This is a genomic window from Phenylobacterium sp., assembly GCF_046291545.1.
Classification (GTDB): domain Bacteria; phylum Pseudomonadota; class Alphaproteobacteria; order Caulobacterales; family Caulobacteraceae; genus Phenylobacterium.
In genome coordinates, this window is record NZ_JBKBSM010000002.1 from 110,443 (window position 1) to 166,831 (window position 56,389).

At 71.6% G+C, this 56,389-nt stretch carries 48 protein-coding genes and 1 pseudogene (2 of these 49 running past the window's edge); 22 read left to right on the forward strand and 27 right to left on the reverse strand.

From position 1 onward, the window contains the following. Positions 1 to 83, forward strand: the end of a protein-coding gene (locus ACK4YQ_RS07050; RefSeq protein WP_409609746.1) for a flagellin. It extends 847 nt beyond the left edge of the window; the window shows 83 of its 930 coding nt (coding positions 848-930); the start codon falls outside the window, past its left edge; its stop codon occupies positions 81 to 83. Here ACK4YQ_RS07050 and ACK4YQ_RS07055 read toward each other — a convergent pair. Next, positions 77 to 274 (reverse strand): hypothetical protein, encoded by a 198-nt coding sequence (locus ACK4YQ_RS07055; RefSeq protein ID WP_409609748.1) that lies wholly within the window; start codon positions 272 to 274, stop codon positions 77 to 79. The two genes, ACK4YQ_RS07050 and ACK4YQ_RS07055, sit on opposite strands and share 7 nt — an antisense overlap. A 214-nt stretch (positions 275 to 488) precedes the next feature. On the opposite strand from ACK4YQ_RS07055, the gene mnmA reads away from it, so the two are divergent. Continuing rightward, positions 489 to 1,664 carry a tRNA 2-thiouridine(34) synthase MnmA gene (gene mnmA / locus ACK4YQ_RS07060; protein ID WP_409609750.1) on the forward strand — a complete coding sequence of 392 codons (1,176 nt, stop codon included), beginning with the start codon at positions 489 to 491 and terminating at the stop codon, positions 1,662 to 1,664. A gap of 61 nt (positions 1,665 to 1,725) precedes the next feature. Further along, on the forward strand, positions 1,726 to 2,916 hold the full coding sequence (locus ACK4YQ_RS07065) for an acetyl-CoA C-acyltransferase (RefSeq protein WP_409609752.1): 1,191 nt from the start codon (positions 1,726 to 1,728) through the stop codon (positions 2,914 to 2,916). 2 nt (positions 2,917 to 2,918) lie between these two features. Here the strand turns inward: ACK4YQ_RS07065 and ACK4YQ_RS07070 are convergent, their stop codons facing one another. Continuing rightward, the gene (locus ACK4YQ_RS07070) at positions 2,919 to 3,512 is read right to left on the reverse strand and encodes a DUF3617 domain-containing protein (RefSeq protein ID WP_409609754.1); all 594 of its coding nucleotides are present in this window, start codon (positions 3,510 to 3,512) and stop codon (positions 2,919 to 2,921) included. Positions 3,513 to 3,592: 80 nt separating this feature from the next. Here ACK4YQ_RS07070 and ACK4YQ_RS07075 point away from each other — a divergent pair, with 80 nt between their 5' ends. Together ACK4YQ_RS07075 and ACK4YQ_RS07080 are read left to right on the forward strand one after the other, a co-directional pair. Beyond that, the gene (locus tag ACK4YQ_RS07075) at positions 3,593 to 3,865 is read left to right on the forward strand and encodes a GNAT family N-acetyltransferase (RefSeq protein ID WP_409609756.1); all 273 of its coding nucleotides are present in this window, start codon (positions 3,593 to 3,595) and stop codon (positions 3,863 to 3,865) included. A gap of 104 nt (positions 3,866 to 3,969) precedes the next feature. Then, positions 3,970 to 6,399, forward strand: coding sequence for an ATP-binding protein (locus tag ACK4YQ_RS07080; protein ID WP_409609758.1), 2,430 nt, complete (start codon positions 3,970 to 3,972; stop codon positions 6,397 to 6,399). On the opposite strand, the gene ACK4YQ_RS07085 is transcribed toward ACK4YQ_RS07080, so the two are convergent. Continuing rightward, positions 6,396 to 6,905, reverse strand: a complete 510-nt coding sequence (locus ACK4YQ_RS07085) for a DUF805 domain-containing protein (protein ID WP_409609760.1) — start codon at positions 6,903 to 6,905, stop codon at positions 6,396 to 6,398. The genes ACK4YQ_RS07080 and ACK4YQ_RS07085 overlap by 4 nt on opposite strands. Positions 6,906 to 6,993: 88 nt before the next feature. Continuing rightward, the gene (locus tag ACK4YQ_RS07090; RefSeq protein ID WP_409609762.1) at positions 6,994 to 7,275 is read right to left on the reverse strand and encodes a hypothetical protein; all 282 of its coding nucleotides are present in this window, start codon (positions 7,273 to 7,275) and stop codon (positions 6,994 to 6,996) included. A gap of 538 nt (positions 7,276 to 7,813) precedes the next feature. On the opposite strand from ACK4YQ_RS07090, the gene ACK4YQ_RS07095 reads away from it, so the two are divergent. The 8 genes and pseudogenes from ACK4YQ_RS07095 (at position 7,814) to ACK4YQ_RS07130 (ending at position 24,875) form a co-directional block, all read left to right on the forward strand. Beyond that, complete coding sequence (locus ACK4YQ_RS07095) at positions 7,814 to 11,011, forward strand: maltotransferase domain-containing protein (RefSeq protein ID WP_409609764.1); 3,198 nt, start codon at positions 7,814 to 7,816, stop codon at positions 11,009 to 11,011. Next, the gene (gene treS, locus ACK4YQ_RS07100) at positions 11,008 to 14,262 is read left to right on the forward strand and encodes a maltose alpha-D-glucosyltransferase (RefSeq protein ID WP_409609766.1); all 3,255 of its coding nucleotides are present in this window, start codon (positions 11,008 to 11,010) and stop codon (positions 14,260 to 14,262) included. The genes ACK4YQ_RS07095 and treS overlap by 4 nt, the downstream gene beginning before the upstream one ends. Beyond that, positions 14,259 to 16,448: a 1,4-alpha-glucan branching protein GlgB gene (gene glgB, locus ACK4YQ_RS07105; protein WP_409609768.1), complete on the forward strand. Its 2,190-nt coding sequence runs from the start codon at positions 14,259 to 14,261 to the stop codon at positions 16,446 to 16,448. The genes treS and glgB overlap by 4 nt, the downstream gene beginning before the upstream one ends. Beyond that, a complete protein-coding gene (gene glgX, locus ACK4YQ_RS07110; protein WP_409609770.1) occupies positions 16,445 to 18,568 on the forward strand; it encodes a glycogen debranching protein GlgX in 2,124 nt (707 codons plus the stop codon). The genes glgB and glgX overlap by 4 nt, the downstream gene beginning before the upstream one ends. After that, positions 18,565 to 20,313 (forward strand): malto-oligosyltrehalose trehalohydrolase, encoded by a 1,749-nt coding sequence (treZ, locus tag ACK4YQ_RS07115; RefSeq protein WP_409609772.1) that lies wholly within the window; start codon positions 18,565 to 18,567, stop codon positions 20,311 to 20,313. The genes glgX and treZ overlap by 4 nt, the downstream gene beginning before the upstream one ends. Continuing rightward, the gene (malQ, locus tag ACK4YQ_RS07120) at positions 20,310 to 22,310 is read left to right on the forward strand and encodes a 4-alpha-glucanotransferase (RefSeq protein ID WP_409609774.1); all 2,001 of its coding nucleotides are present in this window, start codon (positions 20,310 to 20,312) and stop codon (positions 22,308 to 22,310) included. Before treZ ends, malQ begins: the two co-directional genes overlap by 4 nt. Next, positions 22,307 to 23,923 (forward strand): annotated as a pseudogene (gene treY / locus ACK4YQ_RS07125) (malto-oligosyltrehalose synthase); the annotation flags it as partial. The gene malQ and the pseudogene treY, both read left to right, overlap by 4 nt. 19 nt (positions 23,924 to 23,942) lie before the next feature. Next, positions 23,943 to 24,875: a hypothetical protein gene (locus tag ACK4YQ_RS07130; RefSeq protein WP_409610688.1), complete on the forward strand. Its 933-nt coding sequence runs from the start codon at positions 23,943 to 23,945 to the stop codon at positions 24,873 to 24,875. 9 nt (positions 24,876 to 24,884) lie between these two features. Here ACK4YQ_RS07130 and ACK4YQ_RS07135 read toward each other — a convergent pair whose 3' ends face one another. Further along, entirely contained in the window at positions 24,885 to 25,496 is a 612-nt protein-coding gene (locus ACK4YQ_RS07135) for a hypothetical protein (RefSeq protein WP_409609776.1), read from the reverse strand. Between the two features lie 226 nt (positions 25,497 to 25,722). Here ACK4YQ_RS07135 and ACK4YQ_RS07140 point away from each other — a divergent pair, with 226 nt between their 5' ends. Both ACK4YQ_RS07140 and ACK4YQ_RS07145 read left to right on the forward strand, forming a co-directional pair. Next, positions 25,723 to 27,153, forward strand: coding sequence for a caspase domain-containing protein (locus tag ACK4YQ_RS07140; protein WP_409609778.1), 1,431 nt, complete (start codon positions 25,723 to 25,725; stop codon positions 27,151 to 27,153). A 551-nt stretch (positions 27,154 to 27,704) separates the two neighbouring features. Then, positions 27,705 to 28,046, forward strand: a complete 342-nt coding sequence (locus ACK4YQ_RS07145; protein WP_409609780.1) for a hypothetical protein — start codon at positions 27,705 to 27,707, stop codon at positions 28,044 to 28,046. On the opposite strand, the gene ACK4YQ_RS07150 is transcribed toward ACK4YQ_RS07145, so the two are convergent. Beyond that, on the reverse strand, positions 28,020 to 28,745 hold the full coding sequence (locus tag ACK4YQ_RS07150) for a biosynthetic peptidoglycan transglycosylase (RefSeq protein WP_409609782.1): 726 nt from the start codon (positions 28,743 to 28,745) through the stop codon (positions 28,020 to 28,022). The two genes, ACK4YQ_RS07145 and ACK4YQ_RS07150, sit on opposite strands and share 27 nt — an antisense overlap. A gap of 323 nt (positions 28,746 to 29,068) precedes the next feature. Here ACK4YQ_RS07150 and ACK4YQ_RS07155 point away from each other — a divergent pair, with 323 nt between their 5' ends. Then, entirely contained in the window at positions 29,069 to 29,728 is a 660-nt protein-coding gene (locus tag ACK4YQ_RS07155; RefSeq protein WP_409609784.1) for a hypothetical protein, read from the forward strand. 147 nt (positions 29,729 to 29,875) lie between these two features. Here ACK4YQ_RS07155 and ACK4YQ_RS07160 read toward each other — a convergent pair whose 3' ends face one another. The 4 genes from ACK4YQ_RS07160 to ACK4YQ_RS07175 form a co-directional block, all read right to left on the reverse strand. Next, entirely contained in the window at positions 29,876 to 30,337 is a 462-nt protein-coding gene (locus ACK4YQ_RS07160; protein WP_409609786.1) for a hypothetical protein, read from the reverse strand. Between the two features lie 366 nt (positions 30,338 to 30,703). Next, positions 30,704 to 32,908 carry an excinuclease ABC subunit UvrB gene (gene uvrB / locus ACK4YQ_RS07165; protein WP_409610674.1) on the reverse strand — a complete coding sequence of 735 codons (2,205 nt, stop codon included), beginning with the start codon at positions 32,906 to 32,908 and terminating at the stop codon, positions 30,704 to 30,706. 122 nt (positions 32,909 to 33,030) lie between these two features. Next, positions 33,031 to 33,579 (reverse strand): cytochrome b, encoded by a 549-nt coding sequence (locus ACK4YQ_RS07170; RefSeq protein WP_409609788.1) that lies wholly within the window; start codon positions 33,577 to 33,579, stop codon positions 33,031 to 33,033. A gap of 224 nt (positions 33,580 to 33,803) precedes the next feature. Further along, positions 33,804 to 33,986: a hypothetical protein gene (locus ACK4YQ_RS07175; protein ID WP_409609790.1), complete on the reverse strand. Its 183-nt coding sequence runs from the start codon at positions 33,984 to 33,986 to the stop codon at positions 33,804 to 33,806. A gap of 338 nt (positions 33,987 to 34,324) precedes the next feature. Between ACK4YQ_RS07175 and ACK4YQ_RS07180 the strand changes: the two genes are divergently transcribed. Beyond that, complete coding sequence (locus ACK4YQ_RS07180) at positions 34,325 to 35,347, forward strand: cell wall hydrolase (protein WP_409609792.1); 1,023 nt, start codon at positions 34,325 to 34,327, stop codon at positions 35,345 to 35,347. Here ACK4YQ_RS07180 and ACK4YQ_RS07185 read toward each other — a convergent pair whose 3' ends face one another. Beyond that, a complete protein-coding gene (locus tag ACK4YQ_RS07185) occupies positions 35,348 to 36,298 on the reverse strand; it encodes a GlxA family transcriptional regulator (protein WP_409609794.1) in 951 nt (316 codons plus the stop codon). An 80-nt stretch (positions 36,299 to 36,378) separates the two neighbouring features. Between ACK4YQ_RS07185 and ACK4YQ_RS07190 the strand changes: the two genes are divergently transcribed. Beyond that, positions 36,379 to 37,062, forward strand: a complete 684-nt coding sequence (locus ACK4YQ_RS07190) for a DJ-1/PfpI family protein (protein ID WP_409609796.1) — start codon at positions 36,379 to 36,381, stop codon at positions 37,060 to 37,062. A 202-nt stretch (positions 37,063 to 37,264) separates the two neighbouring features. On the opposite strand, the gene ACK4YQ_RS07195 is transcribed toward ACK4YQ_RS07190, so the two are convergent. The 6 genes from ACK4YQ_RS07195 to ACK4YQ_RS07220 form a co-directional block, all read right to left on the reverse strand. Beyond that, positions 37,265 to 37,495: a hypothetical protein gene (locus ACK4YQ_RS07195; protein WP_409609798.1), complete on the reverse strand. Its 231-nt coding sequence runs from the start codon at positions 37,493 to 37,495 to the stop codon at positions 37,265 to 37,267. Between the two features lie 2 nt (positions 37,496 to 37,497). Beyond that, positions 37,498 to 37,710 carry a hypothetical protein gene (locus tag ACK4YQ_RS07200; protein WP_409609800.1) on the reverse strand — a complete coding sequence of 71 codons (213 nt, stop codon included), beginning with the start codon at positions 37,708 to 37,710 and terminating at the stop codon, positions 37,498 to 37,500. A gap of 78 nt (positions 37,711 to 37,788) precedes the next feature. Next, entirely contained in the window at positions 37,789 to 38,643 is an 855-nt protein-coding gene (gene nadC, locus ACK4YQ_RS07205) for a carboxylating nicotinate-nucleotide diphosphorylase (RefSeq protein ID WP_409609802.1), read from the reverse strand. Further along, positions 38,628 to 40,142, reverse strand: a complete 1,515-nt coding sequence (locus ACK4YQ_RS07210) for an L-aspartate oxidase (protein WP_409609804.1) — start codon at positions 40,140 to 40,142, stop codon at positions 38,628 to 38,630. Before ACK4YQ_RS07210 ends, nadC begins: the two co-directional genes overlap by 16 nt. Positions 40,143 to 40,236: 94 nt before the next feature. Continuing rightward, positions 40,237 to 41,322: a quinolinate synthase NadA gene (gene nadA / locus ACK4YQ_RS07215; RefSeq protein WP_409609806.1), complete on the reverse strand. Its 1,086-nt coding sequence runs from the start codon at positions 41,320 to 41,322 to the stop codon at positions 40,237 to 40,239. Positions 41,323 to 41,494: 172 nt separating this feature from the next. Then, the gene (locus tag ACK4YQ_RS07220) at positions 41,495 to 43,885 is read right to left on the reverse strand and encodes a PAS domain-containing protein (protein ID WP_409609808.1); all 2,391 of its coding nucleotides are present in this window, start codon (positions 43,883 to 43,885) and stop codon (positions 41,495 to 41,497) included. A 206-nt stretch (positions 43,886 to 44,091) separates the two neighbouring features. Here ACK4YQ_RS07220 and ACK4YQ_RS07225 point away from each other — a divergent pair, with 206 nt between their 5' ends. Continuing rightward, positions 44,092 to 45,261, forward strand: a complete 1,170-nt coding sequence (locus ACK4YQ_RS07225; RefSeq protein ID WP_409609810.1) for a cell wall hydrolase — start codon at positions 44,092 to 44,094, stop codon at positions 45,259 to 45,261. Here the strand turns inward: ACK4YQ_RS07225 and ACK4YQ_RS07230 are convergent. The 3 genes from ACK4YQ_RS07230 to ACK4YQ_RS07240 form a co-directional block, all read right to left on the reverse strand. After that, positions 45,251 to 45,736 (reverse strand): GNAT family N-acetyltransferase, encoded by a 486-nt coding sequence (locus ACK4YQ_RS07230; protein ID WP_409609812.1) that lies wholly within the window; start codon positions 45,734 to 45,736, stop codon positions 45,251 to 45,253. The genes ACK4YQ_RS07225 and ACK4YQ_RS07230 overlap by 11 nt on opposite strands. Before the next feature lie 62 nt (positions 45,737 to 45,798). Then, on the reverse strand, positions 45,799 to 47,097 hold the full coding sequence (locus tag ACK4YQ_RS07235) for a UDP-N-acetylglucosamine 1-carboxyvinyltransferase (protein ID WP_409609814.1): 1,299 nt from the start codon (positions 47,095 to 47,097) through the stop codon (positions 45,799 to 45,801). A gap of 106 nt (positions 47,098 to 47,203) precedes the next feature. Next, entirely contained in the window at positions 47,204 to 48,241 is a 1,038-nt protein-coding gene (locus tag ACK4YQ_RS07240) for an NADP-dependent oxidoreductase (RefSeq protein WP_409609816.1), read from the reverse strand. A 254-nt stretch (positions 48,242 to 48,495) separates the two neighbouring features. On the opposite strand from ACK4YQ_RS07240, the gene ACK4YQ_RS07245 reads away from it, so the two are divergent. Next, positions 48,496 to 48,855: a CZB domain-containing protein gene (locus ACK4YQ_RS07245; protein ID WP_409609818.1), complete on the forward strand. Its 360-nt coding sequence runs from the start codon at positions 48,496 to 48,498 to the stop codon at positions 48,853 to 48,855. A 29-nt stretch (positions 48,856 to 48,884) separates the two neighbouring features. Here ACK4YQ_RS07245 and trxB read toward each other — a convergent pair whose 3' ends face one another. Beyond that, positions 48,885 to 49,895, reverse strand: a complete 1,011-nt coding sequence (gene trxB / locus ACK4YQ_RS07250) for a thioredoxin-disulfide reductase (protein WP_409609820.1) — start codon at positions 49,893 to 49,895, stop codon at positions 48,885 to 48,887. Positions 49,896 to 49,942: 47 nt separating this feature from the next. Here trxB and ACK4YQ_RS07255 point away from each other — a divergent pair, with 47 nt between their 5' ends. Both ACK4YQ_RS07255 and pseI read left to right on the forward strand, forming a co-directional pair. Then, on the forward strand, positions 49,943 to 50,110 hold the full coding sequence (locus ACK4YQ_RS07255) for a hypothetical protein (protein ID WP_409609822.1): 168 nt from the start codon (positions 49,943 to 49,945) through the stop codon (positions 50,108 to 50,110). Positions 50,111 to 50,166: 56 nt separating this feature from the next. Further along, positions 50,167 to 51,222 (forward strand): pseudaminic acid synthase, encoded by a 1,056-nt coding sequence (gene pseI, locus ACK4YQ_RS07260; protein WP_409609824.1) that lies wholly within the window; start codon positions 50,167 to 50,169, stop codon positions 51,220 to 51,222. 55 nt (positions 51,223 to 51,277) lie between these two features. Here the strand turns inward: pseI and pseH are convergent, their stop codons facing one another. The 6 genes from pseH to greA all read right to left on the reverse strand — a co-directional run. After that, on the reverse strand, positions 51,278 to 51,838 hold the full coding sequence (gene pseH / locus ACK4YQ_RS07265; RefSeq protein WP_409609826.1) for a UDP-4-amino-4,6-dideoxy-N-acetyl-beta-L-altrosamine N-acetyltransferase: 561 nt from the start codon (positions 51,836 to 51,838) through the stop codon (positions 51,278 to 51,280). Next, positions 51,835 to 52,533: a cytidylyltransferase domain-containing protein gene (locus ACK4YQ_RS07270; protein WP_409609828.1), complete on the reverse strand. Its 699-nt coding sequence runs from the start codon at positions 52,531 to 52,533 to the stop codon at positions 51,835 to 51,837. Before ACK4YQ_RS07270 ends, pseH begins: the two co-directional genes overlap by 4 nt. A 15-nt stretch (positions 52,534 to 52,548) precedes the next feature. Then, positions 52,549 to 53,802 carry an NAD(P)-binding protein gene (locus ACK4YQ_RS07275; protein WP_409609830.1) on the reverse strand — a complete coding sequence of 418 codons (1,254 nt, stop codon included), beginning with the start codon at positions 53,800 to 53,802 and terminating at the stop codon, positions 52,549 to 52,551. A 153-nt stretch (positions 53,803 to 53,955) separates the two neighbouring features. Further along, complete coding sequence (gene pseG, locus ACK4YQ_RS07280) at positions 53,956 to 55,008, reverse strand: UDP-2,4-diacetamido-2,4,6-trideoxy-beta-L-altropyranose hydrolase (RefSeq protein WP_409609832.1); 1,053 nt, start codon at positions 55,006 to 55,008, stop codon at positions 53,956 to 53,958. A gap of 7 nt (positions 55,009 to 55,015) precedes the next feature. Beyond that, on the reverse strand, positions 55,016 to 56,023 hold the full coding sequence (locus tag ACK4YQ_RS07285; protein ID WP_409609834.1) for a mitochondrial fission ELM1 family protein: 1,008 nt from the start codon (positions 56,021 to 56,023) through the stop codon (positions 55,016 to 55,018). Between the two features lie 25 nt (positions 56,024 to 56,048). Next, positions 56,049 to 56,389 carry the 3' portion of a transcription elongation factor GreA gene (gene greA / locus ACK4YQ_RS07290; protein ID WP_409609836.1) on the reverse strand. 133 nt of this gene lie beyond the right edge of the window, so the window shows 341 of its 474 coding nt (coding positions 134-474); the start codon falls outside the window, past its right edge; its stop codon occupies positions 56,049 to 56,051.

The window sequence follows — 56,389 nt, forward strand, 5'->3', positions numbered from 1 at the left end:
AACAGGCCCAGCTCTCCGTGCAGGCCGCGGCTCAGGTGTTCACGACCCTGAAGGAAAGCAGTCTTCTGAACCTGCTTCAGTAGCGGCGGCGAAGCTGGAACTCTTCGCCCAGCCGGCCGACCAGGCGTGCGCCGCTCCAGACCTCGATCGCGTGGTGGTCCTTGCAGCTCGCCTGAGCCTTGGCCAGCGCTTCGGCGTCGCTGGCGAAAACGCCTTCCACCGCATCGGTGATGCGGTCGTCGCTGTTGAGCAGGTAAAGCCGGTACGCCTTCATTGACGCTCTCCCGTACGTCCAAGGCGGGAGAAAGAGTGACTTTGCTGTCCGGCGCCCAGGACGTCTGCCCGGGCAGCCCTCGAACCTTATGCCTTTTCCCCCAAGGGGGGAATCACGCTTTTGCGACGGCCCTCCAGTTCCTGCAGAGACCTCGCCGGCGGCCCGGCGCCGCCGGGTCCTCGCAACCGGCGCGTCGAGACGCTAAATAGCGCCCATGACCAAGACCCTGCTCAAGGCCGACAGCCTCCCGGACGGCGTCCTGGCCGCCGCGCGCGACGCGGTCGGCCTGCCCCTCGGCGCGCGGGTGGTGGCGGCCATGTCCGGCGGGGTGGATTCCACCGTCACCGCGGCCCTGCTCGCCCGGGCGGGCTACGACGTGGTCGGCGTCACCCTGCAGCTCTACGATCACGGGGCGGCGATCCAGAAGAAGGGCGCCTGCTGCGCCGGCCAGGACATCCACGACGCGCGCACCGCCGCCGACGCCATCGGCATCCCGCACTACGTCCTCGACTACGAAAGCCGCTTCCGCGAGCAGGTGATCGAGGACTTCGCCGACGCCTACCTGCGCGGCGAGACGCCCATCCCCTGCGTGCGCTGCAACCAGACGGTCAAGTTCCGCGACCTGCTCGACGTCGCCCGCGACCTCGGCGCCGCGGCCATGGCCACCGGCCACTACGTCCGCCGCGCGGCGGGGCCCGCGGGGGCCGAGCTGCACCGCGCGGCCGACCCGGCGCGGGACCAGAGCTATTTCCTGTTCGCCACCACGGCCGAGCAGCTGGACTATCTGCGCTTTCCCCTGGGCGGCCTGCCCAAGGCCGAGGTGCGCCGCGCGGCGGCGGCCCTCGGCCTGTCGGTGGCCGACAAGCCGGACAGCCAGGACATCTGCTTCGTGCCCGAGGGCCGCTACACCACCGTCATCGACCGCCTGCGCCCGCAAGGCGCCGAGCCTGGCGACATCGTGCACATGGACGGCCGGGTGCTCGGCCGCCACGAGGGGGTGACGCGCTACACGATCGGCCAGCGGCGAGGGCTCAACGTCGCCGTCGGCGATCCGCTGTTCGTCGTGCGCATCGACGCGGACCGCCGCCAGGTGGTCGTCGGTCCGCGCGAGGCCCTGCTGACGCAGGCCCTGGCGCTCAAGGAGACCAACTGGCTGGGCGAGGGCGCCGACATCGCCGGGGCGGCCGGCCGGCCGGTGCTGGCCCGCGTGCGCTCGACCCGCGAGCCCGCCCCCGGCCGCCTGGCCCTGGTCGACGGCGAGCCCGGCGTGGTGTTCGACGCGCCGGAGGAGGGCGTCGCCCCCGGCCAGGCCTGCGTGCTCTACGCCCCCGAGGCGCCGACCCGGGTGCTCGGCGGCGGCTTCATCGCCTCCACCCGCCGCGCCCTCTGAAGCGGCGGCGATCACGCGGCGGCGCCTTGCGTCGCCGCTGGCGCGGAGTCATCTGGTCGCCATGACCCAGACCTCCGATCCCGTCGTCATCGCCGCCTACGCCCGCACCCCCATGGGCGGCTTCCAGGGCGCGCTTTCCACCGTCAAGGCCACCGACCTGGGCGCCGCCGCCGTCCGCGCCGCGGTGGAGCGCGCCGGCGTCGCGCCGGAAGCCGTCGAACAGATCCTGATGGGCTGCGTCCTGCCGGCCGGCCTCGGCCAGGCGCCGGCGCGCCAGGCCGCCCTCGGCGCGGGCCTGCCCAAGTCGGTGCAGGCGACCACCGTCAACAAGATGTGCGGCTCGGGCATGCAGGCGGCGATCCTGGCCCACGACGCCCTGGCCGCCGGCAGTGTCGATGTGGTGGTCGCCGGCGGCATGGAGAGCATGTCCGGCGCCCCCTACCTCCTGGCCAAACACCGCGCCGGCGCGCGCATCGGCCACGACACCGCCTTCGACCACATGTACCTGGACGGCCTGGAGGACGCCTACGAGCCGGGCCGGCTGATGGGCTCCTTCGCCGAGGAGACCGCCCGGGCCTACCAGTTCACCCGCGAGGCGATGGACGACTACGCCATCACCAGCCTGACGCGGGCGCGCAAGGCCGTCGAAAGCGGCGCCTTCGCCCGCGAGATCGTTCCGGTTGAGGTCGCCACCCGCAAGGGCGTGGAGACGGTCGCCGCCGACGAGCAGCCGCTGAAAGCCGATCCCGCCAAGATCCCCACCCTCAGGCCGGCCTTCGCCAAGGACGGCGCGATCACCGCGGCCAACGCCAGTTCGATCAGCGACGGCGCGGCGGCCCTGGTGATGACCCGCGCCTCGGTCGCCGAGCGGCTGGGCATGACCGTTATCGCCCGCGTCGCCGGTCACGCCGCCCATGCGCACGAGCCGGGCCTGTTCACCACCGCCCCGGTGCCGGCCATGCAGAAGGCCCTGGCCCGGGCCGGCTGGAGCGTCGCCGAGGTCGACCTGTTCGAGGTGAACGAAGCCTTCGCCGTGGTCGCCATGATCGCCGAGAAGGAGCTCTCCATCCCGCGTGAGAAGCTCAACGTGAACGGCGGCGCCTGCGCCCTCGGACATCCGATCGGCGCGTCCGGCGCGCGGATCCTGGCCACGCTCCTCGCCGCCCTGCAGCACAGCGGCGGCAGGAAGGGCGTGGCCAGCCTGTGCATCGGCGGCGGCGAGGCCACCGCCATGGCCGTGGAGCTGGTCTGAGCCTATTTGCCGGCGCTCATGGCGCCGGCGTCCATCATGTTGAACCGATAGCCGCCGGCCAGCTCCATGTCGCCGGCCTTGAAGTCGGCCGGGCAGGGGCCGAGCCAGGTCGCCTCCATGGTCATGTCGTGCTCACCGTTCATCTGCGGCGCGCCGGCCCCCTCGGTCATCGTCTTGGCCGAGATCGAGTACTTGGAGGAGAAGTCGCCCCGGATCACCCCCTCGGTGGTGGTCTTGCCGCCCGAGCCCATGTCGCACACCGAGGTGAAGCGGATCGAGCCGTCGGCCGCCCGGGTCATGTCCTGCTTGGCGCACATGTCGCGGGTGGCCTGGCCGCCCCAGACGGCGAACTTCTCCTCGGTGGCCGCGTCGGTGCACAGCCGCATGGTCTGGGTCATGCCGGCCGAGGTGGTGGAGATCGACCACAGGCCCGGCTTGCGCTTGACGTTCGCCAGATCCGCGGGCGCGGCGGCCTGGCCGCCGTCCTTCGCGGCGGGGGTCCCGGCCTCGGGCGCCGTGGCCGTCTCCTTCTTGCCGCAGGCCGCCAGGGCCAGGACCGAAACCGACAGCACCGCCACGCCTTGCATCCACCGCATCTTGCGACCTTTCAATCCGACACCAGCTTTATGTTGAAGCTAGCCGGGAACGCCCGGCCGGGCGAGGGGTTCGCAAGCTCATGAGCGATCTGCGCGACAACGCGGCCGAGGGCCGCTTCGAGATGGACGAGCAGGGGATGACCTCCTGGGCCGACTATCGGCTGGCGGAGGGCCGGCTGTTCATCGACCACGTGGAGGCGCCGCCGCCCCTGCGCGGAACCGGCGCGTCGGGACGGCTGATGGCCGCCGTGGCCGCCGAGGCGCGCACGCGGGGCCTTCGGATCACCCCGATCTGCGGCTATGCGGCCGCCTGGCTGCGGCGCAGTCCGGAGTTCCGCGACCTCGTCGGCTGACGCCGCGGCCGGCCGCCGCCTGCGGCGAGACGTCGCATGCGCCGACACTAACGCTTTGCTCAGGCGAGGAAACTAGGCTTCACCCATAACCGGAAGAAGCCGACATGACCGCGCCAGACCCGAACGCCCAAGCCGCAGACCCCGCCGCCCTGCCGTTCGGCCTGACCGGAGAAGAGCCGGTGTTCGAGCGGGCGATGGAAATCGCCCGGGCGCTGTTCGGCGAGGTGCGGGTCGCCCTCGTCATGGTCCGCGACGGGCGGATCGTCCGCTCGATCGGCCGCGACGCCGGCAAGCACCAGCACGACCCGGCCAGCGAACGGGTGATCTCGACGGGACAGGCGATCTGGATCGAGGACCTCAGCCAGGACCCGGTCACCGCGCCTCATCCCCTGGTCGGCGGCGAGCGGGCCTTCCGCTTCTTCGCCGGCGCGCCGGTGCGCCTGCCCGACGGGCGGGTCCTGGGCTCCCTGTCGGTGGTCGAGTCCGGGCGTGTGCGCCCCCGCGACGAGCGGCTGCTGCAGAACCTGCAGCGCCTGGCCGACATGCTGGCCGACGAGTTCGAGCGCGCCCGAGCCCAGGAGGCCCTGGCCCAGGGCGAGCGCCGGCTGCAGACGACCCAGAGCGCCCTGGCCTCCCTGGTGGAACTGGCGCCCATCCAGATCATCATGGTCGACCGTGAGATGCGGCTTCTGCACTACAGCCAGACCTGGCTGGTGGAGAGCGGCTTCGCCGGCCAGGACCTTCGCGGCCGCAGCGTCTACGACATCGCGCCGCGCTACTTCGAGAAGCACAGGGCCACCTACGAGCGCTGCCTTGCGGGCGAGAAGGTCAGCGCAGAACGCGTGCGCGGCGCCAATCGCGACGGCCGGCCGACCTGGTGGCGGGCCGAGCTTATCCCCTGGCGCGACGAGCGGGGCCAGATCGCCGGGCTGATCTCGGCGGCCGTGGACATCACCGACATGGTCGCCACCCTCGAGCAGCTGGAGCGCTCCGAACAGCGCATGCAGCTCGCCGCCCAGATCGCCGACCTGCACGTCTGGGAGCTCGACTACCAGCGCCGCACCGTCGAGACCGCCGGCGCGCCCATGACCATGCTGGACCGCCCAGTGACGTTCGAAGAGCTCGCCGAGCGGTCGGACGACATGATCGACCCGCGCGACCGTCCGGCCATCGCCGCCCGATGGCGCAAGGCGGTTCTCGCCGACGAGCCCTATGTCCCCGAATACCGCCTCGTCCGCGAGGACGGCGCCGAGCTCTGGGCGGCCTGCGCCCTGAAGCTGGTGCGTGACCAGGACGGCCAGCCCCTGCGCCTGGTCGGCGCCATGCAGAACATCACCGCCCGCAAGCAGGCGGAGGCGGCCCTGCTGCAGGCCAAGGAGGAAGCCGAGCAGGCGAACCGCGCCAAGAGCGCCTTCCTGGCCACGATGAGCCACGAGATCCGCACGCCGCTCAACGGCGTCCTGGGCATGGCCCAGGTGCTGGCCCAGAGCGACCTCGCGCCGGCCCAGCGCGAACAGCTGGACGTGATCCGCCAGTCCGGCGAGACCCTCCTGGCGATCCTCAACGATGTCCTCGACCTGTCGAAAATCGAGGCCGGCAAGCTGGAGTTGGAGGTCGCCGACTTCGACCTCGAATCCCTGGCGCGGGGCGCGCACGCCGCCTTCGCCGCCCTGGCGGATTCGAAGGACCTGATCTTCGAGCTGACGGTGGAGCCGGCGGCCCGCGGCGGCTGGCGCGGGGATTCCACGCGCCTGCGGCAGATCCTCTACAACCTGCTGTCCAACGCCCTGAAGTTCACCCAGGCGGGCGCGGTCAGGGTTCGCCTGGCCGAGGAGGCCGGCGGCCTGGCGCTCAGCGTCAGCGACACCGGCGTCGGCATCCCACCCGAAACCCTGGCCAGGCTCTTCGAGAAGTTCGAACAGGCCGACGCCTCCACCACCCGCCGTTTCGGCGGCACGGGCCTGGGCCTGGCGATCTGCCGCGAGCTCGCCGGCCTGATGGGCGGCACGATCAGCGCCGAGAGCGTCGAGGGGCGCGGCTCCACCTTCACGGTGCGTCTGCCCCTGGCGCGGGCGGCCCAGCCGGCCAACGTCGCCGCAGAGCATGAGGCGCGCGCGCCGGCCGCGCCGCCTTCGGCCCTGCGCGTCCTGGCGGCCGAGGACAACTCGGTCAATCGGCTGGTCCTCAAGACCCTGCTTAACCAGGCCGGCATCGAGCCGGTGCTGGTGGCGGACGGCGCCCAGGCGGTGGCGGCCTGGCGGGACGGCGAGTTCGACCTGATCCTGATGGACGTGCAGATGCCGGTGATGGACGGCCCCACCGCCGCGCGCGCCATCCGCGCCGAGGAGACCGCGCTGGGCCGCGCCCGCACGCCGATCCTTGCGCTCACCGCCAACACCATGAGCCATCAGGTCGCCGAGTACCTGCGCGACATGGACGACGTGATCCCCAAGCCGATGGAGGCGGCGCGCCTGTTTGCGGCCCTGGAAGCGGCGCTCAACGCCGCCGCCACGTCGGCGATCGCCGCCGGCTAGCGCTCTACGATCGGCGGCTGGTCGAGGTCCTTCGGGGCGGACGGGTCAGAGTCGGTGGCGGGGTCGAAGCGGTTCATGCCTTCCTGGCTGGGCGTGAGGCCGATCCAGAGCAGGAACGCCAGGTACACCAGCAGCGCCACGCCCATCACCGCCGAGGCGGCGCCGACACCGGCCAGGGCGGACCCTGCCGCGGCCATGTCGGCGCCGGAGGAACCGAGAATCGCGGCGCTGAAGAGGCTTGCGCCGACGGTGAGCGAAGCGATCAAGCTGCAGACGATGGCGACGGCGACCGGGACGAGCATCAGCCAGCCCGTACGCCCCATGTCGTGCAGCCGCTTGGCGGTGATGCAGACCTGCGGCCAGATCAGGAGCAGCCCGATGATCTGGCCGATGACCGGCAGCATGTTCAGGACCACGCTGGCGGCGAACAGGATCGCAAATCCGATCCAGAACTCCTTGCGTCCGATGCGCCCGTCGGCGCTCAGAAAGAGGGTTTTCCAGTCCATCGAGGGCTCCCCAGCCGTTTCGGCGTGAAGCCTAGCCCAACCGGGCGCGGCTGGCGACGACCGGCGCCGACCTAAGGGGGGCGTGGCCTCAGGACTGCCGCGAGAGGATGGCTTCCAGGGTCTGCAGGCGCCCGTCGGTCTCCTCGGCCAGCCGGCGGGAGAGTTCGCGAACCCCCGCCGGATAGGCTTCGCCGCCGTCCGCCACGTCCAGGCTCACCCGCTGTACGGCCACCAGCAGGCGCTGCAGCTCGCCCACGTGCTCGCGCGCCAAGCCCCGCGCCTCGTCCTGCAGCCGGCGCACCTTTTCGGCCACGCTCGTCGGCCGGTCCTCGGCGGCCTTGTCTCCCACTACGCTCAGAGACGGCGTCATGGCGCCCTCCGTTCTGTTGGCGGGCGGACTCCCCGATGGAGCGCGTCCGCCCAACGGCTACGCCGCGGGCGCGGCCAAGGTTCCTGGTGAACGCGGGCTTAGGCATGTTGCGCGTTCAGGTGTGGGGTTTGGGTGACAGGCCGGGGGTGTGGCGCCTGGACCGCAGCGTCGATTTGGCGCGCCGTTCAAATCCCGATCATCGTTGCGAATCCGGTGAGCTTGAGCATACCGTCCTTACGATGCTGCGGTGGTCCCTGGGCCATTTGGCAGAGCCGGCGCGCCAGACTCTCTAGTCGGCGACCTGCGATCCAGATCTGGCCGACGACCCGGTTTCAGATCGCCAGCGCGTCCTGGGTCGGTCGGGGGCCAGGGCGGCGGATCGCGAACAGGCCGGCCCGCAGCCACTTTTTTCTTCGCTCACATTCCGGCGCCCCAAGGGCGAAGCGACTGCGCTTGAGCGGAACAGACATCGACCGCGCGAGTTTCCGGTCCCGAGGGGCCCGTCGCCAGGTGCGGCGCCCAAAGGAGGCGGTCGCACGTGGCGGTTCCACGCATTCAGTATTGGTCGCGCTCGGCGTTCGGAGGCGCCGAGGTCGAGGCGAACGCCGCGCGCGCGGCGGCTCTGGGCTTTGATCACGTGATGATCGCCGCGCCGTTTCCCGCCGGCGTGGGCGCCGGTCCTGGCGGCGTGGCTGACCATGACGCCGCCGCGATCGAGCTTGGCGGCGGCTCCGCCGAAACCTTCCTCGCCCAGCGGGCCGCGGCCCTCCGCGGCGCCGGTCTGCGGCTTCTGATGGACCTGGACCTTCGCCGCTTCGGCGTCGGCCATCCGCTGCTGGCGTCGGCGCCGGAGGCCTTCGCCTACTGGCGCGCGCCCTCCGACGAGGCGACCGTCGATCCGCGGCAGCCTGGCGAGGCGCAGGGCCTGGCCTATCCGCGCCTGCGCGATCCGCAAAGCGCCCGCGTCGTCGCCGAATGGTTCGCGCCGCGGCTCTCGGCCTGGGCCGGGCAGGGGTTGGCCGGCGTGCGCATCCTGTGCCCGGGCGAGGCGCCGGCCGCGTTCTGGCGCGACCTTCTCCAGACGGTGCGGGTCCAGGCGCCCGGGTTCCTGGCGATCGCCGACACCCCCGGCCTGGCCCATCCCACCGTCGCCGCCCTGGCGCAGGCGGGGTTCGACTTCACCCTGTCGTCCCTGCCGTGGTGGGACCTGCGCGCCCGCTGGCTCGCCGAAGAGGACGCCGTGCTGCGCGCCGTCGCGCCGCCGATCGCCGCGGTCGAACCGCCCGGCGGGCCAAGGACCGCCGAACGCCTCTCGGGGCCGGCGCACGAGATCGGCCTGGCGTGCGAGCGCCACCTGCTGCTGGCGGCGGCCCTCGGCTCGGGGCTGCTCGCGCCGGCCGACGCAGCCTGCGACGACGAGGCGGTGCGCCGCGCGAACGCGCTCCAGGCGAAGGTCGCAGGCTATCGCGGAGCGCTGCGGCTGCTCACGTCCACCGCGGCCGAGGCCAGCGTGCTTCTGCGTCCCCGCGCGCCCGACGCGCGAACCACCGACGATGCGCTGCTGGTCCTCGTCAATCCTCGGCTCGACCGCCCCGCGGGCGTGGACCCGGCCGAGTTCTTGCCCGGTGCGGGGGCGCAGCTGGCAGGCTTCGAGAACCTCGGCGGCGGGGACGGCCCCTTCGCCGAGCTCGCCCCCGGCGAGGTGCGGGTGCTGGCCGCCCGTCGCGCGGCCCCCATCGCCTCGGCCCGCAAGCGCGGCCGCCACCTCGCCCGCGCGGCCGCCAGGGCGCCGCGCCTGGTGCTGGAGCGCATCACCCCCTCGGTGGACGGCGGCGCCTTCCCGGTGAAGCGGATCGTCGGGGAGCGGGTGCGGGTCGAGGCCGACCTCTTCGCCGACGGCCACGAGCAGCTCGGCGCCGAACTGGGCTGGCGCGCCGCCGACGAGTCCGAGTGGCGCTGGTCGCCCATGGTCGAACTCGGCAACGACCGCTGGCGCGGCGAATTCACGCCCGACCGCCTCGGCCGGCACGTCTTCACGATCCGCGGCTGGCTTGACCGCTTCGGCGGCCTGCGCCGGGACCTGGGCAAGAAGCTTGGCGCGGGCGTCGCCCAGGCGGTCGACTTCATGGAGGGCCGCGCCCTCATCGAGGCGGCCGCCCGGCGCAGCGGCGGCGACCTTGCCGCCGCCCTGGAGGCCGAGCTTCAGGCCTATGACGCCGCCGGCGACGACGACGCCCGCGCCGAGGTGCTGCTGGGCGATGCGCTGCGGGACCTGATGCGCCAGGCCGACGACCGGCCGTTCCTGGTCAGGCTCGATCCGCCCCAGCCGCTGGACGCCGAGCGCCTCGCGGCCCGCTACTCGAGCTGGTACGAGCTCTTCCCCCGCTCGATGAGCGACAGCCCCGAGCGGCACGGGACCTTCGACGACGTCATCGCCCGCCTGCCGGACGTGCGGGAGATGGGGTTCGACACCCTCTACTTCCCGCCGATCCACCCGATCGGGAACACCAACCGCAAGGGCCGCGACAACGCCCTCGCCGCCGAGGCGGGCGACCCCGGCAGTCCCTACGCCATCGGCGCTGCAGAGGGCGGCCACGACGCCATCCATCCGGAGCTGGGCACGCTGGAGGATTTCCTGCGCCTCGTCGGGGCGGCCCGCGAGCATGGGCTGGAGATCGCCCTGGACTTCGCCATCCAGTGCTCGCCGGACCATCCGTGGCTGAAGGACCATCCCGGCTGGTTCGACTGGCGGCCGGACGGCTCGCTCAAGTACGCCGAGAACCCGCCCAAGAAGTACCAGGACATCGTCAACGTCGATTTCTACAAGGACGAGGCGATCCCCGGCCTGTGGATGGCGCTGCGCGACGTGGTCGCCTTCTGGTGCGAGGCGGGGGTGCGCACCTTCCGCGTCGACAATCCCCACACCAAGCCGCTGCCGTTCTGGGAGTGGCTGATCGGCGACATCCGCTCGGTCTGGCCCGACGTCATCTTCCTGTCGGAGGCCTTCACCCGGCCGGCCATGATGTACCGCCTGGCCAAGGTGGGCTTTTCACAGTCCTACACCTACTTCACCTGGCGCCACACCAAGGCCGAGCTGACCGACTACCTCGTCGAGCTGACGACCACCCCGGTGAAGGAGTTCTACCGGCCGCACTTCTTCGTCAACACGCCGGACATCAACCCCTACTTCCTGCAGACCTCCGGCCGCGGCGGCTTCCTGATCCGCGCGGCGCTGGCGGCCACCCTCTCGGGCCTGTTCGGCGTGTACTCCGGCTTCGAGCTCCTGGAGTCCGAGCCCGTGCCGGGCAAGGAGGAGTACCGCGACTCCGAAAAGTACGAGATCAAGCCCAGGGCCTGGCGCCAGCCCGGCGACATCGTCGACGAGATCGCCCAGCTCAACCGCATCCGCCGGGGGCATCCGGCGCTGCAGACGCACCTGGGCGTCGTCTTCTACCCGGCCTTCAACGACCAGGTTCTCTACTACGGCAAGCGCGATCCCTCCGGCCGCGAGATGGTGCTCGTCGCCGTCAGCCTGGACCCGCACAACGCCCAGGACGCCGACATCGAGATTCCGCTCTGGGAGTTCGGCCTGCCCGACGAGGGGGCCTTCGCCGTCGACGACTTGGTCGGCGAGCGCGGCTTCGTCTGGCGCGGCAAGCGCCAGCAGGTCCGCCTGACGCCCGAGCGGCCCTACGCGATCTGGCGCGTCCAGCCGCTTGAGGAGGCGTGGTCGTGAGCCCGGCCGACGGCGCCATGGCCGCCAGCTTCGCCGGGCCCGAGCTGCGCGACGATCCGCTCTGGTACAAGGACGCGGTCATCTACCAGCTCCACGTGAAGTCGTTCTTCGACTCCAATGACGACGGGGTCGGCGACCTGCCGGGGCTGGAAGCGAAACTCGACTACATCGCCGCCCTCGGCGTCACCGCCATCTGGCTTCTGCCCTTCTATCCCTCGCCGCGGCGCGACGACGGCTACGACATCGCCGACTACCGCGGCGTCCATCCCGACTACGGCGACATCGACGACCTGCGCCGGCTGATCGAGGCGGCTCACCAGCGCGGCCTGCGGGTGATCACCGAGCTTGTCATCAACCACACCTCCGACCAGCACGCCTGGTTCCAGGCCGCGCGCCGCGCCCCGCCCGGCTCGCCGGAGCGGGAGCTCTACGTCTGGTCCGACAACGACGCGAAATACGCCGGCACGCGGATCATCTTCTGCGACACCGAGACCTCGAACTGGACCTGGGACCCGGTGGCCGGCGCCTACTTCTGGCACCGCTTCTATTCCCACCAGCCGGACCTCAACTACGACAATCCCAAAGTGCTGGAGGAGATCCTCTCCATCATGCGCTTCTGGATGGAGATGGGGATCGACGGGATGCGCCTGGACGCCATCCCTTACCTCGTCGAGCGCGAGGGGACGAACAACGAGAACCTGCCCGAGACCCATGACGTCCTGAAGCGGATCCGCGCCGAGCTCGACGCCAACTTCCGCAACCGCATGCTCCTGGCCGAGGCCAACCAGTGGCCGGAGGACACCCAGCAGTACTTCGGCGAGGGCGACGAATGCCAGATGGCGTTCCACTTCCCGCTGATGCCCCGGATGTACATGGCCATCGCCCAGGAAGACCGGTTCCCGATCACCGACATCATGCGCCAGACCCCGGAGATCCCGGGCAACTGCCAGTGGGCCGTCTTCCTGCGCAACCACGACGAGCTGACGCTCGAAATGGTCACCAACAAGGAGCGCGACTACCTCTGGAGCGTCTACGCCGCCGACCACAGGGCGCGCATCAACCTCGGCATCCGCCGCCGCCTGGCCCCGCTGATGGAGCGCGACCGCCGCCGCATCGAGCTGATGCACAGCCTGCTGCTCTCCATGCCCGGCACGCCGATCATCTACTACGGCGACGAGATCGGCATGGGCGACAACATCCACCTGGGCGACCGGGACGGGGTGCGCACGCCGATGCAGTGGTCGCCCGACCGCAACGGCGGCTTTTCCCGCGCCGACCCGGCCGAGCTGACCCTGCCCACCCTGATGGACCCGCTCTACGGCTTCCAGGCGGTGAACGTCGAAGCCCAGCTGCGCGACCCCCATTCGCTGCTCAACTGGCTGCGCCGCATGCTGGCCGTGCGCAGCCAGCACCAGGCATTCGGCCGCGGCGCCCTGCGCTTCCTGCGTCCCCACAACCGCAAGATTCTCGCCTACCTGCGCGAATACGAGGGCCGCACCATCCTGGCGGTGGCCAACGTCTCGCGCTCGGCCCAGGCGGTGGAACTGGAACTCGCTGAATTCACCGGCCGGGTGCCGGTGGAGATGACCGCCCGCACCGCCTTCCCGCAGATCGGGCACCTGACCTATCTGCTCACCCTGCCGCCCTACGGCTTCTACTGGTTCGAGCTGTGCGAACATGCCGAGGGCCCGGCCTGGAGCACCTCCTCGGCGGTGGGCCCCGAACTGCACACCTTCGTCCTGCGCGGCGACCTGGCGAGCCTGGCCGAAGCCCCGCACCGCACCATGCTGGAGCGGGAGGTGCTGCCCGGCTACCTGGCCGCCCGCCGCTGGTTCCAGGGCAAGCTCGGTCCCATCGAGGCGGTCTCCCTGGTGGGCGTCCTGCCTGCGCCCGACGGCGAGGACCAGTTCATCGCCGAGCTCGAGGTCCGCGTCGACGGCGAGACCCAGCACTATCTGCTGCCGGTGGGCGTGGCCTGGGAGGACGAGGTCTCGCCGCCCTACAGCGTCGCCCTGGCCCTGGCGCGGGTGCGCCGCGGCGCGCGGGTCGGCCTGCTGACGGACGCGCTCTCCACCCCGGCCTTCCTGGCCAGCCTGGTCCGGGGCCTGGCCGTCAAGGCGCGGGTGGCCTGGGGCGAGGACCAGGTGGTGTTCGATGCCACCGCCTACTGGCCCGCCGAACTGGGCGAGGAGGTGGAGTGGCTGGCGGTCGAGCAGAGCAACAGCTCGGTGCGCCTCGGCGGGGCGGTGGTCCTCAAGCTGCTGCGCCGCGTGACGCCGGGCGTCCATCCCGAGGCCGAGATGACCCGCGTCCTCACCGAGCGCGGCTTCGCCAACATTCCGCCGCTGATGGGCGAGGTGCGCCGCGAGCGCCGCGACGGCCCGCCCGAAACCCTGATGATCGCCCAGGGCTTCGCCTACAACCAGGGCGACGGCTGGGCCTGGACGCTGGACCACCTGCACCTGCGCCTGGACGACGCGCTCAGCCGCGACAACGGCGGCCAGGGCCTCGACCTGGAGGCCTACCTCAACTTCGCCCAGGGCCTCGGCCAGCGGCTGGCCGAGCTGCACGCGGTCCTGGCCCAGCCGACGGACGACCCGGCCTTTGCGCCCGAGACGATGGACGCCGCCGCCGCCGAGGCCTGGGCGCGGGAGATCGCCGCCCGCCTCGACGCCGCCTTTGCGGCCCTTGGCCGGCGGGAGGACTGGGCCGATCCCCAGGAGGCCGAGGCCGCCCGGGCCGTGATCGAAGCCCGCCAGGCCCTTGAGCGGCGCGTGGAGGCCCTTTGCGCCGCCGCCGAAGGCGCCCCGCGCACCCGCATCCACGGCGACCTTCACCTTGGCCAGATCCTCGTCACCGGGAGCGACGTGATGTTCATCGACTTCGAGGGCGAGCCCGCCCGTCCCCTGGCGGCCCGCCGGGCCAAGGCCAGTCCCATGCGCGATCTCGCCGGGGTGCTGCGGTCCCTGGACTATGCGGCGGCCAAGGCGCTGCAGACCGCCCCGCCCGAGGCCCAGGTCGACCGGCTTGCGGCCGACCTCCTGGCGCCGTTCCCGGTCCTGGCCGCCGAGGCGGTCGTCACCGGCTACCTGGACGCGGGCGGACGCCTCTCCGAGCCCCTCCTGGAACTCTCGCTGATCGAGAAGGCGGCCTACGAGGTGGCCTATGAGGCCGCCAACCGGCCGGACTGGCTCGCCGTGCCGATGCGCGGCCTGCTTGGGCTCGCCAGGACCGCCGAGGGCGCGGCATGACGGCGCTCGGCGGCGACATGCTCGAGGCGATGAAGGCCGCGCTGCTCGACGGACGGCTCACCGATCCCTTCGCCCTCCTGGGCCCGCATCCGGACGGGGAGGGGCTGCTGGTGCGCACCTGCCAGCCGGGCGCCCTGGCGGTCACCGCGATCCAGGGGCGCAAGAAGGTCGCGCTGCAGGAAGAGGCGCCGGGCCTGTTCGTCGGGCGCCTGCCGAAGGCCGGCCCCTACCGCTACCGCGTCGAATGGCCCGGCGCGGTCCAGGAGACGGAGGACCCCTACGCCTTCGGCCTCGTCCTCGGGGACCTTGACCTGCACCTGTTCGCCGAGGGCTCGCATTGGGACCTCGCCGAGCGGCTGGGCGCGGCGCCGCGGGAGATGGACGGCGTCGCCGGCGTCGCCTTCTCGGTCTGGGCGCCCAACGCGCGCCGGGTCTCGGTGGTGGGCGACTTCAACGCCTGGGACGGCCGGCGCCATCCCATGCGCCTTCGCTATCCCACCGGGGTGTGGGAACTGTTCGTCCCGCGCCTCGGCGCGGGCGAGCGCTACAAGTTCGAGATCGTCGGTCCCGACGGCCACACCCTGCCGCTACGGGCCGATCCCCTGGCCCGACGCACCGAGGCGCCGCCGGCCACCGCCTCGATCGTCGCCGCCCCGCTCCAGCACGCCTGGGCCGACGAGGAATGGATGCGCCTGCGCGCCGCCCGCCAGGCGCCGGACGCGCCGATCTCCATCTACGAGCTGCATCCCGCTTCGTGGCTGCGGCCCCAAGGCGAGCCGCACGGGGTCCTGGACTGGGACGAAATGGCCCGGCGCCTGCCGGCCTACGCCGCTGACCTCGGCTTCACCCACATCGAGCTCCTGCCGATCATGGAGCATCCGTTCGGCGGCTCGTGGGGCTACCAGCCGCTGTCGCAGTTCGCCCCCAGCGCCCGCTTCGGCGCGCCCGAGGCGTTCGCCCGCTTCGTCGACGCCTGTCACCGCCAGGGCCTCGGCGTCATCCTGGACTGGGTGCCCGGCCACTTCCCCACCGACGCGCACGGCCTCGCCCAGTTCGACGGCACCGCCCTCTATGAGCACGCCGACCCGCGGGAGGGATTTCACCAGGACTGGAACACGGCGATCTACAACCTCGGCCGGCGCGAGGTGGAAGGCTTCCTGATCGCCAGCGCCCTCTACTGGCTCGAGACCTTCCACGTGGACGGGCTGCGCGTCGACGCGGTCGCCTCCATGCTCTACCGCGACTACAGCCGCGACCCGGGCGAGTGGGTGCCGAACAAGTATGGCGGGCGCGAGAACCTGGAGGCCATCGCGTTCCTCAAGCGGCTGAACGGCGTGGTGCGCGAGCGCTGCCCCGGCGCCGTCACCCTGGCCGAGGAATCCACCGCCTGGCCCGGCGTCACCGCGCCCCTGCAGGACGGGGGGCTGGGCTTTCACTACAAGTGGAACATGGGGTGGATGCACGACACCCTGCACTATCTCGCCCGCGATCCGATCCACCGGCGCTGGCACCACGGCGAGATGACCTTCAGCCTGGTCTACGCCTTCAGCGAGCGCTTCGTGCTGCCGCTGTCCCACGACGAGGTCGTGCACGGCAAAGGCTCGCTGCTGAACAAGATGCCGGGCGACCGCTGGCGCCGCTTCGCCAACCTTCGCGCGCTCCTGGCCTTCATGTGGAGCCACCCGGGCAAGAAGCTGCTCTTCATGGGCGGCGAACTGGCCCAGGAGAGCGAGTGGAGCCACGACGCCGAAATCCCCTGGGGGCTGTTGCAGGCGCCCGAGCATGCCGGCGTCCAGCGCCTTGTGCGCGACCTGAACCGACTCTACGCCGCCGAGCCGGCCCTGCACGAAATGGACGCCGAGGGCGCGGGCTTCCACTGGCTCGTCGGCGACGACGCCGCCAACAGCGTCTTCGCCTACCTGCGCCTGGCCCGCGACGGCTCCCCCGTCCTGGTCGCCCTGAACCTGACCCCCGAACCGCGCCAGGCCTACCGGCTCGGCGCGCCCGTCGCCGGCCCGTGGCGTGAGCTCCTCAACACCGATTCCGAACTCTACGGCGGCGGCAACCTCGGAAACGGCGGGGCGGTCCAGGCCCTCTACCAACCGTGGGGCGGCCAGCCCTGCGCCCTCGATCTCATGATCCCGCCCCTCGGGGCGGTGATCCTCAAGCCGGATGTTTCTGCGTGAGTGCGCTTCCAGACCGGCTTGAGCCGGGCGCCCCCTATCCCCTCGGCGCCACGTTCGACGGGCTCGGGGTCAATTTCGCGGTCTTCTCGGCCCATGCGGAGATGATGGAGCTGTGCCTGTTCGAGGCGACGGGCCGGCGCGAGATCGCCCGCTATCCCCTGCCCGAATGGACCGACGAGGTCTGGCACGGCTACCTGCCCGACGCCAGGCCGGGCCTGCTCTACGGCTTCCGCGCCCACGGCCGCTACGCGCCCCAGGAGGGCATGCGGTTCAACCCCAACAAGCTGCTTCTCGACCCCTACGCCAAGCGCCTGGCCGGGCAGCTGCGCTGGACCGACGCCCTGTTCGGCTATCGGCTGAACTCGGCCCGGGCCGACCTGTCCTTCGACCGGCGCGACTCCGCGCCGGCCATGCCCAAGGCGGTGGTGACCGCCAACAGCTTCGACTGGAGCGCCGACCAGCGTCCCAATACGCCGTGGTCCGAGACGGTGATCTACGAATGCCACGTCCGCGGCATGACGCGGCTGCTGGAAGAGGTGACGCCGCCCGAGCGCGGCGCCTTCGCGGCCCTGTCCCACCCCTCGGTGATCGACCATCTGCGCCGGCTTGGGGTCACGGCGGTCGAGCTGCTGCCGATCCACAGCTACGTCCAGGACCGCCGCCTGCAGGAGCTCGGGCTCACCAACTACTGGGGCTACAACACCCTGTCGTTCTTCGCGCCCGAGGCCCGATACCTGTCGTCGGGTGATCAGGACGAACTGCGCGTGGCGGTCCGCCGGCTCCACGCGGCCGGGATCGAGGTGATCCTGGACGTCGTCTACAACCACACGGCCGAAGGCAGCGAGCTTGGGCCCACCCTGTCGTTCCGCGGCCTGGACAACGCCACCTACTACCGTCTGGTCGAGAGCAACCCGCGCCACTGCATCAACGACACGGGCACCGGCAACACCCTGAACTTCGCCAAGGCGCGGGTGGTGCAGATGGTCGCCGACTCCCTGCGCTATTGGGCCACCTCCTACGGCGTCGACGGCTTCCGCTTCGACCTCGGCGTCACGCTCGGGCGCACCGGCCACGGGTTCGACCCCGGCGCTAGCCTGTTCGACGTCCTGCGCCAGGACCCGCTGCTGCAGAAGCTGAAGCTGATCTCCGAGCCGTGGGACATCGGCCCCGGCGGCTATCAGCTCGGCCACCATCCGCCCAGTTTCGCCGAATGGAACGACCGCTTTCGCGACGGGGTGCGGCGCTACTGGCGCGGCGACGAGGCCCAGCGGCCGGAGCTGGCCGCCCGCCTCTCGGGCTCGGGCGACCTGTTCGACCGGCGCGCGCGCCGCCCCTGGGCCAGCGTCAACTTCCTCACTTCGCACGACGGCTACACCCTGGCCGACCTCGTCTCCTATGAGGAGCGGCACAACGAAGCCAACGGCGAGCACAACCACGACGGCCATCAGCACAACTTCTCGCGCAACTGGGGCTTCGAGGGGCCGACCGCCGATCCGCGCATCAGGCACGTGCGCGAGCGTGTCCGCCGCTCGATGCTGCTCACCCTCTTCGCCTCCCTCGGCACGCCCATGCTGCTTGGGGGCGACGAGTTCGGGCGCACGCAGGGCGGCAACAACAACGCCTACGCCCAGGACAACGAGATCTCCTGGTTCGACTGGAAGCTGGCCCGCTCCGCCGCGGGGCGGGAACTCACCGACTACGTCGCCGGCCTGATCGCCCTGCGCCGGCGGTACCCGATCCTGCGCAGCAGCCAGTTCCTCTACGGCCAGTCCGAGATCGCCCCCGGCGTCCTGGACGTCGACTGGTTCGACGAGCGCGGTCTCAGGCTCTCGCCCGACGACTGGGACAACGCCGCTGGACGGGCGCTGAACATGCGCCGGGCGCACCGGCGCGAGGACGGGCGCGTGGAGGTGGTCAGCCTGCTGCTGAACGCCTCCGAATCCCGCCTGCTGTTCAACCTGCCGCCGCCGGTGGCCCACGGGCGGGTTCTGGTCGACACCGCCGAACCGCACATCCGCGAGCGGCCCACCGACGGGCGGGTGCTGGTCGCCGACCGGGCCGCCGTGCTGATCGTCGCCGAACTCGAGGCCGACCCCGCCGGCGGGAGGCCTTCGCCATGAGCGCTTCCACCTTTCGGCCGGCCTTCGGCGCCCAGGCCCTGGGGCCCGACCGGGTCCGCTTCCACCTTTGGGCGCCTGCCGCGTCCCGGGTGGAGGTCGTCTTCCAGGACGGCCGGACCTGTCCCTTGGAGCCGGCAGGGCAGGGCGCGTTCGTCGGCGAGGCTTCCGCCCGCGCCGCCGCGGGCTACCGCTACCGCATCGACGGGGGGACCGAGGTCCCCGACCCCGCCGCCCGGGCCCAGACCGGCGGCCCGCATGGCTGGAGCCTCACCCCCGGCGCCGAACCCTATCCCTGGCGCCATGCCGATTGGGCGGGCCGGCCATGGGAGGAGGCCGTGGTCTACGAACTCCATCCCGGCCTGATGGGAGGCTTCGAGGGGGTGGCGCGGGAGCTGCCGCGCCTCGCCGACCTCGGTGTCACCGCCGTGGAGCTCATGCCGGTCAACCAGTTTCCCGGTGCGCGGAACTGGGGCTACGACGGCGTGCTGCCCTATGCGCCGGCGGAGGCCTACGGCGGTCCGGACGGGCTCAAGGCGCTGGTGGACCGCGCCCACGGCCTTGGCCTCATGGTCCTGCTCGACGTGGTCTACAACCACTTCGGCCCCGACGGGAACTTCCTGGGGCTCTATGCGCCGCAGTTCTTCCGCGACGACCTCGACACGCCCTGGGGCGTCGCCATCGACTTCCGCCGTCCGCAGGTCCGCCGCTTCTTCACCGACAACGTGCTCTACTGGCTGAGCGAGTTCCGGCTGGACGGCTTGAGGTTCGACGCCGTCCACGCGATCTCCGAGCCGGACTGGCTGGACGAGACCGCCGCGGCGGTCCGCTCCGCCATCTCCGACCGGCAGGTCCACCTCGTCCTGGAGAACGACGCCAACGACGCCGAGCGGCTGCGGCGCGGCTACGACGCCCAGTGGAACGACGACTTCCACCACGTCATGCACGTGATGCTCACCGGCGAGCGCGGCGGCTACTACGGCGACTACGCCGAGCACCCCGCCGAGCGCCTGGCGCGGGCTCTGTCGCAGGGGTTCGTCTATCAGGGCGAGGGCTCCGCCCATCGCGGCGGCGAGGCGCGCGGCCAGCCCAGCGGCGACCTCGCCCCCACGGCCTTCGTCGACTTCCTGCAGAACCACGACCAGACCGGCAACCGCGCCCTGGGCGAACGCCTGGCCGTCCTGGCGCGGCCGCAAGCGCTGCGCGCGGCCTCCGCGCTGGTCCTCCTATCGCCGTCGATCCCGATGATCTTCATGGGCGAGGAGGTCGGCTCGCGCTCGCCCTTCCTCTATTTCACCGACCATGAGCCCGGGCTGGCCGAGGCGGTTCGCGAGGGCCGCCGGCGCGAGTTCGCCAGCTTCCCCGAGTTCGCCGATCCCGCCGCGCGCAGCCGGATCCCCGATCCGAACGCGCTCAAGACCTTCGAGCGCTCGCGTCCTGCGCCAGGGCCCGACGCGGCCGAATGGACCGCCCATCACCGCGACCTGCTGACCCTGAGGCGGCGCGCGGTGGTCCCGCGCCTGGCGGGCGCAAAGGCCGAGGGCGCCCAGGCGGTCGGCGCCGCCGCGGTGGCGGCGCGCTGGCGCATGGGCGATGGGGCGCGCCTGACGCTGGCCCTCAACCTGGCGCAGACGCCGGTCGACCTCGCCGGTCGTCCGGCCGCCGACCCGCTGGCCCTGATCGGCGCTCTCGAGGGCGGACGGCTTGGCGGCGACAGCTTCGTCGCCTGGCTGGAGCCTGCGGCTTGACGAGCGCCCTTCATGCGTTGGCCGCCGAGGCGGGCCTCCTGGTCGACTGGGAGGACGCCATGGGGCGCCCCCAGACGGTGTCGGACGAGACCTTGCGGGCCGTCCTGGCCACGCTGGAGCTCCCCGCCGGCACCGAGCGCCAGGCCCGCGACAGTCGCCGCGCCCTGGCCGAACGCCGCCGCCACGATGCGGCCGGCTTCCTCACCGCCGACGCGGGCGAGGCCGTCGAGATCCCCTGGCCCCAGGCCGCCGGACGGGCGGTCCTGATCTTCGAGGACGGGTCGCGCCAGGACGTGACCCTTGAACCTGCGGGCGGGGGCGTGCGCCTGCCGCCGGTCGGCCGCCCCGGCTACCATCGCCTCGAAGCCGGCGCCCTTGCGGCCACGATCTGCGTGGCCCCGGCCCGCGCCTGGCGGCCGCCGCGGCCGGGCTGGGGCGTGTCGGTCCAGCTCTACGCCCTGCGCGCGGGGCGGGGCGGCGCCTTCGGCGACTTCACCGCCGCCGCCGAGTTCGCCGAAGCCGCGGGCCGGGCCGGCGCCGACGCGGTGGCCATCAGCCCCGTCCACGCCCCGTTCCTGGCCGATCCCTCCCGCTACAGCCCCTACGGCCCCTCGACGCGGCTGTTCCTGAACGGCCTCTTCGCCGACCCCGAGCCGGTGACGGGAACGCCCCTGCGCCGCTCGCCCCATCCCGAACCCCTGGTCGACTGGGCCAAGGCCTGGCCCGCCCGCGTGGCCGATCTGCGCGCGGCGTTTGCGGCGTTCGGGGCTGACCACCCCCGGCGCGGCGAGTTCGAGGCCTTCCGCACGGCGGGCGGCGAGGACCTGGAGGGCCACGCCCGGTTCGAGGCGCTGCACGGCCATTTCCTGCGCCAGAACGGCGCGCGCGGCTGGCCCGACTGGCCGGCGGCCTACCAGGACCACGCCGGCCCGGCGGTGGCCGCCTTCGCCCGCGAGCACGCCGGCGAGGTCGGCTTCCACGCCTTCCTCCAATGGCTCGCGGCCCAGGGTCTCGACGCCGCCCAGGCCCGGGCGCGGGCCGGCGGCATGAGCATCGGGCTGATCGCCGACCTGGCGGTGGGGATGGACCCGGGGGGCAGCCACGCCTGGAGCCGGCCGCGCGACCTGCTGCGGGGGCTGCACGTCGGCGCCCCGCCCGACTACTTCCAGGCCCGCGGACAGGACTGGGGCCTGGCCGCCTTTTCTCCGGAAGCCCTGCGCCGCACCGGCTTCGAGGGCTTCCTGGCGACCCTGCGCGCGGCCATGGCCCACGCTGGCGGCGTGCGCATCGACCACATCCTGGGCCTGCGCCGGCTGTGGCTGATCCCCACGGGCGCCGAGGCGCTGGAGGGGGTCTACCTCAACTACCCATTCGAGGACCTCATGCGCCTGGCCGTGCTGGAGTCGCAGCGCCGCCGGGCGCTGGTGATCGGCGAGGACCTGGGCACCGTGCCCGAGGGCTTCCGCGACGCCCTGGCGGCCCGTGGCCTGCTGGGCCTGAGCGTGCTGCCGTTCGAGCGCGACGAGGACGGCTTCACCCGCTCCAGCGGCTGGCGCCCGGCGAGCGTGGCGATGACCACCACCCACGACCTGCCGACCCTGACCGGCTGGTGGACCGGGCGCGACCTCGACTGGGCCGCGCGCATCGGCGCTGCGCCGAAGGAGGTCGCCCGACGGCGGACCGAGCGCCAGGCCGAGCGCGCCGACCTGTGGCGCGCCATGGCCAAGGAGGGCTGCGCGGCCGGACCTGCGCCGGCCGCGGCCGACCCGTCGCCGGCGGTGGACGCGGCCGTGCGCTTCGTCGCCGCCGCGCCGACGCCGCTGGCCCTGCTGGCGGCCGAGGACCTGCTGGGCGAGCCCGAGCAGCCGAACATCCCGGGCACCATGGACGAGCACCCTAACTGGCGCCGGCGCCTGCCGGTGACCGGCCCGGACCTCTTCGCCGCGCCCCAGGCCGCCCCGCGGATCGCGGCGATGAACGCGCGCAGGCGGCCATGAGCTTTGCCGCCACCTACCGCCTGCAGCTGCACGTGGGCTTCACCTTCGACGACGCCGCGGCGATCGCGCCCTACCTGGCCCGGCTCGGGGTCAGCCACGTCTACGCCTCGCCGGTCGCCACGGCGCGGTCGGGCTCGGCGCACGGCTACGACGTGGTCGACGCGACGCGGATCAACCCCGAGCTCGGCGGCGAGGCCGGCTTCGTCCGGCTGGCCGAGGCCCTGCGGCGGCAGGGGCTCAGGCTGCTTCTGGACATCGTGCCCAACCACATGGGCGTGGGCGGAGCGGACAACGGCTGGTGGCTGGACGTCCTGGAGCACGGCCGCACCAGCGCCTACGCGCGGTTCTTCGACATCGACTGGGACCCGCCCGACCCGGCGCTGGCGGGCAAGGTCGCCGCCCCGTTCCTCGGCGCGCCCTACGGCGAGGCGCTGGCGGCCGGCGACATCGTCCTGAAGGGCGGGGCCGAGGACCTTTCGGCCTGGGCCTACGGCCACCACCGCCTGCCGATCCGCCCGCAGGACCGGCCCGAGGCGCTGGCCGCGGGGCCGGCGGCCTTCGACCCGGCGAACGCCGAGGGCCGGGCGCGGCTGCATGCGCTTCTGGAGCGCCAGCACTGGCGGCTCGCCTGGTGGCGCACGGCCGGCGACGAGATCAACTGGCGGCGGTTCTTCGACATCACCGAGCTGGCGGCCCTGCGCATCGAGGACCCGGCGGTGTTCGACGCGGTCCACGCCCTGCCGCTGAGGCTCTACGCCGAGGGGCTGGTCGACGGGCTGCGGGTGGACCACGTCGACGGCCTGGCCGACCCCGGCGGCTACTGCGCCCGGCTGCGGGGCGAGCTCGACGCGCGCCGCCCCGGCGGCTGGCTGGTGGTGGAGAAGATCCTGGCGCCCGGCGAGACCCTGGACCCGGCCTGGGGCTGCGACGGCGACACCGGCTACGCCTTCATGGACGAGGTGGGCGCCCTGCTGCACGACCCAGCGGGGGCGGCGGCGCTCACCGCCCTGTGGCGCGAGGCGAGCGGGCGCGCCCTCGACTTCCACGCCGAGGAGCGGGCCGCCCGGCTGGAGCTGATCGACCGCGCCTTCGCCGGCCAGCTCGGCGCCGCCGCCCGCGCCTTCCATCGCCTGGCCCGCAGCGACCTCGCCACCCGCGACCTGACGGAGGCGGCCCTGGCCCGGACCCTGACGGCGCTGCTCGCCGCCTTTCCCGCCTACCGCACCTATGCGCAGGGCCGGCCGGCGGGCGAGGCCGACCGCGCCCGCCTGGCCGCTGCGCTGGAGGGGGCGCGCCCGCTGATCGCCCCGGGCGAAGGCGCCGCCGCCCGCCAGGCGGCCGAGTGGCTGGCCGGGGCGGGGCCGGGCGATCCCCCCTTGGCGGCCGAGGCGGCCCGGCGCTTCCAGCAGCTCTCCGCCCCGCTGGCGGCCAAGTCGGTGGAGGACACCGCCTTCTACCGCTACGGCCGGCTCCTCTCGCGCAACGAGGTGGGCGCCGACCCCGGCCGCTTCAGCCTGGAGCCCGCCGGCTTCCACGCCGCCGCCGCCCGCCGGGGACGCGAGACGCCGCGGGCCCTGATCGCCACCGCCACCCATGACCACAAGCGCGGCGAGGACGTGCGCGCGCCTGGCCGTGCTGAGCGAGTACGCGCAGGACTGGGCCAAGGCGGTCGGCCGCTGGCGGGCGGCGAGCGGGGCGGCCGGCGCCGGGATCGCCGGCGGCGACGAGGCCCAGCTCTACCAGACCCTCCTCGGCGCCTGGCCGCCGGGGCTGGCGGCGGACGACGCGGCCGGCCTTGCCGCCTATGGCGAGCGGGTGCTCGGCTGGTGGCGCAAGGCCCTGCGCGAGGCCAAGCTCGCCACCTCCTGGACCGCGCCGGACGCCGGCTACGAGGCCGCCTGCGAGGCCTTCCTCGCCCGGCTGACGGGGAGCGCCGCGCTCTACCCCCTGCGCGCGGAGATCGCCGCCTTCGCCGCGCGGATCGAGGCGGCCGGCCGGGCCAACGGCCTCGTCCAGGCCTTCCTCAAGTGCGTCTGCCCCGGGGCGCCGGACATCTACCAGGGCTGCGAGTTCGCCGACCTCTCCCTTGTGGACCCGGACAACCGCCGGCCGGTGGACTACGCCGCCCGCGCCGCGGCCCTCGAGCGGGGGGCGCGGGCGAGCCCGGCCGCGGCCCTGGCCGCCGGCGACTACGACGGCGCCAAGCAGGGGCTGATCGCCGGCGCCCTGGCCGCGCGGCGGGCGCACGCGGACGCCTTCGCGGGGGCCGATTACGCGCCGCTGGCGGCGAGCGGGCCGCGGGCCGCGCACGTTCTCGCCTTCCGGCGCGGGCCGGTGGTCTGCGCGGCGGCGATCCGCACGGCGCGGGCCCTGGAGGGGCGCGCGACGCCGCCGGCGGACTGGTGGGGGGAGACGGCGATCGAGGTTCCCGGCCCCTGGCGCGATCCGCTCTCCGGGACGGAAGGGTGGGGGACGGAAGGGGAGAGGGGAGACGGGCGCGGGGGAGCGGCGCCGGCGCGCGAGCTGTTCGCGGCCCTGCCGGTGGCGCTGATCCTGCCCCGGTGAGCCGGCGGCTCAGCCGGAGGGCTGCGGCGGCGGGGCGCCCGAGCTGGCGAGGCCGCCCAGGCCGTCGCCCGGACCGTCCAGGTCATGGTCCCCGGCGCCGCGCCGGCCGTCGTCCGTGCCGTCGCCCATGTCGTGGGAATCGTTGGCGGGGGCCCCGCCGAGGGCTTCGGCCGACAGGTTGAGCTCGCCGCGCAGGCGGCCGATCACCGCGTCCAGCGGGCCGGACGACAGGCGCTCGAACAGCACCTCCTCGGAGAGCAGGGTCTCCAGGTCCTCCAGCAGGGCCTCGGCCTCGGCGCCGTCGGCCTCGTTCCAGATCTCGCAGGCCAGGGCGTGGCGCACCTGCGGCAGGCGGATCTCGTCGAGCTCGCGCCGGCGATGGCCCTGCACCCGGCGCACCACGGCCTGCTCCCGGGCGAGCCGGGATTCCAGCGCCAGGGTCAGGCGCACGCTGCGGGAAATCCGGTGAAAAGCCAGGGCCAGGCCCTCGGCCGCCTCGGGCGTTTCCGCGGCCTGCGCCCGGCCCGCCAGGACCCGCGCCAACCCCATCCCGATCTCGGCCAGCTCCGCCAACTGGGCGGTGTGCCTGTCCTGCATCTCCTCGGGATCGACCATGAACAAAAAGAGAACATAGGTCGAGGGGAGAGTCAAGGATTATTGGCTGGCGACGCGGCGGCGAGGGTCTGAAGGGGGCTCTTTGCCGACCATCGGAGTGTCCGCTCTAGATCGGCCTTTGAAGGGACCGCCGCGAGCTTCGAGGAACGTCGTGCGTGCCGTGGGGCACCGCGCTCCCCGCTAGCGCGCACATGCTGCTCACATCCCCAGAAAAAACCAGTAGGATCGGCGAATGGCCGCCATTGGTATCCTCATAGCCTCCGCGCAATATAAGCACGAGTCGAAGCTCTCATGCTGCCCGGCGGATGTGGAGACACTCGCCTCGCTCCTCGAGTCGACTGGGCGTTTCGATGCAGTCCACACGTTCGTCGACTGCGACGCTGCCGCTTTGAAGGGTAACCTCCGTGACATCCTGCAGCCGCTGCACGGGCTCGATGAACTCTTCTTTTATTACTCAGGCCATGGGTACGCCGAAGAGGGGGAATTCTTCCTCTGCCCGGTGGATTTCGACCGCGAACGCCCCAACGTGACGGGACTCTCCGACACCGAACTGTTGGTACTGATACGGGATGCATCGCCCGCACTCACTGTGCAGGTCATCGATGCGTGCCAGTCGGGGACGCGCCTCTTGAAGTCGAGTGACGAGCTCTTCCCGGCCAGGGAACCCGAACTGAAGAACCTAGTCAGGATCGCGGCATGCGGGGAGACCGAGGATGCAATTGCGGGGTCGCAGCTCAGCCCCTTCACCGAACGGTTCTGCCTCGCCGCTGCGCCAGCGCGCGAAGGTCCAGTCTATTACATGGACATCATCACCGCCCTTCGAGATGAGTACCGGCGCAACCCAGATCGCGCACCGCAGTTCGTGCTGCAGGGTGCTGGTCGAGACACATTCGTCGACGACGCTCAAAAGCTCGCGGCCTTCCGATCTAAACTGACCTACGGCTGGGATGAAGCCGTCGAGGGGGATGCTGGGACCGTGGAGCCCGTTCCCACAGCACCTGTTCCAACGCTTGCTGATCGGCTCGCTGAATTGGATGCGCGGATGGCCAAGAAAGAGGATGTCCCGGCTTACATCGATCGGCTCTTCGACGGTCTTCTTCATCGCTTGAGGGCTGAGGGATTTGGAGACGCCTTCGATCTGGCCGTGGCTGAACACAAGAGCTTCCACGAGCAGACAACACGCGGGTTCATCATCCGCGTGTTGAATCAAGAGCAGCGGCCGGATGAATTCGTCACGGCTACGATTACGAAACACAGGAAGAAGCACCGCAGTACGCTCTTCCCAGACTTTTCTGCTCTCACGCTTGCCTTTTCTTCGGACGATGAGGTGTCGGAGACTTGGCACCTCGAGCTAAATATGGCGATGGATCGAGCGCAACTACGCATTACCTTGACGCCTAGGTACTCAGTCCTGCAACGCGTGGTTTTGGTAGTGAGTTGCGCACCTAGTCTGGAGCACTGCTACGTGTTCGAGCTTGGAACGCGCCATCCCCGCACCGACTGGGACAATTTCGCGGTGGAAGGGATGGAGTTCACCCGCCGGTGGTACAAAGAGCCTTGGACTGGTGATCCCGGTCCGCTGATCGAGAAGATCGTCGGCAAGCTCGTAGCCGACGTTGAGGCCCTCATCGAGGAGACGACAAGTCGTCTTAGCACCGACTGATTCAGGCCTCTCACGTCCGACGGGCCGTGCTTCGCGAACCTCCGGCCGGAGAGGTGCTGTAGAGGCGCCAGTGGAAAACAACGGCTCCAAAGCGAGGCTATTGATTTAGCGCTTGTTCGGGCTCATAGCGGCGATTGGGAATTTCTGTTTCTGGAAACGTCCCCAACTTCTGTACTGGGCGTGAATGCCTGCTGGACGCCTTGCGGGTTCAGCCCGGAACGCGATTTCGCTATAGTTGCTGGCGTGGCGTCCGCGAGGGGGCAATGGGCGAAGTCTTACTTAATTTCCTTTTCCTCGTGCTCAGTTTGGCGCTGGCAGTCGCAGGCACGGCCGTTGGTGCTTGGCTACAACATCGCAGCTGGAAGCATCAGCATTGGGAGAAGATCCGCACCGATCGAGCCGAGGCTGCCCTCGCGACAGTCGAGCGTGCCTCAGCGCTTATCGACAAGCGCCTCTATCGGCAGCGTAGGCTGTTGTGGGCCATCCGTCGCGGAGATTGCACTGAGCTCGAAGCTGAGCGCCTGGAGTATCGCACGGCTGTATTCGAGTAGATGGACAATCTCGGTCGCACGAAAGCCGAGCTATGGGCGTCATTCGATCGCTGGACGGCCATTAGATTTGAGCAAGAGCTACATGACAATTTCGCCCGCAATGGCCGAGTATTGGAATCCGCCCTGCGCAGCGGCAGCAAATCGAACCTCGCCAAAGAAGAGCGAGAGCTCAATTATCTGGGCAAGAGTTCATATGAATTCATACAGCGGCTGCTCGAACGAATTCAGCGAGAGGATCTCAATGGTCTGACCGGTCGCTATGATCTCAGCTACAGCAATTGGGATAATCTGACGTCGGCATTCCTTTGGACGCGGCTATTTGGCCTTAAGTCTCAGCGCTAGGCCGAAAGCCATCCTTCGTCGGATTCGTTTGGCCCACTTCGGCGCTACAGATGACAAAATTTGGATGTACCCTGCGTGATCGCTGATGGGGTGCAGACCTGACTGCTCGGCCTTCTCGCGCGCGACCTTTGGTAGGGGATATACCAATAAACTGGCCACGAACGCTGATTGCTCCGGATCAAGGTCTGCTGCGTTGGCGCCGTAGAGCAGATTGGCTGCCTCGTCGCATCCCCGCAGGCGATAGCCGAAGTACGCGGTGGTGAGATAGGTCCGTAGGATATCTCGCTTCGACATCCGATAGCTCAGCACCCAAGCTAGGAGCATTTCCCTAGATTTTCGTCTGATGGTGCGTTCCCGGCGCTGAAGGATCGTCCGGACGAGTTGCTGCTCAATTGTGCTGACGCCGCCGACGCGCTTGAACGTGACGAATTGGCGGACGACGCGAGGGATGAAACGCCAGTCGATCCCAGAGTGCTGGAAGAACCGACGGTCCTCCAGCACCAATGTGAGCCGCTCGATCTCGGTGACGCCATCCGCCTGAATAATCGGATCGCAACCCCATCGAATGTGCTGAATCCTGTCGAGCAGCCAGTCCATCTGCAGGTTCAGAGTGAACAGGAACGACTTCAAGCCAGGCGGAGCACGCCGCCCCCGTGAGTCACCTCCGAACAACCGAGGTTCGGGGTCCTTGTAGCTCATGGCAGTCGCCCTAACCCAACAGCTTGGGAATGACGCTTGTGAGGGGACCCCTTGTCAACCTTAGATGGGGCCATGTGCCTTTGCGGGCGCGTGTCACGTACTCTCTGGCCCTCAATCGTCCGGCATCGGCGCGTGCGCCAAGGTCCCGAACTGGCGCGTCCTGGAGGCGGGAAAGCGTGGTGGGTTCCGACCCGCGGCGGATGTAAATTTGACGCACCCATGCAAGATTGAATATACCTTGAGCAGGAACCATATGTGAACATCAGTGCCGCGCGTCCTCAGTGCAGAGTCCTACTCCCGAATCAGACCGGAATGGATAGGCAATGCCCACACTTGGATTTTCATATGTCCTGAAGCTTCTCTCGATGAATGAGAAGCCTCGGCGAACAGAAGTCAGAAAGCGCTACCTGCCGGCTGGTGATGGCTACGATTTCCACCGAAGTCTGCGGCGTTTCGCTCGCAAGCTGCTGGTAGATCAAGTGGCGCTAGCGGACCTCCTTCAAGCGGCCGAAAAGATCAAGGGTGAGAGCGAGCGCAATTCGCTGAAGTCTGCGCTCACGCTGCTCGAAAAGTGGCGTTCCTCGCATTCTGGCCCCCTACTCACTTTTGCACCTGTGAGCTTTCAGAGCCCGGGGAAGCTTTTCAAAGTGCGTTTTGAACCGGACTTCGGCCTCACCTTGGATGGGCGTGCGACGGCCATCCATATCTGGAATACCAAACGGCCAGTGCTCGTGCAGCGGATGGTATTCGCGGCACTATCGTGGCTTCCGGAGCATTACGCTTCAACAGATAGCAAGCCGGATGATTTTGCGGTCCTTTCGCTTCAAGATGGGACGCTCACGCGCCTCAGTGCATCCCGCGACGCACATGCGATCGGCCCAGGAGTGCTCTCTCTGCTCGAGCAGGTGTTTGACCGCGTCCGCCGCGAGATTGCTCCACCACTACAGAGAGAGGATCGCCGGCCGCCGGGAGCGCCTGCTTAAATGGCTCGTGGTGACGCGGGCGCCGTGCCCCGGCGTGCGTGGCAGAGAAAGCTCCAAAGGTGCTTCGGTTCTGCACCCTAACGGCCGCATTCTGGAGGCGGATCAAGGTCCCCAATTGGCGCGCAACCGCTTAGGGCTGAATAGCAGTCATTGCAGGTCGAGCAGGCTGCAAGAGCCCACGAGAACGCTAGCCTTGGCGATGGGTGAACCTTTGCTTTGCAGCAGAAGCACTTGCGCCTCACCGGCGTCATTCCTGACGAACTGATAAATCTCCATCGTCTGTCCGGGGTAGGCAACCAAAACAGCTGCCTCGTCCGTCGTCATGCGGCCGGCGACTATTGCAGCGCCCTCAGAACGGGATGAGAATACGTCTCCCGTCGCATCAACATACGCCACATCGAGATCGCCGTTGTCAGCTCGGCTGAGTGTGATCCGACCGATGGAAATCCGATCTTCATCCCACCCAGATTCCTCGGGTGAAACGAGGTCCTTTGCAACGAAATAGGCGTGCCCGCTCACCGCGCCGCAAATGGCAAGAGTCTTGGCGGATGAGGGCGATGCCGCAATTGCCGCAGCGAGAAGACCCAGGCTGGTGACCGTTGAACGCATTGCCTTCTCCTACCAAGTCCATCGTGGGCACGGCTAGGCTTGCTGCGGCAGTGTCGGACGGCGGCGTCATCGCTGCAAGGCGCAGTGACACACGTCTCAGACCTACGTTCGAGTGAATGGAATGAGTGAATGGAATGTCTGCTTCCTGCCTCGACCCCAATGTCGGCTCGTGGCGCACACCAGACACGCGCCTCAACTACAGCCATTGCGCCATCAAGCTGTGGGCGGGGCCTGGTTCCCGCCACGGAGGGCGGGGATGGCGGGGAGTGGGCGAAATCCCCCTCAGGCCCTGCGGGCCAGTTCCCCCGGGGGGAGCATCCAAGAGAGCCTGGGGCCCTGCATTCACGGGGATGAGCGGAGGGGCGGTTAGCGGCGGGCCTTGCGGAAGCGTTCGGCGGCTTCGGCGCGGGCTTCCTTGCGGACGCGCTTGACCGCGTCCCTGTCGACGCTTTCGCCCTCGCCGGTGAGGGCGTCGTTGGCGAACTCCAGGTCCATGAGCTTCAGGCGCTTGATCTCGTCGCGCAGGCGCGCGGCGGTCTCGAACTCGAGGTTGGAGGCGGCCTCGCGCATCTTCGCCTCCAGGTCGCGCAGGGTGGCCTTGAAGTTGTCGCCCATGAAGGGCTTGTCGCCGGTCTCGGCGAGCCCGGCCGGGACGGTGACGCGGTCTTTCTCGTAGGGGGAGGCCAGGATCTCCTTGATCTGGCTCTTGACGCTCTCGGGCGTGATGCCGTGGGCCAGGTTGTAGGCCTCCTGCTTCTCGCGGCGGCGGGCGGTCTCGGCCATGGCCCGCTCCATCGAGCCGGTGACGGTGTCGGCGTAGAGGATGACCCGGCCGTCGACGTTGCGGGCGGCGCGGCCGATGGTCTGGATCAGGGAGGTCTCCGAGCGCAGGAAGCCCTCCTTGTCGGCGTCGAGGATGGCGACGAGGCCGCACTCGGGGATGTCCAGGCCCTCGCGCAACAGATTGATGCCGACCAGCACGTCGAAGGCGCCCAGGCGCAGGTCGCGGATGATCTCGATGCGCTCCACCGTGTCGACGTCGGAGTGCATGTAGCGCACGCGCAGGCCCTGCTCGTGCATGAACTCGGTGAGGTCCTCGGCCATCTTCTTGGTGAGGACGGTGATCAGGGAGCGGTAGCCGAGGGCGTTGGTGCGGCGCACCTGGTCGATGACGTCGTCGACCTGGGAGAAGCCGTCCTTGGAGACCGGGCGCACCTCGACCGGCGGGTCGATCAGGCCGGTGGGGCGGATCACCTGCTCGGCGAAGACGCCGCCGGTCTTCTCCATCTCCCAGGGGCCGGGGGTGGCGGAGACGTGGACCGTGGCCGGGCGCATGGCCTCCCACTCCTCGAACTTGAGGGGCCGGTTGTCCATGCAGGAGGGCAGGCGGAAGCCGTATTCGGCCAGGGTGAACTTGCGCCGGTAGTCGCCGCGGTACATGGCGCCGATCTGGGGCACCGTCTGGTGGCTCTCGTCGACGAACAGGAGGGCGTTCTCGGGGATGTACTCGAAGAAGGTCGGCGGCGGCTCGCCCGGCCGGCGGCCGGTGAGGTAGCGGGAGTAGTTCTCGATGCCGGCGCAGGAGCCGGTGGCCTCGATCATCTCCAGGTCGAAGGTGGTGCGCTGCTCCAGGCGCTGGGCCTCCAGCAGCTTGCCGTTGGCGACCAGCCAGTCGAGGCGCTCCTTCAGCTCGGCCTTGATGGCGGCGGTGGCCTGGCGAAGGGTCGGGCGCGGGGTGACGTAGTGGCTGTTGGCGTAGATCTTCACCCCGTCCAGGTCGGCGGTCTTCTTGCCGGTGAGGGGGTCGAACTCGGTGATCGCCTCGATCTCGTCGCCGAACAGGGAGATGCGCCAGGCGCGGTCCTCGTAGTGGGCGGGGAAGATCTCGATGGTGTCGCCGCGGCGGCGGAAGGTCCCGCGCTCGAAGGCCTGGTCGTTGCGCTTGTACTGCTGGGCCACCAGGTCGGCCATCAGCTTCTTCTCGTCCACCCGCTGGCCCGGCTGCAGGGTGAAGGTCATGGCCGTGTAGGTCTCCACCGAGCCGATGCCGTAGATGCAGGAGACGCTGGCCACGACGATGACGTCGTCGCGCTCGAGGATCGCGCGGGTGGCCGAGTGGCGCATCCGGTCGATCTGCTCGTTGATCGAGGAATCCTTCTCGATGTAGGTGTCCGTGCGCGGGACGTAGGCCTCCGGCTGGTAGTAGTCGTAGTAGGAGACGAAGAACTCGACCGCGTTCTCCGGGAAGAAGCTCTTGAACTCCGAATAGAGCTGGGCGGCGAGGGTCTTGTTGGGGGCCAGGATCAGGGCCGGGCGCTGGGTCTCCTCGATCACCTTGGCCATGGTGAAGGTCTTGCCCGAGCCGGTGACGCCGAGCAGCACCTGGTCGTGCTCGCGCTGGCGCAGGCCCTCGACCAGCTCGGCGATGGCCTGGGGCTGGTCGCCGGCGGGCGCGTAGCTGGAGACGAGCTTGAACCTGCGCCCGCCCTCGGACTTCTCCGGGCGCGCCGGGCGGTGCGGGACCCAGGCCATGGGCATGGCCGTCTCGTCATAGACGAAGGCCGCCGACATGTCGGCGAGGCCGGGGGAGCTTTGCGAACGGGACATGGCCGCCAAGGTAGGACTGCGCAGGGCCGCAGACTAGGGGCCGCCTGCTGACAAGGTGCTGTCAGCAGGGCGCGGCGGCGCGCCGCTCAGGCCTTGACCCAGAGCATCCGGCGCAGGGTGGCGTCCCGGTCGACCACCGCGTGCTTGACCGCGCCCAGCACGTGCAGCGCCAGCAGCGGCCACAGGGCGTTGGGGGCGGCCTTGTGCACGGCCTCGGCGGCCTCGTGCAGCCATTCGAGCTTGGCCGGGAAGGGGCTGGCCAGGGCGAACCAGTCGAACACCTCGATCGGCCGGGCGTTGGCCCAGATCACCAGCGGGCCAGAGACGATCTGCACGAGGATCATCAGGAGCAGCAGGCCCTGGACCGCCGAGGAGAGGATGCGCAGGGCGGTGACCTTCTCCAGCTTGGCGGGGGCCGGCTGGGCGGCGGTCCAGATCAGCCGGGCGGCGAGGAAGGCGAAGAGCAGCATGCCGATCGAGACGTGCTGGGCCATGGCCGCGAGCCTGGCGGCGCGGTCGGGCGCCTCCTCCATGGCCTCGCCCATCAGATAGAGGGCGATCACCGCGGCGGCGGAGATCCAGTGCAGGGCGATGGCGATCCAGCCGTAGCCCTGGCGTGTGTTGCCGAGCGCCATGTCGCGTCCTTCCGTGCTGGACGCAGCTTGGCCTTTCCGGCGGCGCGCCGGTTTGATCCAGCGCAAATCCGGCGCGGGTCAGACGCCCTGCGGGGCGATCGCGACCACGGCCAGGGCCGCGGCCAGGACCGCCAGGGCGACAATCAGGTGACGCATGCTCCAACTCCCCATCCCTGGGGAGCAGGCCTAAGCAAGAGCCGCGCCGCGCTCATGGCGCGATTGGACTATTTGTCGACGGTCTTGGAGACCGCCGTGCCCGCCGCCCCGCCCACGGCCGCGCCCACCGGGCCGCCGACGACGGCGCCGGCGACCGCGCCGGTGGCCGCGCGCTCCTCGACGTTGTGGCCGCAGGCGGCCAGGGCCAGAGCCGATGCGGAGGCCGCAAGTATCGCCAGAGTTCTCAGCATGTTGGAGGTTCCCGCTCAAGAATCGGCAGGAACAACGGCGGCGCTCGGCAGGGGTTCCGAAAAGCGGTGAGGATTAATCCTAAACAAGGTATTTTCTTGCTGCAGTGCAATATGGACTTGCGCGACGGCTAAAGACTCGGCATAAGCCGCGTCGCTTTGCCTTAGCCCGTTCTTCACCGTGTATCGGAACGGGCCCGCCGGGGTGCGCTGCCAGCATGAGCAGGGGCCGCCGTCGGCGATGTGTTGGGGGGCCTGTCGCCCTCGCCGCATAGGACACGATAACCTTGAACTTGATTTCGCGGGCGAACGCCGAGTGGCGTGCGCTGACAGCGGCCGCTTTGCTCGGAGCCGGAGTCGGCCTTGGGCTGGGCGCCGCCTATATGGCCGGCGGACTATCGCAGACGGCGAAGGACCACGCTCGGGCCGAGCGCCTGGCGAAGGCCGCCAGCGAGGGCTTCTCCGAGACCGCCCTGCAGGCGGCGGCGGCCCGCATGGACCTCGGCGTCCTGCGCGTGGCCCGCCGCCATGATCCCTTCACCGTCGCTGGCGCCGCCGAGCGCGACCGCCAGAGCGCCATCTTCGCCGCCCGTCTGGAGCAGACGGCGGGGCGGGACGGCAACGACCTGATGCTGCGCGCCAGCCTGCCGGCGGTGGAGCCGGCCGCGCCCTTCCGCCTGTCCGGCGCGCTGGAGACCTCCCGCGAGCTGGAGTGCCTGACCCAGGCCGTCTACTACGAGGCCCGCGGCGAGACCGCCGCCGGCCAGGCCGCGGTGGCCCAGGTGGTGCTGAACCGCGTGCGCTCCCCGGCCTTCCCCAAGACCGTCTGCGGCGTGGTCTTCCAGGGCGCGGGCCGGCGCGGCTGCCAGTTCAGCTTCGCCTGCAACGGGGCGATGCGCTCCGGCTACGAGATCCGCGCCTGGACGCGGGCCCAGCGGATCGCCGCGCGGGCGCTGTCCGGCTACGTCATGGACGAGGTCGGCGCGGCCACCCACTTCCACACCACCGCCGTCGCCCCCGCCTGGGGCCCGCGGCTGGTGCGGGTGGGCCAGGTGGGCATGCACGTCTTCTACCGCTTCGGCCGCGGCGGGCGCCGCGCGCCGCTGGACACCCCGGCGCCGGAGCTGACCACCGAGCCGGTCTATGCGGCCCCGCAGCCGACCCCGGCCGACGTGGCGCCGAGCGACGTGCGGCTGACCTCGCTGGTGCTGGAGCCGGAGAAGCCGCCGGCCGCCAAGCCAGGCGCCGTCCCGGTCCCCGCCGCGCCGGCGGCGCCGAAGGTCGGCGAGACGGCCCAGCTCGAACGCACGGCCGGCGCCGGCCGGGGCGAGGCCGCCAAGGGCGCGGTCGGCGCGGCCTCCTGATCAGGCGCGGGCCGCGCGCCTGAGCGCCTGGGGCGGCTGCCCGAAGGCGCGGACGAAGGCGCGCCGCATCCGCTCCGGGTCGCCGAAGCCGCTGGACCGGGCGAGGACGTCGATCGGCTCGGACGAGCCCTCCACCCGCTCGCGCGCCACCTCCAGGCGCAGGCGCTCGACGGCCTTGGCCGGGGTCATGCCGGTCTCGGCGTGAAAGGCCCGGGCGAAGTGCCGCGGGCTCATGCCGGCCTGGTCGGCCAGGCGCTCGACCCCGAGAGGCTCGGCCAGGCGCTCGCGCATCCAGTCGATCAGCGCGGCGAAGCGGCCGCCCTGGCCGCCGATCTCCAGGAGCGCGGAAAACTGCGACTGGCCCCCCGGCCGGCGGTGATAGACCACGAGCTGCTGGGCCACCCGGCGGGCGGTCTCCTGGCCCAGGTCGTCGGCGATCATGGCCAGGGACAGGTCGATGCCGGCGGTGATCCCGGCCGAGGTCCAGATCTCCCCCTCGCCGACGGGCCCGTCACGGGTGAAGATGCGGTCCGGCTCCAGGCGCACCCCAGGATAGCGGCGGGCGAAGTCCGCGCTGCGGCTCCAGTGGGTGGTGGCGCGGCGGCCCTCCAGAAGCCCGGCCTCGGCCAGGAGATAGGCCCCCGAACAGACGCTGGCCGTGCGCCGGGCGCGGGCCGAGGCGGCCTTCAGCCAGGGCAGGACGGAGGGGGCCTGGGCCGCGCGGGTGCCGTCGCCGCCGGAGACCATCACCGTGTCGAGCGGGGCGTCCTCCAGGCCCTCGGCCAGGAGCGCCACGCCGGAGGAGCTGCGCACCGGCCCCGGCTCGGCGGCGACCACGTGCAGGTCGTAGGCCCCCGGCGCATAGCGGGCGGCGATCTCGAAGGCGGCGATCGGGCCCGTGGCGTCGAGGATCTGGAAATCGGGGAAGATCAGGAGGTCGAGGCGGCGCATGGCGAAAAAGGTGGGAACTTCGTCATTTCCGCCAGACGCTAGGCCCCTCATGGTGCAGGCGTCAACCGCAGGAGGCCGCCTTGGCTGAGATCGAAATCGTCATCCCGCTCTATCCGGGCGTGACCCATCTGGACTTCACCGGACCGCACCAGGTGCTTTCGCGCGTGCCCGGCGGCCGCGTGACCGTCGCCTCCAAGGGCGGCCAGGACATCGAGGCCGAGGGACTGGTGTTCACCAGGCTGGCCGACCTTGCGGCCATCGAGCGCTGCGACGTGATCTGCGTCCCCGGCGGGTTCGGCACGACGGAGGCGATGCTGGACGAGGCGTTCATGGCCGAGGTGACCCGGCTGGCCAAGGGCGCGAAATACCTGACCAGCGTCTGCACGGGCTCGCTGATCCTGGCGGCCACCGGCCTGATCCGCGGCCGGCGGGCGGCCTGCCACTGGGCCTGGCGCGAACTGCTGGAGCCGTTCGGGGTGGTGGTCGACGAGAGCCGCGTGGCGCGGGACGGCAACCTGATCACCGGCGGCGGGGTGACGGCGGGGCTCGACTTCGCCTTCACCCTGATGGCCGAGCTGGCGGGCGAGACCCTGGCCCAGTCGGTTCAGCTCGGGCTGGAATATGCGCCGTCCCCGCCGTTCCAGGCGGGCCGTCCGGAGATCGCCCCGCCGCAGATCGTGGCGGCTGTGAAGGCGCTGATGGCCGCCCAGATGGACGGCCGCCGCGAAGCCGTCGAGGCGGCCTCGCGGCTGACGATGGCGTAGGGCCCGGCGAGGGAGGATCGAGGGGGACCGCGGCGGCCAAGGCGTTGGGCCGTTCGCCAGGGGCCGCAGTCCCCCTCAGGCCCTCCGGGCCAGCTCCCCCAGAGGGGGAGCATCTCGATTGGGCGGCCCCCTCATGCCCTCCGGGCAAGTTCCCCCGGAGGGGGGAGCCTCTCGATTGGGCGGCCCACGTCGGGAGCGCGCGTCAGGGCTTTCGGCGCTGGGCGCTGTTCTCCTCGGTGTCGCGCTTGGCGCGCACGTCGTGGCCGTGGTGGCGGTCGCGTTCGCCGCCGCCGCCGGAGACGTGGCTGAAGGGGGTGTTGGTGGGCTCGCCCGGAGCGCGGGGATCGCGCTTTTCGGGCATCGGCTTGGTGCGGTCCTCGTGGCTGGCGCCGGGGCCGCCCCAGCGCTGCGCGTCGGGGTTCTTGTGCGGCATGGTCAGCGGTCCTGCTGATAGCCCTGGTGATGGGTGTTCTGGTTGATGTTCCCCTGGCGGCCCTGCTCCTTGAGGTTCACGTCGCCATCGCCGGGCTCGGTGGACTGCAGGCCGGTGGTCTCGTCGCGGCGGCCCTGGGTGTCGCCGGACACGTCGGCCTTCTGGCCGCGATAGCTGCGCTGTTCGGGCGGGATGGGCGGTGACTTGGCGGTCATGGGGTCCTCCTATGCATAGGGGAACCCCTGCCGGCGGCCCTTGTTCCGGCCCCCGGCGCGATCAGAGGCCGCCGACGGTCAGGCGTCCAGGCCGATGTCGAGCACCGGGGCGGAGTGAGTGAGGGCGCCCACGGAGATGACGTCCACGCCGGTTTCGGCCAGGGCCCGCACGGTGTCGAGATTGACGCCGCCGGAGGCCTCGAGCACCGCCCGCCCGGCGTTGAGCCGCACGGCCTCGGCCAGGGCCTCGGGGCCGAAGTTGTCGAGCATGACGACGTCGGGGCCGTAGCGAAGGGCTTCCTGGAACTGCTCGAGGGTGTCGACCTCGACCTCGACCTTCATCAGATGGCCGGCGAAGGCCTTGGCCCGGCGCACCGCTTCGCCCACCCCGCCGCAGGCGGCGACGTGGTTGTCCTTGATGAGGATGGCGTCGTCGAGGCCGAAGCGGTGATTGACCCCGCCGCCGCAGCGGACGGCGTACTTTTCCAGGTGACGCAGGCCCGGGGTGGTCTTGCGGGTGTCGACGATGCGCGCGCGCGTGCCGGCGACGGCGTCGACATAGGCCCGCGTCAGGGTGGCGACGCCGGACAGCCGGCCCAGAAGGTTCAGGGCGGTGCGCTCGGCCGACAGCAAGGCGCGGGCGTTGGCGCGGACCTTGGCGAGGGGCGCGCCGGCGCCGACGGACTCGCCGTCCTGCGCCGTCGCCTCGAAGCGCGCGGACGGATCGAGGGCGAGCACAGCCATCCGCGCGCAGGCCAGGCCCGCGACGACGCCGGGCTTGCGGGCGGCGAAGACGGCGGAGAGCTCGGCGTCGGCCTCGATGCAGGCCATCGCGGTGACGTCGCCGGCGCGGCCGAGGTCCTCGGCCAGGGCGGCGCGGACCACCGGCTCGATCAGGAGGTCGGGAAGGGGTTCGATCAGGCGGCCTGACATGCACGGCCCTCGGCGAGCGTGATGAAGGTGCGGGCCGCTTCGGCCTGCAGGGGGAAATCCCGGCGGAAGTGGGCGCCGCGGCTCTCGCGGCGGGCGAGGGCGGCGTCGGCCACCAGGCGCGCGGCGAGGACCGGCAGGGTGCGGCCGTAGGCGACGTCCAGGGCGTCGAGCTCGGCCAGCAGCCGCGACAGCCCGGCCGCATCGCGCACCACGCCGGCGTCGCGGCTCATGGCCTGGCGCAGGCGCTGGAGGGCGGGCTCGGGCAGGTCGGGCGACAGGCGGGTGGGCAGGACGCGGCCGGCGGGGGCGGACTCGGCGGCGGCGGCGCGGCCGGCGCGAGTTCCGAACACCGCCGCCTCCAGCAGCGAGTTGGACGCCAGGCGGTTGGCCCCGTGCACGCCGACTGAGGCGCATTCGCCGGCGGCGAACAGGCCGGGCAGGCTGGTGCGGCCCTCGGCGTCGGTGACGATCCCGCCCATGTGGTAATGGCAGGCGGGGGCGACGGGGATCGGCTGCACGCGCGGGTCGACGCCGCCGGAGAGGCAGGCGGCGAAGACCGCCGGAAACTCCTCGGGGAAGTGCTCGCCCACGGCCTTGCGGGCGTCGAGGAAGGCGCCGCGGCCGGCCTCGCGCTCGGCGTGGATGGCGCGGGCGACGATGTCGCGCGGGGCGAGCTCGGCGTCGGGATGATAGCGGGCCATGAACGGCTCGCCGGCGGCGTTGATCAGCCGCGCGCCCTCGCCGCGCAGGGCCTCGGTGGCCAGGGGCGCCGGATCGCGGCCGATGTCGATGGCCGTGGGGTGGAACTGGACGAACTCCGGATCGGCGATGCGCGCGCCGGCCAGGGCGGCCAGGGCCAGGCCCTCGCCGCGCAGCTCGGCCGGGGTGGTGGTGACGGCGTAGAGGCCGCCGACGCCGCCGGTGGCCAGCACCACGGCGGGGGCGACGATCTCGACCGCCTGACCGTCCATTTCGGCGACGACGCCGCGCACCCGGCCGTCCGCGTCCTGCAGCAGGGCGCGCAGGCGCGCACCGGCGCGGACCTCGACGTGGCGCGAGGCCATGGTCGCGGCGATCACGGCCTGCATGATCTCGCGCCCGGCCTGGTCGCCCTTGACCCTGGCCACGCGGGCGCGGGAGTGGGCGGCCTCCAGGCTCTGGGAGAAGCCGCCCGCGGCGTCGCGGTCGAAGGGGGCGCCGAGCTCGGCCAGGCGGCGAACCGCTTCCGGCCCTTCGGCGGCGAGCAGCGCGGCCATCTCCGGATCCACCAGGCCCGCCCCGGCGGCGATCGTGTCGGCCGCATGCAGGGCCGGGGAGTCGTCCGCGGACAGCGCCGCGGCCATGCCGCCCTGGGCCCAGGCCGAGGAGCAGCCCTGGCTGATCGGCGCGCCGGAGAGCACCAGGGCCTTGCGCGGGGCGGCGGCGAGCGCGGCCGAGAGGCCCGCGAGCCCCGCGCCGACGATCAGCACGCCGTCATGTTCGATGCGTCTGGGCATCACTTGCTCCTGGCCCCGTCGCAGTCCGGCAGGACGGACGGAGATGCGCCTTCCCCCGCCGGGGAGAAGGACCTGTGCGTTCGGCCGCGGGCGGCGGTCAGATCAGCTCCACGTCGACGTGGTGGCGGGCCTTGACGAGGTCGTAGCGGGCCGGGACGGGGGGCGGAGGCAGGTCGATCATCCGCTGGACGGCCAGGCGAGCGCGCTCGGCGACGGCCGGGTCGACGAGGACCTCGTGCCGCTCGTGCAGCAGGGCCTCGTAGATGTTCTCCAGGGTGATCCGCTTCATGTGCGGGCACAGGTTGCAGGGCCGTACGAACTCGGTGTCCGTCGCATCGCAGGCGACGTTGTCGGCCATGGAGCATTCGGTGATCAGCACCACCTGCTTCGGCTTGCGCTGGAGCACGTAGTCGTTCATCGCCGCCGTGGAGCCGGCGAAGTCGGACACTTCCAGCACCTCGGCCGGGCATTCGGGGTGGGCCAGGACCTCGGCGCCGGGATAGGCCTCCTTCAGGTCCAGAATGTCCTGGGCGGTGAAGCGCTCGTGCACCTCGCAGCGGCCCTTCCAGGCGATGATCCCGACCTTCGTCTGGCGGGCGACGTTGCGGGCGAGGAACTCGTCGGGGATCAGGATCACCCGGTCGACGCCCCATTCGCGGGCCACGTGCTCGACCACCTGCACGGCGTTGGCGCTGGTGCAGCAGACGTCGGTCTCGGCCTTCACGTCGGCGGTGGTGTTGACGTAGGTGACGACCGGCAGGCCCGGATAGCGCTGCTTGATCAGCCGCACGTCGGCGCCGGTGATCGAGGAGGCCAGGCTGCAGCCGGCGCGCAGGTCCGGGATCAGGACGGTCTTGTCCGGCGACAGGATCTTTGAGGTCTCGGCCATGAAGTGGACGCCGGCCTGGACGATGATCGCCGCGTCCGACTTGGCCGCTTCCTTGGCCAGGCCCAGGCTGTCGCCGACATAGTCGCCGACGCCGTGGAAGATCTCGGGCGTCATGTAGTTGTGCGCCAGGATGACGGCGTTCTTCTGCCGCTTGAGGCGGTTGATCTCGGCGATGAGGGGAGCCTGCAGCCGCCACTCCATCGGGGTCACGTGCGACTTCACCTTCTCCCACAGGGGCAGGGTGGACCGCTCGACCTCAGGGGTGAACGCAAACTGGAAACCGTCGGCGGCCATGGCGTCCTCCTTATGCTCACATTGAGCATTTCACCGGCCTCAAAAAACGCCGCAGGACGGGCCACGTCCGTCGGCGTCTCGGATATGCTCAAATCGAGCATAACTGATGCGTCACATATAGACCCCGTCCGGCGGCTCGGCAAGGGGCCGTAGCGACAACCGCCGGGCGAGCTCAGGCGGCGTGGGCCGACCGCCTCAGGGCGGCGGCGATCGTCTGGGCCAGGGCGTCGGCGGAATAGGGCTTCCGCAGCAGCGGCCAGGGCGCGCCGTCCGCGGCGCTGAGGGCGTCGCCGGTGTAGCCGGACGACAGGATCACCGGCAGGCCGGGGCGCAGCTCAACCGCTTCGCGGGCGAGGTCCACGCCGTTGCGCCCGCCGGGCATCACGAGGTCGGTGAGCAGGAGGTCGACGGCCTGGTCGCTGCGCAGGATCGGCAAGGCCTCGTCGACGTACCCAGCGCGGATCACCCGGTGGCCGAGCTCCTGCAGCATGGCCACGACGAGGTCGCCCACCTCCAGGTCGTCCTCGACCAGCAGCACGGCCAGGGCCGGGGCGGGGGGCGCGGGGGCGGCGGCGCGCGGCGGGGCCGGCTCCGGCTGGGGCTGGGGCTCAGCCGCCGCGGCCTCGGCGCACGGCAGGAACAGGCGCACCGAGGCGCCCTTTCCCGGGGCGCTGTCGATCCCGACGCCGCCGCCGCTCTGACGGGCGAAGCCGTAGACCTGGGACAGGCCCAGGCCGGTGCCCTTGCCGACCTCCTTGGTGGTGAAGAAGGGCTCGAACACCCGGGCGATCACCTCCGGCGCCATGCCGACGCCGGTGTCGTGGACCACGATGCACAGGTAGTCGCCGGCGGCGAGGTCCTCGACCTGGCCGGCGTCCAGGGCCTGCCGCACGGTCTCGATGCGGATGGCGCCGCCGCTGGCCACGGCGTCGCGGGCGTTGACCACCATGTTCAGAACCGCCGCCTCGAACTGGGAGGGGTCGATACGGACGACGGCGCCGGGTGCGGCCGGGGCGACGGTGAGGGCCACCGCCTCGCCGACGGCGCGGCGCAGCAGCGGCTCGCTTTCGCGCAGGAGCTCGTCGACGCAGACCAACTCCGGGCGCAGGGCCTGGCGGCGGGAGAAGGCCAGGAGCTGCTGGGTCAGGCGCTCGCCGCGGCGGGCCGCGCCCTGGGCGGCCTCGATCATGCGGGTGCGGCGCGCGGCGTCCTCCGGGTGGCGCTGCATCAGGTCCAGGGCGCCGATGATCACCGTGAGCAGGTTGTTGAAGTCGTGGGCGACCCCGCCGGTGAGCTGGCCGACGGCCTCCAGCTTCTGCGCCCGGCGCAGGGCGGCCTCGGCGTGGTCGCGCTCGGCCAGGGCCGCCTGCACCCGTTCGGCGAGCAGCTCGTTGATGCGGGTCAGGCCCTCCTCGGCGCGGCGGGCGTCGGTGATGTCGTAGCCGATGCCGATGAAGCCGGCGAACTCGCCGCCGGGAGCGTGGCGGGGCTGGGAGACCGAGCGGATCCAGCGCCACTCGCCGTCGGCGCGGCGGTAGCGGGCCTCCAGGGTGAACTGGCGTCCGGAGGACTCGCCCTCGACCTGCTCGCGCAGGATGCGCTCGAGGTCGTCGGGGTGAAGGCGCAGGCGCCAGTCGAAGGCCAGGGCCTCCTCGAAGGAGACCCCGAGGAAGTCGACATAGGCCCGGTTGGCGAACTCGCGCCCGCCGTCGGTGCGGGAGACCCAGAGCAGCACCGGGGCGCTGTCGGCCAGGGCGTGGAAGCGCGCCTCGCTCTCCCTCAGCTTCTGGCCGGCCAGGCGCTGTTCGGTGATGTCGATGTTGACGCCGACGGCGCGGGCGACGCGGCCCTCGGCGTTGCGGGTCATCTCGGCGCGGGACAGCAGCCAGCGGACCTCGCCGTCGGGGCGCACGATGCGGTACTCGGCGGGCGCCATCCGCCCCTCGGTGACCGCGGTGATGTTCACCTGGCGGGCGAGCTCGCGGTCGTCCGGATGCACGCGGGCGACGAGGTCGCGGGGCTTGAGGCTGGGGTCCGGCGCGATGCCGTAGATGCGATAGAGGCCCGGGGACCAGACCCCCTCGTTGGCGATGACGTTCCAGTCCCAGAAGCCGAAGCCGCCGACCTCCTGCGCCAGGCGCGCGCGGGCCTCGCTGCGCTCCAGGGCGTCGCGGGCCTCGGCGAGGGCCTTGCGGCTCTGGCTAAGGCCGATCAGGGCGCTGCGCAGGAGGGCGGCCGCCAGGACGGCGATCAGGCCGCAGACCACGAACAGCAGATTCTGCTCGGGCCCCTGGCCGACCGAGAAGGCGGCGGGCGCGGCCAGGCCCAGGCCCAGGGCCGCGGCGAGCGCCGCCAGTCCCCAGCGATAGCCGCCGAAATAGGCGGCGAGGATCAGGGCGGGGAAGTAGGTGGCGGCCGACAGGGCCAGGCTGCGCCCTTCGCCGAGGAGCGCCAGCCGCACGCCCACCGCCGCGGCCAGGGCCAGCACCGTCACGGCCAGGGCGTGCAGCAGCGGCGGCGCGCGCCTGGGCGCCAGGCGCAATGGCCAATCGCTCGAGGGCATAACCCACCCGACTCCGCATGGCGTCCCGTCGGCGCGGGGCGCGTCCGGCGAAAGGATGCGGGGCTTGGGCCGCCCGCGCAACCGCCGATCAGCGATTCCGGGCCGCGCCAGCGAGGGTCGGCGGCGCGGAAGGGGTGGACTCCGCACACGTTTTGGCCGATGTCCGGCCTGAACTTCGCCACCGGCCTGCGCAAGGCTGGCCGGTCGTGCAACCCTGGATCGCCGTGCCGCGCCCCGCCTCGAAGCTTGGCCGTTTCCTCCTGCGCCTGGTCCCGCCGCTGGCGGCGGCGGCCCTGGCCGGCTGCGGCACCGACAAGAGCGCGCTGGATGAAGCGGCGCAGCTGGACGCGCTGGCGAAGGAGACCCGCGGCTGGTCGGCGCGCTCGCTGGAGCGGCTGACCGCCGAACTCGACCCCTCGACGCTGGCCCTGGCGCGGCGGCACGACCCGGCGGCCAAGGTCGACTACTGGGGCCGGCCGCGGGGCTGGGAGACCTTCCGCCTGGCGGACTATCCGACCCTGGGCTTCGGCACGACCTTCGACGAGACGGCGCGGCGGATCAACGCCCTGAAGCCCTACGCCAAGGGCCCGATCAACCCGATGGACCCGTTCGTGCTGCGGGCCGATTCCCGCGACCGGGCGCGGGCGCTGAAATGCCTGACCCAGGCGGTCTATTTCGAGGCGGCGCGGGAGCCAACGATCGGCCAGGAGGCGGTCGCCCAGATCGTCCTGAACCGGGTGCGCCACCCGGCCTATCCCAACTCGGTGTGCGGGGTGGTCTACCAGGGCTCGGCCCGGCGGACCGGCTGCCAGTTCACCTTCACCTGCGACGGCTCGCTGGCCTATGCGCCGGAGCGGCGGGCCTGGGAGCGGGCCGAGGCGGTGGCGCGGCGGGCGCTGGACGGCTTCGTGCTGGAGCAGGTGGGCCCGGCGACCCACTACCACGCCGACTATGTGGCGCCCTACTGGGCGCCGACGCTGGTGAAGCTGACCCGGATCGGCGACCACATCTTCTATCGCTGGACCGGACCTGCGGGCGAGCCGGCCGCCTTCATCGGCCGCTACCGGGGCGGGGAGACGAACCTGTCGCTGGCGGTGCTGGGCGGCACGGACGCGCGCACCCAGGGGCTGACGGGCGTGGCGCCGCCCTCGGCGCAGAGCCGGACCGTGACCCTGGCGGTGGCCGGAGAGGTGCGCACCTACGCCGTGGCCGACCCCGAGGCGCCGGGCGGCGAGCGGCTGCGGGTGGCCGGCCAGATCCAGCCCTCGCGGCGCCAGCCGACGGCCGAGGAGGTCCAGAGGATCAACGGGGCCCTGGCCGAGTTCGAGGCGAAGGGCGCGGCCCCGCCGCCGGCCGAGGCGCCGGTCAGCCCGTGAAGGCGTCCGGATAGGCGACCGTGAGGGGCGCGTCGAAGGCGCCCGCCTCGATCGCCAGGGCCATGAAGGCCGGCGAGCCGGCGTAGGGCGCGGCGACCCTGGCCGCGGTCTCGGCGCTGAAGCCGAAGCGCGGATAGTAGTCGGGATGGCCGAGCAGCAGGACGCCGTGGACGCTGAAGTCGCGGCAGGTCTCCAGGCCCGCGCGGATCAGGGCCGAGCCGACGCCGGCGTTCTGGCGCGCCGGCCGCACGCTGACCGGGGCGAGGGCGGCGTAGAGCTCCGGCCGGTCGGCCCACAGGCGCGAGAAGAGGATGTGGCCGCAGACCTCGCCGTCGGACTCGTCCACCAGCTCGAAGAGGACGTCGCCCGCGCCGCGCAGGCGCTCGACGAGGTCGGCCTCGTCGGCCCGGCCGAAGGCGGCGGCGGTGACCTCGCGGATGGCGGCGTGGTCGGCGGTCCGGGCGTGGCGGATCATGGACCGGAGCATAGGGCGCCGGCGCGGGGGATTGAACGCCCCTCAGGTCCGGCCAAGGCGGCTCAGTCGCCGGCCTCCCAGCCGACGTCGGCGCCCAGGGTGTTGAGGTTCTCGATGAAGCGCGGGTGGGCCCGGCGGATGGGGGCGGCGTTGAGGATCACCGAGCGCCCCTCGATCGAGGCCGCCAGCATGAACAGGGCGATCGCCACGCGGATGATGTAGGGGCTCTCGACCTGGGCCGGGGCGAGGGGCCGGCCGCCGTAGGTGATGACCCGGTGCGGATCGCACAGCACCGCCTGGCCGCCGAACTTGGCCAGCTCCGAGGTCCAGCCGAGGGCGCCTTCGTAGACCTTGTTCCAGAACATCACCGAGCCCTCGGCGCGCACCCCCAGGGCGATGAAGATCGGCAGGAGGTCGGCGGGAATGTAGGGCCAGGGGGCGGCCTCGACCTTGGGCAGGATGTAGCTGGTGAACGGCTGGCGCACGCGCAAAGGCCCCTCGGAGCGGGCGGTGGACCAGCCGTCCTGATGGCGAACCTCCACGCCGAACTTGCCGAAGGTGCGGTCGATCAGAGGGAAGTGCTCGGGGCAGGTGTTGCGCACACGGATCCCGCCGCCGGTCAGGGCGCCCATGGCCAGGAAGGTGGCGATCTCGTGGAAGTCGTCGGCGAAGCGGAAGGTGGTCCCCGACAGCTCGCGCACCCCGTCGATGGTGAGGGTGGAGGCGCCGACGCCGAACACCTTGGCCCCGATCAGGTTGAGGAAGGCGCAGAACTCCTGCACGTGCGGCTCGCAGGCGGCGTTGGTGAGCTGGGACACGCCCCGGGCGGTGGCGGCGCACAGGACGAAGTTCTCGGTGGTGGTGACCGAGGCGTAGTCCAGCCAGTGGTCGACGGCGGAGAAGCCGTTCCTGGCGGTGATGACGATGGCGTCGCCTTCGGTCGAGACCTCGGCGCCGAAGGCCTGGAAGACCTCGATGTGCGGGTCGATCTCGCGCGCGCCCAGGGTGCAGCCCTTGACGTCGTCCTCCAGGCTCGCGCGGCCGAAGCGATGCAGCAGGGCCGGGATCAGCATGATCGAGGAGCGCATGCCGACCGGCAGGTGGGCCTGGGCCGCATCGAGGCCCGCCCCGTGGCGCAGGCGCAGCGTGCCGGTGTCGAAGTCCATGTCGACCTCGCTGCCGAGGGCGCGGAAGAAGTCGAGGATCTTGCGCACGTCGGTGATGTCGGGGACGCGCTCCAGCACCACCGGCTCGTCGGTGAGCAGGGTGGCGCACAGCACCGGCAGGACGGCGTTCTTGTTGGCCGAGGGCGTGATGTCGCCCTTCAGGGCGCGGCCGCCCCGCACGATCAGATTGGACATGGCTGGCTCGGGGTCTGGGATGAAGGCGCGCGCGCCTGACGTGGAGTTAGCCGAGGCCGGGGGCGCGGGGGAAGGGGGCAAGGCGCCCCAGGCGCGCCCGACGCGCTCAGGCCAGGGTGGGATCCTCGCTCACCCGCACCAGGATCTTGCCGAAGTTGCCGCCCTTCAGCATGTCGGCGAAGGCCGCGGGGATCGCCTCGAAGCCGGTGCGCACGTCCTCCAGGTACTTGACCTGGCCCGAGGCCACGGCGGGGCCGAGCTCGGCGAGCATCGCCTCGTGGTGGCTCTCGACATAGTCGCCGACGAACAGGTTGGTCACGACGACGCCACGGGCCTGGGCGCGGGCGGTCTCCTCGGCGCGGGCGTCGCCGCCGGGGGCGTCGCCGTAGTGGCTGATGAGGCCGCAGATGGTCATGCGCGCGCCGGGATTGAACAGGGGCAGGACGGCGTCGAAGACCGGCCCGCCGACGTTCTCGAAATAGACGTCGATCCCGGCGGGACAGGCGGCGGCGAGGTCCTGGGCGAAGGTGGGCGAGGCGTGCGAGACGCAGGCGTCGAAGCCCAGGGTCTCGGTCACGAAGCGGCACTTCTCGGGACGACCGGCGACGCCCACGACGCGGGCGCCGCGCAGGCGGGCGAGCTGGCCGGCGATCTGGCCGACGCCGCCGGAGGCGGCCGAGACGACCACGGTGTCGCCAGCCTTCGCCCCGCACTGGACGATCATGCCGGCGTAGGCGGTGAGCCCCAGCATGCCGAGGACGCCAACGGCGTGGGAGATCCGGCCCTGGGCGGGCTCGAGCTTGCGCGGAACCATGTAGGCCGGGCGCGACGTCCCTTCGCCCATCAGGCCGTACAGCGACCAGCCGTTGGTGTTGAAGACGAAGTCGCCGGCCTCGAGGCCCGGAATCCGGCTTTCCACGACCTGGGAGACGGTGCGCGCGTGGCAAGGCTGGCCGGGCTTGTCCGCGCCGCTGCGCTTGTAGCCCCACTGGTAGGGGTCGAGGGAGACGTAGATGGTCCGGGTCAGGGCCTGGCCCTGGGCCGGGACGGGGATGGGGCCTTCGCGCAGCTCGAAGGTGTCGGCGTCGGGCCAGGCGCCCACCGGGCGGTCGGCGAGGGTCCAGTAGCGGTTGACGTCGGCCATGGCGGTCTCCTTCCCCGTCGGGTTTTGCGGCAGGTGCGCCGGAGCCGGCGGCGCGGTCAAGCCGCGCTGGGACGGCCGGCCCGGCCAGGCGCCGGCGCGGGGCCACGGGCCTTGGTGGCGGGCGCCGGCGTCCCGATACCCATAATGAGTAGGCGGTTCAGCGCCTTAGAGGAGTTTTCATAGGCGTCGCGCGAGGAGCTTCGGGGAAGGACCGTCAGAAGGATGGTCCCGGTACGGAAGAGCAGGACCTGGTGATGGATTTCGACAAGGCGACGGCGGCGCACGCCGACTGGAAGGTCAAGCTGCGCATGGCGCTGATGAACGGCGACACCCTCGACGCCGAGACCCTGTGCTCGGACAAGCACTGCGATCTGGGCCGCTGGCTGCACGGCGAGGGCCGGGCGCGCTTCGCCGGTCGGCCCGCGTTCGGCGAGTGCGTGGAGGCGCACAAGGACTTCCACGAAGCGGCTGCGGGCGTGGCCCGGGCGATCAACCGCAAGGACTTCGCCGCCGCCGAGACCCTGCTGGGCGCCGGCTCGCGGTTCGGCGAGGCCTCCTCAAAGGTGGCCGTGTCGGTGCGCCGCCTCAAGCGCGAGGTCGAAGACGTCGGCTGACGCCGCACGCGGGCGCGGCCGCCGCGCGTTCACCAGACGCCGATCTCCTTGGCTTCCTTGTGGGAGATCGGGTGGTGGGCCTTCTTGTGGTCTTCCTCGGCGAGGAAGCGGACCGCCTCCAGGGCCGCCATGCAGCCCATGCCCGCCGCGGTGACGGCCTGGCGGTAGACGTCGTCGGTCACGTCGCCGGCGGCGTAGACGCCCTTGATCGCGGTGCAGGGGCTGCCGGCCTTGACCTTGAGGTAGCCGCCGTTGTGGGTCTCGAGCTGGCCGGCGAAGAGTTCGGCCGCCGGGGCGTGGCCGATGGCGACGAACACCCCGTCGCAGGCGAGCTCGCGGGTGTGGCCGGTCTTGACGTCCTTCAGGCGCACGCCGGTGACGCCCAAGGGATCGGTCTGGCCGAGCACCTCGTCGATGGCGCTGTTCCAGACCACCTCGATCTTGGGATGGGCGAACAGGCGCTCCTGCAGGATCTTCTCGGCGCGGAACTCGTCGCGGCGGTGGACCACCGTGACCTTCGAGGCGAAGTTGGTGAGGTAGAGGGCCTCCTCCACGGCGGTGTTGCCGCCGCCGACCACGACCACCTCCTTGTTGCGATAAAAGAAGCCGTCGCAGGTGGCGCAGGCGGAGACGCCGAACCCCTTGAACTTCTCCTCGCTTTCGAGGCCGAGCCAGCGGGCCTGGGCGCCGGTGGCGATGATCAGGGTCTCGGCCAGCCACTCCTGGCCGGAATCGCAGGACAGGCGGAACGGGCGCTGCGACAGGTCCACCGAGGTGACGATGTCGTGGACGATCTCGGTCCCCATGTGCTCGGCCTGGGCCTGCATCTGCTCCATCAGCCAGGGGCCCTGGATGACGTCGGCGAAGCCCGGATAGTTCTCCACGTCGGTGGTGATCGTGAGCTGGCCGCCCGGCTGGATGCCGGCGATCAGCACGGGCTTGAGCAGCGCTCGGGCGGCGTAGATGGCGGCGGTGTAGCCGGCCGGGCCGGAACCGATGATCAGGCAGCGGGTTTCGCGGGGGGCGGGGGCTTGGCTCATCGCCGTAATGTAGTTGCGATTCCGCCTTGGCGCGACGGGAAGCGGGCATGAGAAAATTTGCATCGACCATCGGATTTGGCGCCGTGGCGGGCGCGCTGATCGGCCGCTCGCTGGTCGCTACCCTGATGGGCGCGGCCTTCGGCGGGGGCCTGGGCGCGGTGCTGGCCGCGTCGCAAGGCCGCAAGGCGGGACCGCCGGCGCCCCCGGCCGGTTAAGACGCGGTTCAGCGGCGCGGGTAAGATTGCGGGCGACGCCGTCCCAAGGTCCGCCCATGACCCAACCGCCCGAGATCGAGATCGCCGGCCGCAAGGTGGGGCCCGCGCACGAGCCGTTCGTGATCTGCGAGCTGTCCGGCAACCACAACGGCAGCCTGGACCGGGCGCTGGCGATGATCGACGCGGCGGCGGAGACCGGCTGCGACGCCATCAAGATCCAGACCTACACCGCCGACACCATCACCATGGACGTGGACCGGCCCGAGTTCCGCATCCACGGCGGGCTGTGGGACGGGCGCAGCCTGCACGAGCTCTACCAGGAGGCCCAGACGCCCTACGAGTGGCACCCGGCGCTGTTCGCGCGGGCGGCGCAGCGGGGAGTGATCCTGTTCTCCAGCCCCTTCGACGAGACGGCGGTGGACCTGCTGGCCGGGCTCGGGGCGCCGGCCTACAAGATCGCCAGCTTCGAGGCGGTGGACCTGCCGCTGATCCGCTATGCGGCTGCCAAGGGCAAGCCGCTGATCATCTCCACCGGCATGGCCAACATGGCCGAGATCGAGGCCGCCAGGGACGCCGCGCTCCAGGCGGGGGCCGCCGGGGTGGTGCTGCTGCACTGCGTCTCCAGTTATCCGGCGAGCTTCGAGGACGCCAACGTGCGCACGGTGGCGGATATGGCCGAGCGCTTCGGCTGCCCGATCGGGCTGTCGGACCACACGCCGGGCTCGGCGGCCTCGGTGGCGGCGATCGCCCTGGGCGCCTGCGTGATCGAAAAGCACTTCACCCTGGCCCGCGCTGACGGCGGGCCGGACGCGGCCTTCAGCCTGGAGCCGGACGAGTTCAGGGCGCTGACGGCGGACTGCAAGAACGCCTGGCGGGCGCTCGGGCGGGCGCACTACGACCTGCTAGGCTCGGAAAAGGCCAACCGCCAGTTCCGCCGCTCGCTCTACGTGGCGGCCGACGTCAAGGCCGGCGAGCCCCTGTCGCGGGCCAATGTGCGCTCGATCCGGCCGGGCGACGGCCTGCCGCCGGGGGAGCTCGACAAGGTCCTCGGCCGCCCCGCCGCCCGCGACCTGAAGCGCGGCGAGCCCCTGGACTGGGGAATGGTGGGCTAGAACGCTGTCGTCCCCTCGGTCGCTGCGTGACGGCTGTGCGGAGGGGGCGCGGTTCCTATTGGACGGCGTAGCCCTTGGCGCGGAGGCGTTCGGCGCTGGCGGTGCGGACGGCGGCCCAGTCTTCGGCCAGGAGGCCGAGGGCGATGACGTCGAGGGGGCGGCCGGCCTTCCAGACGTGGTGGCGGAAAAGCGCCTCGCGCCGGAAGCCGAAGGACTCGTGGATCTTCCAGACCGCCTCGTTCTCCACCAGCACTTCGCAGCAGAGCTTGTTCAGGCCCAGATCGCCGAAGACGTGCTCGATCACCCAGAACTCGACGAAGGCGCCCACGCCCTTGCCGCGCACGGCGGGGGAGGCGAGGTAGTAGGCCCAGCTCGTCTTCCGGTTGGCCGGCGAGATGTCGTAGAGGTTGGCCAGGCCCACGGGCGCGCCGCCGAGCTCGATGATCCAATAGCGGCGGGACGGGTCGGCCAGGGCGGCGGCGAACCAGCGCGCGTGCTCCTCCGCAGAGATCACATGGTCGGTGTACATCCAGCGGGCCACGTCCGGCTGGTTGCGCCATTCGAGAAGGCGCGGGCTGTCGGCGGGCTCGACGGGGCGCAGGGCGACGGCCGTCATGAGGGAAGCTCCGAGGAATTGCGCGGCAGGGCGACCACGTCCGCCGAGGTGAACGCCGGGTTAGACGGATAGAGCGTCTCGTAGACGTAGCGAACGAAGGCGAGGTCGGCCGGGTGGTCGACGGTCCAGCGCAGGTGGGCCAGGGACGGGGCGTCGCTCACATAGCCCAGGGCGAAGCGCTCGGGCCGGCGATAGATGAACGGCGTGACGTGCTCGCGCTCGTAGGGATCGACGGCCTCGCGCCAAGCGGTCTCCAGGACCGAGGCGCGCATGACCTCCACGTCCAGGCCGTGGGGAAAGGTGCGCGCCGGCGGGGTGTTGGAGGTGTAGTCGTCGCCGCGCTGCAGGTGGGTCTCGATGGTGCGGTCGATGAGGGTCCAGTCGGCGAGCGGGCAGTCGGCGGTCATGCGCACCACCGTCCCGGCGGGGCCGAAGGCGGCCAGGGCGCCGTGGAAGCGGTCCAGCACGTCGTCCAGCGACCCGCGGTGGACGGGCAGGTCCAGGTCGGCGCAGGCGCGGGCCAGGACGTCGTCGCCCGGCTGATCGCTGGTGGCCACGACGAGGCGGTCGATGCGCCGGCTGCGGCGCAGGCGCTCGGCCTGGCGGGCGATCATCGGCCGGCCGAGCACCGGCTCCAGCACCTTGCCCGGCAGCCGGGTGGACGACATCCGCGCCTGCAGAATCCCCAGGATCATGGCGCGGACACGGCGTCAGGCCCGCAGGGCGCGGGGCGCCGCGGCCGGCGCGGCCAGCGCCTGGGCGAGGTCGCGGCCCAGGGCTGCGAGTCCCGGCCCGGGGCGGGCCGGATCGACGCGGGCCACGAGCAGGGCGCCGCCGCAGGTGCGGGCCACGGCCCGGCGCAGCTCGGCCAGGCGGTGGACGCGCTCGACCGAGGGCAGGTCGGCGGAGCGGACGCCGGCCTCGACCTGGTCGCCGAGCACGAGGGCCTCGCCGCCGAAGCCGGCGCACAGGCGCTGGATCTCGCGGCGCAGGTCGCCGTCGGGCGCCTCGGCGATGCATTCGGCCGTGAGCAGAGTGTGGCCGCGGCTCTCATAGGCGAACAGGCGGGCGACCACGCCGGCGGCGGTGAAGTTGCAGATGTGGAACGGCGCGGGGCGGCCGAACTGGGCCTTGAAGACATAGGTGGCGCGCAGGCGGCGGGCGGGCCGGGGCGGCTCCACCCCCGCCGGCCGGAACAGCGGGGCCGGATCGGCGGTCCAGAGCACCAGGTCGTCCTCGGCGCAGGTGTGCAGGGCCTCGTGCGGCGAGACCAGGGAGGTGTCGTGGATGACGACGCCCAGGTCCTGGAGCCGGCGTCGGGCGGCCTCGAACATCGCCGCATAGCCCTCGCGGGGGGTCGCCTGGACGGCGCGGGCCCGGCCGCCCATGCCGGGCGGCAGGGCGTAGAGCTCGTCGTAGTGCTCGTCGGTGCGGCGAAGGTCGGCCAGGGTCGAGACGTCGGCGCCGATCGGATAGACGCGCGCCATGTCCATGCAGGCCGCGGCGTCGGCGTGGGCGTGGTCAAGCCAGTCGCCCAGGCGCCACTCAGCGTGGCGTCGCAGGGCCGGCTGCATTTCGGCCGGATAGGCGCGAATCCGGTCGGCGAGGGTCTCGCCCGCGGGCTCGGCCAGGGCCAGGCCGCGGCAGGGTAGAGCCGGCCCGTCGAAGTCCTCGACGAAGACGTGGCCGCCGCTCGGCGAGGGACTGACCGAGCCGCAGCCGGCCTCGACGGCGTCGAAGGCGACGCCCTGCCATTCGAGCAGATCGCGGGCCGCGTCGCCGCGGGCGCCGAAGCGCACCTGCAGCTCGCGCAGCTCGACCCCGTGGTCGACCCTGGGCAGGGCCGAACCGCCCAGGCGGCCGGAGCGCTCGTGAAGCTCGATCTCGCGGAAGCCCTGGCGATGGGCCTCAAGCGCGGCGAGCACGCCGCCCATGCCGCCGCCGACAATGCGCACCCTGGTCATCTCATGCCAGCCCCCCGGCTGACGAGGTCGACGCCGGCCCCGAAGGGAGCCGTGGGCGAAGCTTCTGCGCCCACCTCGCGTCGGTCGCCCGAAGGCCCCCAGACCTTCTTCCCGCCGTGCGCCCACCTTCGGGAGAAGGTTCCGAATCTTCCGTTAAGGTTGACCGGACGAGGTGTCGCACCCGGCGATGAGGGCCAGGAGCGCGGCGGCGACGCGAGGGGCGCCCAGGCCGTCGCAGACCTCGGCGCTGCGTTGCGCCAGGCGCGCGCGCAGGGCCTGGTCGTCCAGCAGGCGGCGAAGGGCCGCCGCGAAGGCCTGGTCGAAATCCATTGCATCGGCCTCGAGCATCAGCGCCGCGCCGGCCTCGTCCATCGCCCGGGCGGCGGCGCGCTGGTTGTCGGCCAGCACCACGAGCAGGGACGGCAGAGCGAGGACGCAGCGTTCCCAGGTGGTGGAGCCGGCGGCGCCGACCGCCAGGTCGGCGTCCAGGGTGAGGCGGGCCATGTCGGTGGCGTCGACATGCAGGCGCAGGCGCGGGTCGGCGGCGGCCAGGGCGCGCAGGCGCGGCAGGCTGGGCGCGGCCGCGCCGACCACGACGTCGGCCTCGCGCGCGCCGAGCAGGGGCTGCAGGCGCTCGACAAGTCGGGCGGTGACGGCGCCGACGTCGGTCAGGCCGAGGGAGACCAGGACGCGGCGGACGGGTGCTGGGCGGCGGGCCAGGGCCTCGGCGCGCAGGGCGGCGAAGGCGGGACGCACCGGGGCGAAGGCGGGACCGGCAAGGACCTGGGCGCCGGGGGGCAGAAGGCCGGCGTAGTCCCGCGCGCTGCGGGCCGGGCCGCTGTCGAGGACGAGGGCGGCGTCCAGGGGACGGTCGGCGAGGTCGTCGATCGCCAGGGCCGGGCGGCCGGCGGCGATGCGCCGGTGCTCAGGGGCGGCCAGGCCGTAGTGGTCGAACACGACGGCGTCGGCGGCGAGGCCAGCCGCGGCGGCGATCAGGTCGTCTGGGGCGGTCGAGGCGGCCGGCGCACGGGCCATGCGGGGGGCGAAGGCGTCGAGGATGGCGGCGACCGGCGGGGGCGCGAGGAAGCGGCACGCCGCGCCCCGGTCCGCGAGGGCCTCGGCGAGGGTGAGGCTGCGCATGACGTGGCCGCCGCCGACCTGTGCGCCGGCGTTGCAGACGAACAGGATGCGCGGGGCGTCGCTCACGGCCGCCTCAGGCCGCGTCCCGGGCGGGGACGCAGCCCCCGGCCTTCAGGTCGTAGCGGCGCAGGATCTCGGCCGCGGCCCGGTCGGTCTCCGCGAGGGGGGCGTAGGTCCAGCCGTGCAGGGCGCCCTCGAACGGGCGCGAGACGCCCAGGCGCTCGAGCTCCTGGTGGAACAGGCGGAATTTTTCGCTGCGGCCGTCCATCTTCAGGATGAAGACCGGCTTGCCGGTGGCGGCCGCGTCGGTGGCCAGGTTGGTGGAATCCTCGGTGGCCAGGATGCAGTCGGCCGCGGCGAGGAAGGCGAAGTAGGGGTTCTCGCCCTCGCCGTCCCAGATGACGCCGGGCAGGTCGCGCAGACGGGCGGCGAGGATGGCGCGGGCGGCGTCCGGCGTGCGCCGTGAGAAGGTGAGCAGGATCGAGCCGCCCGCGTCGCGGACGGCGTCCTCGATCTGGCGGGCCATGGCCGCGGCGCGCTCGGGCGAGAGGTCGAAGGCCTTGGACTTGCCGCCGATCAGCACCGCGGCCCGCGGATGCGGCAGGGGGGCGATCATCGCCTCGAAGCGGACGAGGTCGGCGCGCAGGCGCTCGGGCGTCAGGCGGTTCGGCGCGCCGACGATGGGCAGGACGTTTTCGCCGCTCAGCCGGTCGTGCATGGGCGGGATGACGAGGTCGTAGGGCTGCAGCGGCGTGCGCGGGTCCTGCGTCTGGACCACGAAGGTGCGGCCCCTGGACCAGCGCCGGACCCGCAACGACAGCGGCAGGGTGGCGCGGCCCGCCGCCAGCCAGATGTCCGGCCAGGGCGGGGCGATGGCGCTGGACGGGTCAAGGGCGCGCATGGGCCAGGGCACCAGCCACCAGGGGCGGCGGCCGGCGCGGCCCTTCCAGGCCACGCGCTTGACCAGCGTTTCCGCGGGCCGCCGGCGCGCGATCGCCTCGGCCAGGCCCAGGACCTGCGCCTCGATTCCGGCGCGGCCGTCGGAGACGGCCCAGACGACGAGGGGCCGCCCCGCGCTCATCGACGGGGCGTCCGGCGCTGGCCGGTCAGATCCACTCGACCTTGAGGATTTCGTAGGCCTTGGTGCCGCCGGGGGTGTTCACCTCGACGACGTCGCCGGTCTCCTTGCCGATCATCGCGCGCGCGATCGGCGAGGCGATGGAAATGCGGCCGGATTTCACGTCGGCCTCATGCTCGCCAACGATCTGGTAGCGGGCCTCTTCCTCGGTGTCCTCGTCCACCACCGAGACGGTGGCGCCGAACTTCACCTGAGTTCCCGAGAGTTTGGATACATCGATGACCTGGGCGCGGGCCATCTTGTCCTCGATCTCGGCGATCTGGCCTTCGATCCAGCCCTGACGCTCCTTGGCGGCATGGTATTCTGCGT

Bases quoted from the DNA above. Each gene is read 5' to 3' on its own strand.
- nadC (WP_409609802.1), bottom strand. From the start codon at position 38,643: ATGTCAGGCCGCCTGATCGAACCCCTTCCCGACCTCCTGATCGAGCCG.
- ACK4YQ_RS07085 (WP_409609760.1), bottom strand. From the start codon at position 6,905: ATGGACTGGAAAACCCTCTTTCTGAGCGCCGACGGGCGCATCGGACGC.
- ACK4YQ_RS07245 (WP_409609818.1), top strand. From the start codon at position 48,496: ATGGATTTCGACAAGGCGACGGCGGCGCACGCCGACTGGAAGGTCAAG.
- ACK4YQ_RS07145 (WP_409609780.1), top strand. From the start codon at position 27,705: ATGGACAATCTCGGTCGCACGAAAGCCGAGCTATGGGCGTCATTCGAT.
- ACK4YQ_RS07195 (WP_409609798.1), bottom strand. From the start codon at position 37,495: ATGCCGCACAAGAACCCCGACGCGCAGCGCTGGGGCGGCCCCGGCGCC.
- ACK4YQ_RS07075 (WP_409609756.1), top strand. From the start codon at position 3,593: ATGAGCGATCTGCGCGACAACGCGGCCGAGGGCCGCTTCGAGATGGAC.
- ACK4YQ_RS07255 (WP_409609822.1), top strand. From the start codon at position 49,943: ATGAGAAAATTTGCATCGACCATCGGATTTGGCGCCGTGGCGGGCGCG.
- ACK4YQ_RS07175 (WP_409609790.1), bottom strand. From the start codon at position 33,986: ATGCTGAGAACTCTGGCGATACTTGCGGCCTCCGCATCGGCTCTGGCC.
- treZ (WP_409609772.1), top strand. From the start codon at position 18,565: ATGAGCGCTTCCACCTTTCGGCCGGCCTTCGGCGCCCAGGCCCTGGGG.
- ACK4YQ_RS07160 (WP_409609786.1), bottom strand. From the start codon at position 30,337: ATGCGTTCAACGGTCACCAGCCTGGGTCTTCTCGCTGCGGCAATTGCG.
- ACK4YQ_RS07065 (WP_409609752.1), top strand. From the start codon at position 1,726: ATGACCCAGACCTCCGATCCCGTCGTCATCGCCGCCTACGCCCGCACC.
- mnmA (WP_409609750.1), top strand. From the start codon at position 489: ATGACCAAGACCCTGCTCAAGGCCGACAGCCTCCCGGACGGCGTCCTG.
- ACK4YQ_RS07275 (WP_409609830.1), bottom strand. From the start codon at position 53,802: ATGACCAGGGTGCGCATTGTCGGCGGCGGCATGGGCGGCGTGCTCGCC.
- trxB (WP_409609820.1), bottom strand. From the start codon at position 49,895: ATGAGCCAAGCCCCCGCCCCCCGCGAAACCCGCTGCCTGATCATCGGT.
- ACK4YQ_RS07080 (WP_409609758.1), top strand. From the start codon at position 3,970: ATGACCGCGCCAGACCCGAACGCCCAAGCCGCAGACCCCGCCGCCCTG.
- glgB (WP_409609768.1), top strand. From the start codon at position 14,259: ATGACGGCGCTCGGCGGCGACATGCTCGAGGCGATGAAGGCCGCGCTG.
- ACK4YQ_RS07220 (WP_409609808.1), bottom strand. From the start codon at position 43,885: ATGCCCTCGAGCGATTGGCCATTGCGCCTGGCGCCCAGGCGCGCGCCG.
- ACK4YQ_RS07240 (WP_409609816.1), bottom strand. From the start codon at position 48,241: ATGGCCGACGTCAACCGCTACTGGACCCTCGCCGACCGCCCGGTGGGC.
- ACK4YQ_RS07230 (WP_409609812.1), bottom strand. From the start codon at position 45,736: ATGATCCGCCACGCCCGGACCGCCGACCACGCCGCCATCCGCGAGGTC.
- ACK4YQ_RS07155 (WP_409609784.1), top strand. From the start codon at position 29,069: ATGCCCACACTTGGATTTTCATATGTCCTGAAGCTTCTCTCGATGAAT.
- uvrB (WP_409610674.1), bottom strand. From the start codon at position 32,908: ATGTCGGCGGCCTTCGTCTATGACGAGACGGCCATGCCCATGGCCTGG.
- ACK4YQ_RS07090 (WP_409609762.1), bottom strand. From the start codon at position 7,275: ATGACGCCGTCTCTGAGCGTAGTGGGAGACAAGGCCGCCGAGGACCGG.
- ACK4YQ_RS07140 (WP_409609778.1), top strand. From the start codon at position 25,723: ATGGCCGCCATTGGTATCCTCATAGCCTCCGCGCAATATAAGCACGAG.
- ACK4YQ_RS07185 (WP_409609794.1), bottom strand. From the start codon at position 36,298: ATGCGCCGCCTCGACCTCCTGATCTTCCCCGATTTCCAGATCCTCGAC.
- pseH (WP_409609826.1), bottom strand. From the start codon at position 51,838: ATGACGGCCGTCGCCCTGCGCCCCGTCGAGCCCGCCGACAGCCCGCGC.
- pseI (WP_409609824.1), top strand. From the start codon at position 50,167: ATGACCCAACCGCCCGAGATCGAGATCGCCGGCCGCAAGGTGGGGCCC.
- ACK4YQ_RS07070 (WP_409609754.1), bottom strand. From the start codon at position 3,512: ATGCGGTGGATGCAAGGCGTGGCGGTGCTGTCGGTTTCGGTCCTGGCC.
- ACK4YQ_RS07285 (WP_409609834.1), bottom strand. From the start codon at position 56,023: ATGAGCGCGGGGCGGCCCCTCGTCGTCTGGGCCGTCTCCGACGGCCGC.
- ACK4YQ_RS07055 (WP_409609748.1), bottom strand. From the start codon at position 274: ATGAAGGCGTACCGGCTTTACCTGCTCAACAGCGACGACCGCATCACC.
- nadA (WP_409609806.1), bottom strand. From the start codon at position 41,322: ATGGCCGCCGACGGTTTCCAGTTTGCGTTCACCCCTGAGGTCGAGCGG.
- ACK4YQ_RS07200 (WP_409609800.1), bottom strand. From the start codon at position 37,710: ATGACCGCCAAGTCACCGCCCATCCCGCCCGAACAGCGCAGCTATCGC.
- ACK4YQ_RS07170 (WP_409609788.1), bottom strand. From the start codon at position 33,579: ATGGCGCTCGGCAACACACGCCAGGGCTACGGCTGGATCGCCATCGCC.
- ACK4YQ_RS07235 (WP_409609814.1), bottom strand. From the start codon at position 47,097: ATGTCCAATCTGATCGTGCGGGGCGGCCGCGCCCTGAAGGGCGACATC.
- ACK4YQ_RS07270 (WP_409609828.1), bottom strand. From the start codon at position 52,533: ATGATCCTGGGGATTCTGCAGGCGCGGATGTCGTCCACCCGGCTGCCG.
- ACK4YQ_RS07150 (WP_409609782.1), bottom strand. From the start codon at position 28,745: ATGAGCTACAAGGACCCCGAACCTCGGTTGTTCGGAGGTGACTCACGG.